The 55,507-nt window shown below is 67.6% G+C and carries 53 protein-coding genes and 1 tRNA gene (2 of these 54 running past the window's edge); 31 read left to right on the top strand and 23 right to left on the bottom strand.

Annotated features, from left to right (window positions below; genetic code table 11):
- The 5 genes from CRO50_RS15765 to CRO50_RS15785 form a co-directional block, all read left to right on the top strand.
- A protein-coding gene (locus tag CRO50_RS15765) for an ABC transporter ATP-binding protein (protein ID WP_097146882.1) crosses the window boundary here: on the top strand, positions 1-432 show its final stretch. Its footprint begins 1,404 nt before the window's first position; the window shows 432 of its 1,836 coding nt (coding positions 1,405-1,836); the start codon falls outside the window, past its left edge; it ends in the stop codon at positions 430-432.
- A 238-nt stretch (positions 433-670) separates the two neighbouring features.
- Positions 671-1,834 (top strand): MFS transporter, encoded by a 1,164-nt coding sequence (locus tag CRO50_RS15770; protein WP_097146883.1) that lies wholly within the window; start codon positions 671-673, stop codon positions 1,832-1,834.
- Between the two features lie 133 nt (positions 1,835-1,967).
- Positions 1,968-2,603, top strand: coding sequence for an ImuA family protein (locus CRO50_RS15775; RefSeq protein ID WP_097146884.1), 636 nt, complete (start codon positions 1,968-1,970; stop codon positions 2,601-2,603).
- Complete coding sequence (locus tag CRO50_RS15780; RefSeq protein WP_097146885.1) at positions 2,515-3,963, top strand: Y-family DNA polymerase; 1,449 nt, start codon at positions 2,515-2,517, stop codon at positions 3,961-3,963. Before CRO50_RS15775 ends, CRO50_RS15780 begins: the two co-directional genes overlap by 89 nt.
- Positions 3,960-7,421, top strand: a complete 3,462-nt coding sequence (locus CRO50_RS15785) for an error-prone DNA polymerase (RefSeq protein WP_097146886.1) — start codon at positions 3,960-3,962, stop codon at positions 7,419-7,421. Before CRO50_RS15780 ends, CRO50_RS15785 begins: the two co-directional genes overlap by 4 nt.
- A gap of 21 nt (positions 7,422-7,442) precedes the next feature.
- On the opposite strand, the gene CRO50_RS15790 is transcribed toward CRO50_RS15785, so the two are convergent.
- The 7 genes from CRO50_RS15790 to mnmH all read right to left on the bottom strand — a co-directional run bounded on the left by CRO50_RS15790 (position 7,443) and on the right by mnmH (position 14,280).
- Positions 7,443-8,282 (bottom strand): oxygenase MpaB family protein, encoded by an 840-nt coding sequence (locus CRO50_RS15790; protein ID WP_097146887.1) that lies wholly within the window; start codon positions 8,280-8,282, stop codon positions 7,443-7,445.
- A gap of 100 nt (positions 8,283-8,382) precedes the next feature.
- On the bottom strand, positions 8,383-9,030 hold the full coding sequence (locus tag CRO50_RS15795) for a C39 family peptidase (protein ID WP_157791765.1): 648 nt from the start codon (positions 9,028-9,030) through the stop codon (positions 8,383-8,385).
- Positions 9,031-9,077: 47 nt separating this feature from the next.
- Entirely contained in the window at positions 9,078-10,568 is a 1,491-nt protein-coding gene (locus CRO50_RS15800; RefSeq protein WP_179747302.1) for a PhnE/PtxC family ABC transporter permease, read from the bottom strand.
- Positions 10,565-11,224 (bottom strand): ATP-binding cassette domain-containing protein, encoded by a 660-nt coding sequence (locus tag CRO50_RS15805; RefSeq protein WP_097146889.1) that lies wholly within the window; start codon positions 11,222-11,224, stop codon positions 10,565-10,567. Before CRO50_RS15805 ends, CRO50_RS15800 begins: the two co-directional genes overlap by 4 nt.
- A complete protein-coding gene (locus CRO50_RS15810; RefSeq protein ID WP_097146890.1) occupies positions 11,224-12,066 on the bottom strand; it encodes a putative selenate ABC transporter substrate-binding protein in 843 nt (280 codons plus the stop codon). Before CRO50_RS15810 ends, CRO50_RS15805 begins: the two co-directional genes overlap by 1 nt.
- 94 nt (positions 12,067-12,160) lie before the next feature.
- On the bottom strand, positions 12,161-13,216 hold the full coding sequence (selD, locus tag CRO50_RS15815) for a selenide, water dikinase SelD (RefSeq protein WP_097146891.1): 1,056 nt from the start codon (positions 13,214-13,216) through the stop codon (positions 12,161-12,163).
- Positions 13,216-14,280 (bottom strand): tRNA 2-selenouridine(34) synthase MnmH, encoded by a 1,065-nt coding sequence (gene mnmH, locus CRO50_RS15820; RefSeq protein ID WP_097146993.1) that lies wholly within the window; start codon positions 14,278-14,280, stop codon positions 13,216-13,218. The genes selD and mnmH overlap by 1 nt, the downstream gene beginning before the upstream one ends.
- Positions 14,281-14,439: 159 nt before the next feature.
- On the opposite strand from mnmH, the gene CRO50_RS15825 reads away from it, so the two are divergent.
- Positions 14,440-14,523, top strand: a tRNA-Leu gene (locus tag CRO50_RS15825).
- Positions 14,524-14,749: 226 nt separating this feature from the next.
- On the opposite strand, the gene CRO50_RS15830 is transcribed toward CRO50_RS15825, so the two are convergent.
- Genes CRO50_RS15830 through CRO50_RS15855 form a run of 6 tightly spaced genes read right to left on the bottom strand, consistent with a single transcriptional unit; the run spans position 14,750 to position 22,147 of the window.
- Positions 14,750-16,651 (bottom strand): CocE/NonD family hydrolase, encoded by a 1,902-nt coding sequence (locus CRO50_RS15830; protein WP_232617804.1) that lies wholly within the window; start codon positions 16,649-16,651, stop codon positions 14,750-14,752.
- Between the two features lie 8 nt (positions 16,652-16,659).
- The gene (locus tag CRO50_RS15835) at positions 16,660-18,234 is read right to left on the bottom strand and encodes an ABC transporter substrate-binding protein (protein ID WP_097146893.1); all 1,575 of its coding nucleotides are present in this window, start codon (positions 18,232-18,234) and stop codon (positions 16,660-16,662) included.
- A 19-nt stretch (positions 18,235-18,253) separates the two neighbouring features.
- Positions 18,254-19,312, bottom strand: coding sequence for an ABC transporter ATP-binding protein (locus CRO50_RS15840; RefSeq protein WP_097146894.1), 1,059 nt, complete (start codon positions 19,310-19,312; stop codon positions 18,254-18,256).
- Entirely contained in the window at positions 19,309-20,286 is a 978-nt protein-coding gene (locus tag CRO50_RS15845; protein ID WP_097146895.1) for an ABC transporter ATP-binding protein, read from the bottom strand. Before CRO50_RS15845 ends, CRO50_RS15840 begins: the two co-directional genes overlap by 4 nt.
- Positions 20,283-21,179, bottom strand: a complete 897-nt coding sequence (locus CRO50_RS15850; RefSeq protein ID WP_097146896.1) for an ABC transporter permease — start codon at positions 21,177-21,179, stop codon at positions 20,283-20,285. The genes CRO50_RS15845 and CRO50_RS15850 overlap by 4 nt, the downstream gene beginning before the upstream one ends.
- Positions 21,176-22,147 carry an ABC transporter permease gene (locus tag CRO50_RS15855; RefSeq protein WP_097146897.1) on the bottom strand — a complete coding sequence of 324 codons (972 nt, stop codon included), beginning with the start codon at positions 22,145-22,147 and terminating at the stop codon, positions 21,176-21,178. The genes CRO50_RS15850 and CRO50_RS15855 overlap by 4 nt, the downstream gene beginning before the upstream one ends.
- A 164-nt stretch (positions 22,148-22,311) precedes the next feature.
- Between CRO50_RS15855 and CRO50_RS15860 the strand changes: the two genes are divergently transcribed.
- A complete protein-coding gene (locus CRO50_RS15860; protein WP_097146898.1) occupies positions 22,312-23,214 on the top strand; it encodes a LysR family transcriptional regulator in 903 nt (300 codons plus the stop codon).
- A 91-nt stretch (positions 23,215-23,305) separates the two neighbouring features.
- Here CRO50_RS15860 and CRO50_RS15865 read toward each other — a convergent pair whose 3' ends face one another.
- Both CRO50_RS15865 and CRO50_RS15870 read right to left on the bottom strand, forming a co-directional pair.
- Positions 23,306-24,094 carry an SDR family oxidoreductase gene (locus CRO50_RS15865; RefSeq protein WP_097146899.1) on the bottom strand — a complete coding sequence of 263 codons (789 nt, stop codon included), beginning with the start codon at positions 24,092-24,094 and terminating at the stop codon, positions 23,306-23,308.
- 25 nt (positions 24,095-24,119) lie between these two features.
- Positions 24,120-24,533: a VOC family protein gene (locus CRO50_RS15870; RefSeq protein WP_097146900.1), complete on the bottom strand. Its 414-nt coding sequence runs from the start codon at positions 24,531-24,533 to the stop codon at positions 24,120-24,122.
- 92 nt (positions 24,534-24,625) lie between these two features.
- Here CRO50_RS15870 and CRO50_RS15875 point away from each other — a divergent pair, with 92 nt between their 5' ends.
- Positions 24,626-25,486 (top strand): LysR family transcriptional regulator, encoded by an 861-nt coding sequence (locus CRO50_RS15875; RefSeq protein WP_097146901.1) that lies wholly within the window; start codon positions 24,626-24,628, stop codon positions 25,484-25,486.
- Here the strand turns inward: CRO50_RS15875 and CRO50_RS15880 are convergent.
- Positions 25,464-26,405: a 2-hydroxyacid dehydrogenase gene (locus CRO50_RS15880; protein ID WP_097146902.1), complete on the bottom strand. Its 942-nt coding sequence runs from the start codon at positions 26,403-26,405 to the stop codon at positions 25,464-25,466. The two genes, CRO50_RS15875 and CRO50_RS15880, sit on opposite strands and share 23 nt — an antisense overlap.
- A gap of 432 nt (positions 26,406-26,837) precedes the next feature.
- On the opposite strand from CRO50_RS15880, the gene CRO50_RS15885 reads away from it, so the two are divergent.
- The 10 genes from CRO50_RS15885 to CRO50_RS15930 all read left to right on the top strand — a co-directional run bounded on the left by CRO50_RS15885 (position 26,838) and on the right by CRO50_RS15930 (position 35,785).
- Positions 26,838-27,713, top strand: coding sequence for a transporter substrate-binding domain-containing protein (locus tag CRO50_RS15885; RefSeq protein WP_097146903.1), 876 nt, complete (start codon positions 26,838-26,840; stop codon positions 27,711-27,713).
- A gap of 70 nt (positions 27,714-27,783) precedes the next feature.
- Entirely contained in the window at positions 27,784-28,545 is a 762-nt protein-coding gene (locus CRO50_RS15890) for an amino acid ABC transporter ATP-binding protein (protein ID WP_097146904.1), read from the top strand.
- Positions 28,545-29,213 carry an amino acid ABC transporter permease gene (locus tag CRO50_RS15895; protein WP_097146905.1) on the top strand — a complete coding sequence of 223 codons (669 nt, stop codon included), beginning with the start codon at positions 28,545-28,547 and terminating at the stop codon, positions 29,211-29,213. Before CRO50_RS15890 ends, CRO50_RS15895 begins: the two co-directional genes overlap by 1 nt.
- 9 nt (positions 29,214-29,222) lie before the next feature.
- Positions 29,223-29,894 carry an amino acid ABC transporter permease gene (locus CRO50_RS15900; RefSeq protein ID WP_097146906.1) on the top strand — a complete coding sequence of 224 codons (672 nt, stop codon included), beginning with the start codon at positions 29,223-29,225 and terminating at the stop codon, positions 29,892-29,894.
- 22 nt (positions 29,895-29,916) lie between these two features.
- Entirely contained in the window at positions 29,917-30,843 is a 927-nt protein-coding gene (locus CRO50_RS15905) for an N-carbamoyl-D-amino-acid hydrolase (protein WP_097146907.1), read from the top strand.
- An 18-nt stretch (positions 30,844-30,861) separates the two neighbouring features.
- Complete coding sequence (gene hydA / locus CRO50_RS15910) at positions 30,862-32,319, top strand: dihydropyrimidinase (RefSeq protein WP_097146908.1); 1,458 nt, start codon at positions 30,862-30,864, stop codon at positions 32,317-32,319.
- Positions 32,316-32,993, top strand: a complete 678-nt coding sequence (locus CRO50_RS15915) for an aspartate/glutamate racemase family protein (RefSeq protein WP_097146909.1) — start codon at positions 32,316-32,318, stop codon at positions 32,991-32,993. Before hydA ends, CRO50_RS15915 begins: the two co-directional genes overlap by 4 nt.
- Complete coding sequence (locus tag CRO50_RS15920; protein WP_232617805.1) at positions 32,990-33,970, top strand: LysR family transcriptional regulator; 981 nt, start codon at positions 32,990-32,992, stop codon at positions 33,968-33,970. The genes CRO50_RS15915 and CRO50_RS15920 overlap by 4 nt, the downstream gene beginning before the upstream one ends.
- 1 nt (position 33,971) lies before the next feature.
- Positions 33,972-34,964: an NAD-dependent epimerase/dehydratase family protein gene (locus CRO50_RS15925; protein ID WP_097146910.1), complete on the top strand. Its 993-nt coding sequence runs from the start codon at positions 33,972-33,974 to the stop codon at positions 34,962-34,964.
- Complete coding sequence (locus CRO50_RS15930) at positions 34,961-35,785, top strand: SDR family NAD(P)-dependent oxidoreductase (RefSeq protein WP_097146911.1); 825 nt, start codon at positions 34,961-34,963, stop codon at positions 35,783-35,785. Before CRO50_RS15925 ends, CRO50_RS15930 begins: the two co-directional genes overlap by 4 nt.
- A gap of 42 nt (positions 35,786-35,827) precedes the next feature.
- On the opposite strand, the gene CRO50_RS15935 is transcribed toward CRO50_RS15930, so the two are convergent.
- The gene (locus tag CRO50_RS15935; RefSeq protein ID WP_097146912.1) at positions 35,828-36,508 is read right to left on the bottom strand and encodes a helix-turn-helix transcriptional regulator; all 681 of its coding nucleotides are present in this window, start codon (positions 36,506-36,508) and stop codon (positions 35,828-35,830) included.
- Between the two features lie 76 nt (positions 36,509-36,584).
- Between CRO50_RS15935 and CRO50_RS15940 the strand changes: the two genes are divergently transcribed.
- Positions 36,585-37,205, top strand: a complete 621-nt coding sequence (locus CRO50_RS15940) for a glutathione S-transferase family protein (protein WP_097146913.1) — start codon at positions 36,585-36,587, stop codon at positions 37,203-37,205.
- A gap of 198 nt (positions 37,206-37,403) precedes the next feature.
- The gene (locus CRO50_RS20230) at positions 37,404-37,970 is read left to right on the top strand and encodes a Hint domain-containing protein (protein ID WP_097146914.1); all 567 of its coding nucleotides are present in this window, start codon (positions 37,404-37,406) and stop codon (positions 37,968-37,970) included.
- On the opposite strand, the gene CRO50_RS15950 is transcribed toward CRO50_RS20230, so the two are convergent.
- Positions 37,906-39,468, bottom strand: coding sequence for an NAD(P)H-hydrate dehydratase (locus tag CRO50_RS15950; RefSeq protein ID WP_097146915.1), 1,563 nt, complete (start codon positions 39,466-39,468; stop codon positions 37,906-37,908). The genes CRO50_RS20230 and CRO50_RS15950 overlap by 65 nt on opposite strands.
- A 157-nt stretch (positions 39,469-39,625) precedes the next feature.
- On the opposite strand from CRO50_RS15950, the gene CRO50_RS15955 reads away from it, so the two are divergent.
- The 3 genes from CRO50_RS15955 to CRO50_RS15965 all read left to right on the top strand — a co-directional run bounded on the left by CRO50_RS15955 (position 39,626) and on the right by CRO50_RS15965 (position 43,094).
- Positions 39,626-39,964, top strand: coding sequence for a P-II family nitrogen regulator (locus CRO50_RS15955; RefSeq protein WP_097146916.1), 339 nt, complete (start codon positions 39,626-39,628; stop codon positions 39,962-39,964).
- Positions 39,965-39,991: 27 nt separating this feature from the next.
- Positions 39,992-41,398 (top strand): type I glutamate--ammonia ligase, encoded by a 1,407-nt coding sequence (gene glnA, locus CRO50_RS15960; protein ID WP_097146917.1) that lies wholly within the window; start codon positions 39,992-39,994, stop codon positions 41,396-41,398.
- Positions 41,399-42,086: 688 nt separating this feature from the next.
- Positions 42,087-43,094 carry a hypothetical protein gene (locus CRO50_RS15965; RefSeq protein WP_097146918.1) on the top strand — a complete coding sequence of 336 codons (1,008 nt, stop codon included), beginning with the start codon at positions 42,087-42,089 and terminating at the stop codon, positions 43,092-43,094.
- Between the two features lie 88 nt (positions 43,095-43,182).
- Here the strand turns inward: CRO50_RS15965 and CRO50_RS15970 are convergent, their stop codons facing one another.
- Positions 43,183-43,947 carry a heme-dependent oxidative N-demethylase family protein gene (locus tag CRO50_RS15970; protein WP_097146919.1) on the bottom strand — a complete coding sequence of 255 codons (765 nt, stop codon included), beginning with the start codon at positions 43,945-43,947 and terminating at the stop codon, positions 43,183-43,185.
- Positions 43,948-44,120: 173 nt separating this feature from the next.
- Here CRO50_RS15970 and CRO50_RS15975 point away from each other — a divergent pair, with 173 nt between their 5' ends.
- Both CRO50_RS15975 and CRO50_RS15980 read left to right on the top strand, forming a co-directional pair.
- Complete coding sequence (locus CRO50_RS15975; RefSeq protein ID WP_097146920.1) at positions 44,121-44,468, top strand: ArsR/SmtB family transcription factor; 348 nt, start codon at positions 44,121-44,123, stop codon at positions 44,466-44,468.
- Positions 44,458-44,955, top strand: coding sequence for an SRPBCC family protein (locus CRO50_RS15980; protein WP_097146921.1), 498 nt, complete (start codon positions 44,458-44,460; stop codon positions 44,953-44,955). Before CRO50_RS15975 ends, CRO50_RS15980 begins: the two co-directional genes overlap by 11 nt.
- Before the next feature lie 45 nt (positions 44,956-45,000).
- Here CRO50_RS15980 and CRO50_RS15985 read toward each other — a convergent pair whose 3' ends face one another.
- The 3 genes from CRO50_RS15985 to CRO50_RS15995 form a co-directional block, all read right to left on the bottom strand.
- Entirely contained in the window at positions 45,001-45,624 is a 624-nt protein-coding gene (locus CRO50_RS15985) for a hypothetical protein (RefSeq protein WP_097146922.1), read from the bottom strand.
- A gap of 123 nt (positions 45,625-45,747) precedes the next feature.
- On the bottom strand, positions 45,748-46,353 hold the full coding sequence (locus CRO50_RS15990) for a biotin transporter BioY (RefSeq protein WP_097146923.1): 606 nt from the start codon (positions 46,351-46,353) through the stop codon (positions 45,748-45,750).
- Between the two features lie 140 nt (positions 46,354-46,493).
- Entirely contained in the window at positions 46,494-46,931 is a 438-nt protein-coding gene (locus CRO50_RS15995) for a DUF6314 family protein (RefSeq protein WP_097146924.1), read from the bottom strand.
- 102 nt (positions 46,932-47,033) lie between these two features.
- On the opposite strand from CRO50_RS15995, the gene purB reads away from it, so the two are divergent.
- The 5 genes from purB (at position 47,034) to CRO50_RS16020 (ending at position 52,395) form a co-directional block, all read left to right on the top strand.
- Positions 47,034-48,341: an adenylosuccinate lyase gene (gene purB / locus CRO50_RS16000; protein WP_097146925.1), complete on the top strand. Its 1,308-nt coding sequence runs from the start codon at positions 47,034-47,036 to the stop codon at positions 48,339-48,341.
- A 170-nt stretch (positions 48,342-48,511) separates the two neighbouring features.
- Positions 48,512-48,697 carry a hypothetical protein gene (locus tag CRO50_RS16005; RefSeq protein ID WP_097146926.1) on the top strand — a complete coding sequence of 62 codons (186 nt, stop codon included), beginning with the start codon at positions 48,512-48,514 and terminating at the stop codon, positions 48,695-48,697.
- Between the two features lie 98 nt (positions 48,698-48,795).
- A complete protein-coding gene (locus CRO50_RS16010; protein ID WP_097146927.1) occupies positions 48,796-49,857 on the top strand; it encodes a flagellar motor switch protein FliG in 1,062 nt (353 codons plus the stop codon).
- Between the two features lie 637 nt (positions 49,858-50,494).
- Complete coding sequence (locus CRO50_RS16015; protein WP_097146928.1) at positions 50,495-51,430, top strand: DMT family transporter; 936 nt, start codon at positions 50,495-50,497, stop codon at positions 51,428-51,430.
- On the top strand, positions 51,427-52,395 hold the full coding sequence (locus CRO50_RS16020; protein WP_097146929.1) for a lysophospholipid acyltransferase family protein: 969 nt from the start codon (positions 51,427-51,429) through the stop codon (positions 52,393-52,395). The genes CRO50_RS16015 and CRO50_RS16020 overlap by 4 nt, the downstream gene beginning before the upstream one ends.
- Positions 52,396-52,445: 50 nt before the next feature.
- Here the strand turns inward: CRO50_RS16020 and CRO50_RS16025 are convergent, their stop codons facing one another.
- Positions 52,446-53,150, bottom strand: a complete 705-nt coding sequence (locus CRO50_RS16025; RefSeq protein WP_232617813.1) for a DUF1223 domain-containing protein — start codon at positions 53,148-53,150, stop codon at positions 52,446-52,448.
- 318 nt (positions 53,151-53,468) lie between these two features.
- On the opposite strand from CRO50_RS16025, the gene acnA reads away from it, so the two are divergent.
- Positions 53,469-55,507: the 5' portion of an aconitate hydratase AcnA gene (gene acnA / locus CRO50_RS16030; RefSeq protein ID WP_097146931.1), read on the top strand. 706 nt of this gene lie beyond the right edge of the window; only the first 2,039 of its 2,745 coding nucleotides appear in the window; the start codon lies at positions 53,469-53,471; its stop codon lies beyond the right edge, outside the window.

Consider the following 55,507-nt stretch of genomic DNA (forward strand, 5'->3'; position numbering starts at 1 on the left):
GCGGCGGCCCGCCAGGCCGAGGCGCATGACTTCATCCAGGGGCTGGAGGACCGCGAGGGCCGGCGTGGCTACAACGCCCAGGTGGGCGAGCGGGGCGTGCGGCTTTCGGGCGGACAACGGCAGCGGATCGCCATTGCCCGGATGATCCTCAAGGATGCGCCGATCGTGATCCTGGACGAGGCCACCTCGGCACTCGACAGCGAGGTCGAGGCCGCCATTCAGCGTTCGTTGCAGACCGCGATGGAGGGCAAGACGGTGATTGCCATCGCGCACCGCCTCTCGACCCTGGCCGAAATGGACCGGATCGTGGTGATGGAGCGCGGCCGGATCGTCGAGGATGGCTCCCATGCCGATCTGCTGCGCCAGGAGGGGCTTTATGCGCGCCTCTGGACCCGGCAATCGGGGGGCTTCCTGGCCGATACGGCGGAGTGATCCGCATGCGCCTCGGGCGAAGGTCCCACCCGGACCTTCGCCCCCGGATTCTTACCCCGATTTTCTACTGCCCCGCGCCTCTGCATCCCTGCATCCCCACCTCTGCGCCCCTTGCCCTTGCACCTTCGATGCCGGCGTGATCTGTCATTTCCTGAGGCTGGCCCCGGCCCCTCTTCCCCCAGATACCCGGCCCCTTCCGGCCCCTTTCCTGCCCTCGCGGCAGACCGCAGGATGCGCCATGACCGACCTGACCCAAGAGACCTCCGTCACCGCAGAGGCCACCCGCACCGCCGCCGCCCGGCTGGCGACCCGGCTGGCCTTCTTCTCGTCCGGCTTCGCGGTCGCTTGCTGGGCGCCGCTGATCCCCTTCGTGAAGGCCCGCATCGGCGCGGATGAAGCGCAGCTTGGCCTGCTCCTGCTCTGCCTCGGCCTGGGCTCGGTCACCGCCATGCCGCTGACCGGGGTGCTGGTCTCGCGTATCGGCACCAGGGCGCTGATCCTCACCGGAGGCTTCGGCATGGCGCTGGTGCTGCCGCTGCTGCCGCTGGCCGCCAGCGTCTGGCAACTGGCCCCGGCGCTGGCGCTCTTCGGGGCCTCGCTCGGCATGATCGACGTGGCGATGAACATCCATGCGGTCGAGGTCGAGGCGCGCTCGGACAAACCGCTGATGTCGGGCTTCCACGGGCTCTTCTCGCTGGGCAATTTCGCCGGGGCGGGGCTGCTGACGCTGCTGCTCTCGCTTGGTGCCGCACCACTGCCCTCGGCCCTTCTGGGCGCCGTGCTGACTGCGCTGGCGATGCTGGTGGCCACGCCGCGCTTCCTGCGCCATCGCGGCGGCGCGCCAGAGCCCCTGGTACTGCCGCGCGGCCTGGTGCTGGTGCTGGCGCTGCTGGCGGGCGTGGCCTTCCTGACCGAGGGCGCCATGCTGGACTGGGGCGCGCTGCTGGTCCTGGAACGCGGGCTGCTGCCCCCCGAAAGCGCGGGGCTTGGCTACATGACCCTCTCGGCAGCCATGGTGCTGGCCCGGATGACCGGAGACCGCATCATCACCCGCCTCGGAGATCGCCGCGTGCTGCTGCTTGGCGGTGCCTTCACCACGGCGGGCTTCCTGTTGCTGCTGCTCTCGCCCTGGCCGCCGCTGGCGCTTCTGGGCTTTGCCGGCATCGGCCTGGGCATCGCCAACATGGTGCCGATCTTCTTCTCGGCCGCCGGACGCCAGCGCGCCATGCCGCCGGGCCTGGCCATCGCCGCCGTCACCACCACCGGCTACGCGGGCATCCTCATGGGGCCTGCCGCCATCGGCTTCGTCGCCGAGGCCACCAGCATCTCGGCCACCTTCTGGGGCCTTGCGGTGCTGGCCCTGCTGGTGCCCCTGCTGGCGCGGGTCGTCACGGGACGTTGAGCCCGCGGGGCTTGGAGCAACCCCCTCCCAGCATATAGAACAGAAAGAGAACAAACGCCGGCACGATTCGCCCGGCGTGCCCGCTCACCTGTCTCGCTCACCCCGCTGCCCCCCTGTCTGTTCATCATCGCCCATGTTTCGAAATGCCTTCCCCCTGCGCGCCGGGCGCGTCCACGAGGTCTGTGGCCCCGGCGCCACCGCCTTCGCCGCCGTGACCTGTGCCCGCGCCCGCGCCGGTGCGCTGATCTGGATCCGCGAGAGCTGGCAGCCTGAGGGGCTCAACCCGCTGGGACTGGTGGATTTCTTCGACCCCGCCCGGCTGGTGCTGGCCAATGCCCCCTCTGCCGTCGACGTGCTGGCCGTCGCCGAAGAGGCGCTGCGCGACGGCGCGGTGTCGCTGGTGCTGCTCGAGGTCACCCGCCCCCTCGACCTGCGCGAGGGGCGGCGGCTGCAACTGGCCGCCCAGGCCGGGGGCACCACCGGGCTCTGCCTGATCCCCGAGGGCATGGGCTCCAACGCTGCCGAAAGCCGCTGGCAGGTGGCGCCGCTGCTGGACCAGGGGCCGGGGCGTCTCGACAGGGCCGGAGACTCGACTTTGATGCGCTGGCAGCTTATAAAGAACAAATCGGGAACACTTGGAGCCTGGGATGTCCGCTGGAACCGGAAGACGTATCGTCTCGATGTGGTTTCCTCGGTTGGCCAGCGACCGGGTTCTGCGGGTGCGCCCGCTGGAGGGCCCCTTCGCGTTGACGCTCATGGAGGCCAATAGCGAGCGGCTCTATTGCCTCAACCGCGCTGCCGAAAAGGCCGGCCTGTCGCGCGGCATGAGCCTGGCCGACGCCCGTGCCTTCTGCCCCGGCCTGATGACCGACCCGGCGCGCCCCGACCGCGATGCGGCCTTCCTTGGCGTGCTGCGCAGATGGGCCACGCGCTATTGCCCCTGGGTCGGAACCGATGGTCGCGACGGGTTGATCCTCGACATTAGCGGCGCCTCGCATCTCTTTGGCGGAGAAGAGGAAATGCTCTCCGACATGCAGGCCCGCGCGGCCCGGTCCGGGCTGACCCTCCGGGTCGGCCTGGCCGATACCCGCGGCGCTGCCTGGGCGCTTGCGCATCACGCGCCGGGCCTTGCCGCACCCGGCGAAACCGCCGCCGCCCTGGCGCCCCTGCCGGTTGCCGCCCTGCGCCTGGAGCCCGCCGAGGTGGCCGGTCTCGAACGCCTCGGGCTGCGCCATGTCGGAGAGCTCGAGGCCACCCCCCGCGCGCCCCTGACCCGTCGCTTCGGCCCCTCTGCGCTGATGCGTCTCGACCAGGCCATGGGCCGGCAGGGCGAAGCCGTCAGCCCCGAGGCCGAGCCGCCCCATTACGCCACCCGCCTCACCCTGCCCGAACCCATCGGGTTGCAGGAGGACGTGATGGAGGGCACCCGCCGCCTGCTCGCCCGCCTCTGCGAGACGCTGGAGCGGCAGGAGACCGGCGCCCGGCGTCTCTGCCTGACCCTGCGCCGCGTCGACCGCGACAGCCGCCAGGTCGAGCTGCGGCTGGCCGCACCGATGCGCGACGCCGCCCGCATCCTGCCACTCTTCCAGCGCGGGCTCGACGGCATCGACGCAGGCTTCGGCATCGACCAGATGCGGCTGGAGGCCACCCAGGTAGAATCCCTTCCTGCCCAACAACTTGGCCCCCGCAATGGAGGTAACGGCAACGCCCGGCTGGAAGACCTGCTGACCCGGATCGGCACCCGTATCGGGCTGGAGAACGTGCAGCGCTTCCTGCCCGCCGACAGCCATATCCCGGCCCGCGCCTTCCGCACCCTGCCCGCCGCATGGACCGAGCCGGGCCAAGGCTGGGTGCCGCCGCGCCCCCGTCCCCTGCGCCTTTTCGCGCCCGAGCCCATTGCCGGTCACGGCCCCCGCCCGCCCGAGCGCTTCCGCTGGCGCCGCATGTCCCTGGTCACCGCCCGTGCCACGGGGCCGGAACGCATCGCCCCGGAATGGTGGTTCGACGATCCCGACTGGCGCCGGGGCCTGCGCGACTACTGGCTGATCGAGACCCGGCAGGGGCGACGGTTGTGGCTCTTCCACACCCCGCAGGCGCCGGGCTGGTTCGTCGAGGGAGAATTCGCATGATCCCGACGCCCGCCCCGACCGACACACCCTCTCCCTTCGCGCTGCTGTCCGAGGCGGTGCTGCACCAGCATCTCTCGCCCCTCGGAGGCGGGCGCGCGCCCGAGGCGGATCTTCCGCCTCTCGTCACCCCGCCGGACCCGCAGGAGACAGGCTATGCCGAGCTCTGCGTCACCTCGAATTTCACTTTCCTGACAGGGGCGTCGCACCCCGAGGAGCTGGTCACCCGCGCCGCCGAGCTGGGTCTTGCCGCCATCGCGATCACCGACCGCAACTCCCTGGCCGGGGTGGTCCGCGCCTTCTCGGCCCTGAAGGAGCTGAAGCGCGCCGCCGAAGAGGGCGAGGCGGGCCTGCCGATCCGCTCGCAGCAGCGCCAGGACCCCTCCTCGCGCCAGACCCACGGCGGCAGCGACCTACCCCTGCCTCGCGCACCGAAGTTGCCGCGCCTGCTGACCGGCTGCCGGCTGGTGCTGAAGGATTGCCCGGTCGACTGGGTGGCCCTGCCCACCGACCGCGCCGCCTACGAGCGGCTCTCGCAACTGCTGACACTGGGCAAGCGGCGCGCCGAGAAGGGGCAATGCACGCTTTTCACCGATGACCTCCTGACCCATGGCCAGGGGCTGATCCTGATCGCCCTGCCCGGCGATCCCGACCTGGCCCTGCGTCCCGTGCAGGCCATGCAGCGCCGCTTTCCGGGCCATGTCTTCCTGGGCGCGGCACCGCGCTACGACGGCTCGGACCAGCAATGGTTCGACACCTGCGCCCGGATCGCCCTGCGCGCCTCGGCGCCGATGGTGGCGGTTGGCGACGTGCTGATGCACCAGGCCGCGCGGCGCCAGCTGGCCGATGTGCTGACCTGCCTGCGCGAGGGCTGCACCATCGACCGGATCGGCACCCGCGCCCTGCCCAATGCCGAACGCCGCCTGAAGGGCCCCGCCGACATGGCCCGCCTCTTCCGCCGCCATCCCGCCGCCCTGCGCCGCAGCCTGGAAATCGCCGACCGCTGCGCCTTCGACCTCTCGGACCTCAGCTATGAATACCCCGACGAGGCCAGCCAGGGCGAACCCGCCCAGGACCGCCTCGACCGGCTGGTGCGCGCAGGCCTGCGCCGCCGCTGCCCGGGTGGCATCCCCGACCGCTACTATGCCCTGGCCGAGAAAGAGCTGGGCCTGGTCGAAGAGTTGGGCTTTGCGGCCTATTTCCTGACCGTCCACGATATCGTGGATTATGCGCGCTCCATCGGCATCCTCTGCCAGGGGCGCGGCTCGGCGGCCAATTCGATCCTCTGCTGGGCGCTCGGCATCACCGATGTGGCGCCTGACATGATCGGCATGGTCTTCGAGCGCTTCATCTCGCGCCACCGGGGCGAGCCGCCCGATATCGACGTGGATTTCGAGCACGAGCGCCGCGAGGAAGTGATTCAGTGGATCTACGAACGCTACGGCCGCGACCGCGCCGGGCTCTGCGCCACCGTCATCCACTTCCGCTCCCGCGCCGCGATCCGCGAGGTGGGCAAGGTCATGGGGCTTTCACAGGACGTGACCGCCAGCCTGGCCGGGCAGATCTGGGGCATGTCCGACAAGGGCGCCGACCCCGACCGCATGCGCGAGCTGGGCCTTGATCCCGAGGACCGCCGCCTTGCCCAGACCATCCGCCTGATCGGCGAGATCGTGGGCTTCCCCCGCCACCTGTCCCAGCACGTCGGCGGCTTCGTCATCACCCGCGGGCGGCTGGATGCGCTCTGCCCGATCGAGAACGCGGCGATGGAGAACCGCACCGTGATCGAATGGGACAAGGACGATATCGACGCGCTCGGCATCCTCAAGGTCGATATCCTCAGCCTCGGCATGCTGACCTGCCTGCGCAAGAGCTTCGATCTGCTGGAGGAGCACGACAAGCGCCAGCTGACGCTGGAGACCGTGCCACAGGAAGATCCCGAGACCTACGACATGCTCTGCCGCGCCGATGCGGTCGGGGTCTTCCAGGTGGAAAGCCGGGCGCAGATGAACTTCCTGCCCCGGATGCGGCCACGCACCTTCTACGATCTGGTGATCGAGGTCGCCATCGTCCGCCCCGGCCCGATCCAGGGCGGCATGGTGCAGCCCTACATCCGCCGCCGGCAGGGCCGCGAGCAGCCCGAGCCCTTCGGCCCCGCCCTGGCCGAGGTCACCGCCAAGACCCTGGGCGTGCCGCTCTTCCAGGAACAGGCGATGCAGATCGCCGTGGTGGGCGCGGGCTTTACCCCCGAAGAGGCCGACCGCCTGCGCCGCTCGCTCTCGACCTTCCGCCGCATGGGCACCATCGGCGTCTTCCGTGACAAGTTCATCAACGGCATGCTGTCCAACGGCTACGACCCCGAGATCGCGGCGCTCTGTTTCTCCCAGATCGAGGGCTTCGCCGATTACGGTTTCCCCGAAAGCCATGCCGCCGCCTTCGCCATGCTGACCTATGTCTCGTCCTGGCTGAAGCGGCATCATCCGGCGGTCTTCGCCTGCGCGCTGCTGAACTCTCAGCCCATGGGCTTCTACGCCCCCGCCCAGATCGTGCGCGATGCGCGCGAGCACGGCATCGAGGTGCGCCCGGTCTGCGTCAACGCCTCGCACTGGGACAACAAGCTGGAGCGGCGCACCGATGGCGCTCTGGCCCTGCGCCTGGGCTTCCGCCAGATCAAGGGCTTCCGGGAAGAGGACGCGGGCTGGATCGTCGCGGCGCGCGGCAATGGCTATCCCGATCCCGAAAGCCTCTGGCTGCGCGCGGGCCTGGTACCGGCGGCGCTGGAGCGCCTGGCCGAGGCCGATGCCTTCGCCGTCCAGGGCCTGACCCGCCGCGATGCCCTTTGGGCCGTGCGGGCGATCCGGGCACCGAAGCCGCTGCCGCTTTTCGACGATGCGCTGGATGGCGAGGGCGGCGTGGAACCCGCCGTCACCCTGCCGCCGATGCACCTGGGCGAAGAGGTGGTCGAGGATTACGTCGCCCTGCGCCTTTCCCTGCGCGCCCACCCGTTGGAGCTGCTGCGCCCCGCCCTGCCCGGCCTGACCCCGCATGCGGAGCTTCAGACCATTGCGCCGGGGCGGATCTCGGTCTGCGGGCTGGTGATCACCCGGCAGCGGCCCGGCACCGCCTCGGGTGTGATCTTCATCACGCTTGAGGACGAAAGCGGGGTCTGCAACGTGGTGGTCTGGCCGAAGCTCTATGAACGCTACCGCCGCGCCGTCATGGGCGGTCGGCTCTTGCGCGTCACGGGCCGGATCGAGCGGGAGGGCATCGTGGTGCATCTCATCGCCGAACAGGTAGAGGACCTGTCGCATCGCCTGGCCGACATGGGCCACCCGCTCAGCGATCAGGTCGGGGTGACCCATCCGGTGGGCGATGACGCGCCGCGCCCGCGCCCCTCGGGCCCTTCCGCGCGCCATCCCCGCGAACAGGCCAAGCGCCTGTTTCCCAGCCGGGATTTCCACTGAGCCCGAAACTGGACGCCCGAACTAGCGGTCCCGGAAGGTTCCAAGATCCCGGATCGCATAGCCGCCGGGATAGGTCGGGCGCTTGCGGGCGGTGATCAGCTTCGCGCGGCGGCGCTTGGGCAGGACGCGCAGCAGGGCCGCGCGCAGGCGCAGGCCCGCCGGCACGGCGCGCTCCAGCCAGCGCGGCGGGGCCTCATAGCCCATGGCCGCGCGCAGGGGCGCATCCATCAGCGCCAGCGCCGCAGGGCGGCCCAGCCGGAAAAGCCCGCGCGGCAGGTAGAAGCCCAGCATCAGGTCCAGCGTCACGTCGCCAATGCGCCGGTTGCTTTCGGCGGGAGCGAAGTGACGGGCCTCGTAGTCACGGTTGAAGGCCTCGAAACTGGCCATGTCCTCGGGGATATCGGTGATCCCCATGCGCTGGCCGAGGTCGCGGTAATAGGCGAAGATCGCGGCCTTCTCGCCTTCGCTCAGATCGCGCCAGCCGAAGCGGGCGATCCAGCGGATCGGCTCGAAGACGAAGGTCGACAGGACATAAAGGTACTGGTCGTTGGGGATGCGGTAGCGCCCGTGCATCTCGTTCATCCGCGCCAGGGCCTCGGCCCCGCGGGGGTGGTCGGGGCCGTTCTCGACGATCTCCGACAGGATCAGCTCGGTATCGTCATAGCGCTTGCGGGTGCGGGTCTCGAACTCACCCGTGCGCGCCAGCAGCGAAGAGATGCCGGGCACGGCGTAGGTGCGGAAGAGCGCGAACTCCAGCGCCTTCTCAACGTCCCAGGGGAAGTCGTAGGAGGCCAGCGTGAAGACGATCTCGCGCGCCTGGCGCTGCGGGTCCATGGTGGCGGTCTGGGGACGGGGCGACATGAGGGGCTCGGGGGAATGACTGAATGGAAACGCCCTCTCTATTCCCGATCACGACCGTCCGGGCAAGATGCCGTCCGGCGCATGTGCAGAAAGGCTCCGTTCAGCCCTCGGCGCGGATCAGCAGGAAACGGCCATTGCGGCGGCGGATACCCTCGAGCCGGTAGAGCAACGCCCGCCCCGGCCCCTCCTGCCCCGCGGCATCGAGGTGACTGAAGGCACCGTCGAAGCGCTCGTCGCCCCAGCCTCCGGGGCGCGCAGAGACCATGGCCCCGTAGCGGCCGTTGGGATCATGCACGGTGAAGACCGGGCGACGCGGCACGGGCCAGCCGGTGGGGTCGACCAGCGCCCCGCCCCGCTCCGACATCATCCCCGTCACCAGCAGGATGTGCCCCAGCCCCTTCTGGTTGTGGTCGGTGCTGACCAGCACGGGTGAGCCGCGCGAGAGCGCGCGTTGCAGGATGTGCAGCGCCCGCCACCGCAGCTTGGTCGAGGTCATGGCAAAGCGACGCTCGGGGAATTCACGCGCCAGCCACCAGCGCATGTTGGCCCAGGCGTTCAGCGCCTGCACGGGCCGTTCGGGGTGGGCATTGATGGTGCCGGCAATCCCGGCCAGGTCACGGCGCGCCACGGGTTGCCCGGCGCGCCCGTCCAGATAGGCCGCGAACATTGCCAGCACGGCTGCCTGGCAATCGCGCTCTGTGGACTGGATGAAGTAGGGAACGTCGAGAACGGGCAAGGGCTCGGGCACAGCTGGAAGACCTGACAGCCCATCTCTGCAAGCTGCCGGGGAGGCTGTCAACGCGCGCGCTCTCCCGGATCGCGCCCCCTGGTCCCCTCGATCCGCACCCGCCGCCCCGGCAGGAGCACCGCCCGCAGCCGCCGCGACAGGCTGTCGACCGCCAGCGTCAGCAGCACCGTCACCACCAGCAGCGCCGCCACGCGGTCCAGCCGCAGCTCTTCCAGGTTCTTCTGGACGTAGAAACCCAGGGTGCCGAGGCCCAGCACCCCCATGATGGCGCTCTCGCGCAGGATGATCTCCCAGCGGTAAAGGCACAGGGCGCGGAAGTTGCCCTGCAGGCGGGGCATCAGCTCCCACCCCCACAGGGTCAGGCCGCGTGGGGCGTCAGCGCGCAGGGGCAGCGTCGCGGCCTGGCGGCCCAGAAGGTGCGCGATGATGGCGCCGTTGTGCAGGCCGAGGGCCAGCACCGCGGGCAGCATGGAGGGGCCGAGGATCTGCAACAGCAGGAAGGCCAGCATGTACTCGGGCGTCGAGCGGAAGAGCACCAGCAGCGCATGGCCCAGCTTCGCTCCGAGCCGCCCCGCAACCCGTGGCACGATCAGCGGGAAGGCCAGCGCCGCGAGCACGCCGGCCAGCACCAGCGCCAGTTGCCCCAGCACCAGCGTATCGACCAGACCGGGCCAGCCCTGCTGCCACAGCACCTTGTCCAACCAGCCTCCCCAATCCGCGCCGGTGCGCAGGGGCGTCGGGGTGATGTCCTCCAGGAAGCGACCAAGGGCGCCCGCGCCCATGGGCGGCACCTCGATCCGCGACAGCGCCCAGAGGCTGGCCAGCAGGTAGGCGGGCATCAGCCGCCAGCGCGCCCAGTAGCGGATCGGCAGGATCAGCAGGAAGAACACCCCCAGCACCACCATGGCGCGGTCGTACTGTGCCTGGCGGAAATAGGTCTCTAGCTCGAAGCCCAGGGTGGGCAGGCCGATGAAGCCCAGCACCGCCGAGCTGCGCAGCCCGCATTCCAGCCGGTAGAGCGTATAGGTGGCCACCTGCGGCAGCACCTGCGGGTAGCGCTGCCAGATCAGCGCGGTGACCCTGCCCGTGCCGGCGGGCAGCGCCAGCCCCCCGCCCCGCGCCTCGTCGAGGTATTCCGAGAAGACCTTGGCGAAGATGCCCGCGTAGGGAAGCCCGATGGCCAATACCCCGGTCAGCGGCGAAAGCCCGGTGAGGTTCATCAGCAGGAGCGCCCAGAAGAGCTCGTGCAGGGCGCGGATGGCGATACAGGGCAGCCGCACCGCGCGCAGGTGATAGAGCGGCGCCAGCAGCAGGCCCGCCACCGCGCCAAGCGCCACGCCGCAAAGCGCGAAGGCCAGGGTCAGCATGGCCGCATGGGCCAGCCCGCCGGGGTCCGAGAAATCGGGCGCCGCCAGCCCCTGCCCGATCCGCGCCAGCGTCAGCCAGGGGTCAGGGCGCGGGGACGAGAGATCGGCCAAGCAAAGCGCCAGCAGGCTCGCGGCCAGGAAACCCAGGCCGATGCGGCGCGCGGCGCTCACGCGTAGAGCTCCATCAGACGGGCGCGGTCGCATTCGGCCACGGGCGCATCCAGCACCACGCCCCCGGCTTTCAGCCCGATGATCCGCGTAGCGGTATCCAGCGCCAGGTCCAGATCGTGCAGCGCCAGCACCGAGGTCTGGAACGTACCTGCCAGCGCGCCCAGAAGCTCTGCGGCCTGGGCGGGATCGAGGGCCGAGACCGGCTCATCCCCCAGCACCACCGCCCCGCCCCTGAGCAGCGCACGCGCCAGCGCCACCCGCTGGCGTTGCCCGCCCGAGAGCTGCCCCACCCGGCGGCGGCCAAGACCTGCCAGGCCGACCTGTTCAAGCACCGTCTCGACTTCGGCCCGTTCCGTGGCGGAGGGGCGCAGCAGGATGCGCAGGTTGCGCGCCGTGCCCGCCGCGTCGAGCCGACCCATCCAGGTGTTGTGAAAGACCGAAAGCGCATCGACCAGCCCGTGGTCCTGCGGCACAAGCGCCACCCTTGCGCCCGCGATACGCTGGCCGAGCGCCGTCAGCAGGGTGGATTTCCCCACCCCGCTGCGGCCCAGGAGCGCAATGCGCTCTCCGGGGTCTATCTCGAGCGAGACATCGGAAAGGACGGCGCTGTCACCCCATCCCAGCCGCTCCCCCGCGAGGGAGACGAGCGGCGCCATCAGTCGATGATGTCGAGCTGGCGCGCGGTGTCTTCGATGGGCTGGTAGAAGCCGTTCTCGGCCGGGATGAAGGAGGCCCGCGGGAAGGAGGCCAGAAGCTCCGGGTCGGTCAGCGACAGCAGCGCCTGCTGGACCTTGGCGGTGAAGCCCTCGCCGAAGCGCGCATCCACGTCGCCACGAATGGTCCAGTTGTAATCGGGGTACGGCGGGGTCTGCCAGATCACATGGGCCTGGTCTGCCTCCGGCGCGCCATCGGCCTTGGCCTGGTCGTAGACGGTGTAGTTCAGCGCACCGACTTCATAGGCGCCCGAGGCCACCAGCCGCAGCGTCTGGCCGTGATCGCCCGAGAAGCCCACGTCCGAGAACAGCTCTTCCGGCGCCTGGCCGGTTTCTTCGCGGATGTAGAACTCGGGCATCAGCCGGCCCGAGGTCGAGCCCTGCGAGCCGAAGGTGAAGCTGCGGCCCGCGATATCGGGGAAGTCTTCCGAGGCCTCGATCCCGGCGTCCGCGTTGGCGATGAAATAGGTGACGAAGCTCTGGTCTTCCTCACCCTGTGCAATGGCGGTCGAGCCCGGCACCAGCGCGCGGGCCTGCACGCCCGAAAGGCCACCGAACCAGCCCAGCTGGATCTGGTCGTTGCGGAAGGCCAGCACGGCGGCGGCATAGCTCTTCACCGGCACATAGGCGACATCGACGCCCAGTTCGGCAGAGAGGTAATCGGCCACGGCGCCGAAGCGTTCGACCAGCTTGGTCTCGTCATCATCGGGGATGGCCGAGAAATAGAGCGTTTCGGCGCTGGCAGTGCTTGCCAGCAGCGACAGGAGGACAGCAAGGCGTTTCATGGGGCCTCTCTCTTGCACAGGGTTTCGGTTGGGGCGCCATGCCCCGCTCGTGCCGCTTGCGCGGACTTTCCTTGGTGCCTTTGCCGCGTGGGGCTCAGGCAATACTGACGCCGGCGCCGGGGGCCATACGGCCCACGGAAACGGCGGCGTCGAATCCATGGCGGGCGAAGGTGGCCAGCACCTCCTCGACCGCGTCGGGGGCGCAGGCGACCAGCAGCCCGCCCGAGGTCTGGGGATCGCAGGCCAGCGCCCGGTCGATCTCGTCCAGATCATCGGAAAGGGTGATCTCCTCGCCGTAGCTTGCCCAGTTGCGCCCAGAGGCGCCGGTGATGTTGCCGGCCTCGGCCAGGGCGCGCACGTCGTCCAGCATGGGCACCGAGGCCCAGTCGATCTGCGCCTGCAGGCCCGAGCCCCGCGCCATCTCCAGCGCATGGCCGGCAATGCCGAAGCCCGTGACATCGGTGATGCCATGCACCCCCTCCAGCGCCGCCAGCTCGGGGCCGGGCGTGTTGAGCCGGGTCATGGTCTCGATCATCCGGTCGTATTGGGTGGCGGACAGGGTCTCTTTCTTCAGCGCGGCAGAGTAGATGCCGACGCCAAGCGGCTTGCCAAGCACCAGCACGTCGCCCGCCTGCGCGGTGTCGTTCTGCTTCATCTTGCGGGGGTCGACGATGCCAATGGCCACCAGGCCATAGATCGGCTCGACGGAGTCGATGGTATGGCCACCGGCTACCGGGATGCCCGCCTCTGCCGCCGCCTTGGCGCCGCCCTCCAGGATCTTGCCGATGGTCTCGCCCGAGAGCGCATTGACCGGCATGCCCACAACCGCCAGCGCGAAGAGGGGCTTGCCGCCCATGGCATAGACATCCGAGATTGCATTGGTCGCCGCGATGCGCCCGAAGTGCTCGGGATCGTCGACGATGGGCATGAAGAAATCGGTGGTGGCGACGATGGCCTGATCCTCGGAGATCTTGAAGACCGCCGCATCATCGGAAGAGCCGATGCCGACCAGCAGCTCCGCCGGGACCGGCAGCGCCTTGGTGCCCTGCAACAGGCCCGAGAGCACGCCCGGCGCGATCTTGCAGCCGCAGCCGCCGCCGTGGCTGAGAGAGGTCAGGCGGGGTTCGGAGGGAAGCTTGGTATCGGCCATCATTTGTCTCCTGAGGTCAGGGCGGTCACTTGCGCCGCGATGCGCGCGGCCAGCTCGGGCAGGTCCTCGGGGGCGAGGCTGGGGACCTCGACCTCGGTCACCTGGGCGGGGTCCATGCGCGCACGGTGGCGCAGGTAGCCCGGATCGTAGCGGATTTCCATCAGGCTGCGGGCCAGGTCCCGGAAGTCACCGGCGCGGGCCTGTTCGTGCCAGACCTCGACCTGCTCGGCGGCAAGATAGGGGCGCAGGCTGTCCAGGATGTCATGCAACCTCGCCTCATTGGCGATCACGTCGCTATAGGCGCGGGTCAGGTAGGCCGCGCGCTCGTCCAGCGGCGCGTTCAGCACGATCCGCGGCGCGGCCTTCATCGCCGTCCAGAGCGCCGGCGGCACCCGGCATTCCCCCACCTTCGAGCTCTCCGCCTCGATCACCACGGGCCGCGTGGGGTCGAGCTTCACCAGTTCCATGGCCAGGGCCGTCTCGAAACCGCGCTGCTGCGGCTGCGGCCCCATGGCGCCGAAGAGAGAGCCCCGGTGATTGGCCAGCCCCTCGAGGTCGATGATCTGCACGCCCTGCGCCTGCATCAGGTGCAGCAGCTCGGTCTTGGCCGAGCCGGTATTGCCATCGAGCAGCACCACCGGCGCCGGGAAGGGTTTTTCGTAAAGCGCATCGACAACCAGCCCGCGGAAGGCCTTGTAGCCGCCCTCGATGGTTTCCACCCGCCAGCCGATCTGGCGCAGGATCGTGGCAAAGGAGCCCGAGCGCTGTCCGCCGCGCCAGCAATAGACCAGCGGCTGCCAGGAGCCGTCCCGGTCGGCCAGCGGCCCCTCGAGGTGGCGCGCGGCATTGCGCGACACGAGAGCCGCCCCCACCTTGCGCGCGGTGAAGGGAGAGACCTGCTTGTAGATCGTGCCGACGCGGGCGCGTTCGGCATCGTCGAGCACCGGCAGCGAGATCGCTCCGGGCAGGTGGTCATCGGCATATTCCGCCGGGGCCCGCACGTCGATGATCTCGTCGAAACCGAGGGTGGAGAGGTCGTTGAGTGAAGTGAGCTTGATCGCCATGGGCCGCAAATATCGCAAAGCCCGCGCAAGAGGAAGCTCTGCTGTCACCGCCCTGCCCTGCCCCTGGGCTTCAGGCGGCGGGGGCGCGTTTTTCTCTTCTATCCGCCCCGGTGCTTTGCTAGTAAGCGCTCCACGCAGCCCTGCTCGGGGCTGCCGGTTGCGGGTGTGGCGGAATTGGTAGACGCACCAGATTTAGGTTCTGGCGCCTTTGGCGTGGGGGTTCGAGTCCCTTCACCCGCACCACATTGATTTCAAACATATTTTCACCAGCCCCCTTGTGCGAAGCACGGCGCCCCCTGGTGCCGGTGCATCTGCCTCGACGGCCCATGATGCACGCCGCGATCCGGGGGCTTGCAGCTCCGGTCGGTCATGCCGACATCCCCGGACCATGAGCGCGTGGCTGACGGCACGTCCCGTTCCGGCACCGCTGCCGGCCCCCGCCAAGTTGCGGAGGCCGGCAGCGGGCCAATCAGCCCTTCAGAACCTGAAGCTCCAACACCGTGCCCTCGCCCAGGTGGACGGTGTTATGCGCCACGCGGCTGCCACGCGCCGTGCCCTCGGGTTCGCCGGTGTTGAAGTTGATGTCGTACTTCGGGAAGTTCGACGAGGAGATATCCAGCCGCAGCCGGTGCCCGGCCTTGAACAGGTTCACCGTGGCAAAGGGGGTGATGGTGATCTCGAAGGCGCCCTCGTCCGGGGCGACCAGTTCGGGGCACTCGTAGCCCTTGCGGTAGCGCACCCGGAAGATCCCGTCGGTGATGTTCATCGCATAGCCGCGCGGGTAGTCCGGCGAGGGCGGATAGACATCGACCAGCTTGGCGGTGAAGTCGGTGTCCGGCGCATCGGTCGAGACCTTGAGGCGGATCGTCACCGGCCCCGCCACCAGCAGGTCCTCGGCCAGCGGCGCGGTCTGGAAGGACAGCACGTCGCGCCGCGCGATCAGTGGCAAGCCTGGATTGGTGCAGCCGAAGAAGCGCGCGTCCTCGGTCTGGTCGAAGGCGCCGCCCTCGAAGATCGGCTCACCGGATGTGAGCGAGCCGCCGATGGTCGGCACCGGGTCCGCCGGGTCATAGGCATAGCCCATCTCGCCCGCAGCCGGGCTCTCGGACAGCGACATGTCCGGCGACGGGTAGAGGCGCAGCGCCTCGGCCTCGGGGATCGGCCAGTCAGAGGCCTCGATCCAGTGGCCGCCGTGATCCAGGTGCCCCTCGGGCGTCTTGCGGCCAGAGCCGCCGCCCATGACGAAGAGATGCACCCGCTCGTCACGCAGGCTTGCGCCCTGGTCCTGATCCTTAAGCCAGCGGGCGAAGAACTTCACCCGGAAGGCCAGCCAATCCTCGTCGACCTGGCCGTCGAAGGTGGCATGGGGGCCGAAATCCACGTCTCCGAAGACCCGGCGCGAGCGGTTGCCATGGGTCCAGGGGCCCATGATCATGGTCAGCGGCCGGGCGGCATCGCCCTTCAGGCCGGTGTAATTCTCAAGCGTGGTCTGGACATAGGCGTCATACCAGCTGGACATGAAGATGATCGGGATCTTCGGGAAATCGTGGTAGTAGCCTGCCGCCCAGATGCCGGTCTTCTTCCAGAAGTCGTCGAAGGTGCCGTGCTGCCACTGGTCCAGCAGGTAATCCTCGTAGTCGGGATCCCAGCGGACCGGAGAGCGGCCCTTGGTCCAGGGCGTGCGGGTCATCCAGCCGGCCAGGTCCTCGGCCTCGATGGCGCCCAGCACGGCGGGCTCGGCTGCGGCGAGCGGCGCTTCCATCGCGCGGTTGTAGGCCCAGGTCGCCTGCTTCATCTCGAGCGCGCCACCCTGTCGGATGCCGCAGGTGAAGGCGTTCGAGAATCCACCCGAGTCGACCGCCATGCAGGCCAGTCCCGGCGGGTTCAGGCAGGCCATGGCCATCTGCACATGAGCGTCATAGCTCAGCCCCATGGTGCCCACTCGGCCATTGCCGAAGTCCTGCTCGGCGATCCAGACCATGCTGTCGTAGCCGTCTTCGGCTTCGTTCAGATACTTGGTGAAGCTGCCCTCGCTGTCGTAGCGGCCCCGGCAGTCCTGCCAGATCACCACGTAACCCTCGGCGACCAGCTTGATGGCCAGCTCGGGGCGGCTGTAGGAGGTGGGGCGCGCCACGGAAAGCTCGGTCCGCGGCGTGCCCGCCTTGTCATAGGGTGTTCTCTCGAAGATCACCGGGCGCGGAGCCGGATCGGCTCCGCCGTCGGCGCCTGCCGGACGATAGACATCGGTGGCAAGGCGCACGCCGTCCCGCATCGCAACCATCACGTTGCGATGCACGACCACCCCCGGTGCCACCGGCTCGGCCGGGGTCAGGGACGCTGTTTCAAGCAGGGTATCAGTGGGGGTGGTCATTGGGATCATTACTCGGCAGAGGTCACTTTTTGCGGCAGGGTCTGTTCCGACAGACCGGCTTCGATGGTCAGCCCGTCACGCAGGCCCCAGTGGACCTTCTGCCAGTAGAGCGGCACGATCGGGGTCTCGTCGAAGACCAGCTTGGTGGCATCTTCCAGCTTGGCGATGCGGGTCTCGGCGTCGAACTCCTGCAGCGCGTCGGCCAGGGCCGCGTCGAATTCGGGCGACGAGAAGCGCACGCGGTTGAAAGCGCCCTTGCCGGCCTCCTTGTCGTAGCTGTGCAGCAGCGACTGCAGGTTCGGCGCCGAGGTCGGGGTGGACGACCCCAGCGAGAAGACGAAGGCACCGTAGTCGCCCGCCGAGGCGGCCTTGGAATAGACCGAGTAGGGCAGTGCTTCGACGCCGTTCACCTTCAGGCCGCCGCGCGACAGCATCTGGCCAAGCGCCTGCACAAGGTCACCGTCGCCGGGGAAGCGGTCGTTCGAGCTGTAAAGCGTCAGGCCGAAGCCCTCGGGATAGCCGGCCTCGGCCAGCAGTTCCTTGGCCTTCGCTACGTCCGGCTTGTCGGCCGGCACATCGGTGTTGTGGCCGCCAAGCGCGTCGGGCACCAGCTGGCCCGCCGGCACGCCGGAGCCGCCGAGGATGCGATCCACGATCAGCTCGCGGTCGATCATCAGCGAGATCGCCTTGCGGACGCGGGCGTCCTTGAAGGGGTTCTCGGCCAGCGGGTTGCCATCAAGATCGGTGACAGCCGGTGCCTGGTCGAAGCGCATGGACAGGCCCAGGTAGATCACCCGGCCCGAGGGGGTCGAGAAGACATGGGTGCCGTCGGTGCCCTCGAGGCGCGCCACGTCCTGCGGCGGCACGGCGTCGATCACGTCGACCGCGCCCGACAGCAGCGCCGCCACGCGGGCCGCGTCGTTCGAGATGTAGCGGATCTCGACCTCGTTGAACTCGGGCACGGTGCCCCAGTAGCTGTCGTTGGCGTGCATGGTCAGGGTCTCGCCCGGCTTCCACTCTTCCAGCACGTAGGGGCCGGTGCCGACGGCGGTGGCGGGGGACGAGAAGTCCTCGCTTGCCTTGCCCTCGGCTGCGGCCTTCGAGATGATGAAGACGCGGCCGATATCCTCCATCAGCGCCGGGTTCGGCACGTTGGTGGTGATCTTGACGGTCAGGTCATCGACGGCCTCGACGGTTGCCAGCGAGGACACCATGTCGGTGTAGGGCGCGGGCGAGTTCGGCACCTCGTCGGCGCGTTCCAGCGAATAGACCACGTCGGCGGCGGTGAAGGCCGAACCGTCGTGGAAGGTCACGCCCTCGCGCAGGTGCAGCAGCCAGGTGGTCTCGTCCTGGATCTCCCAGCTGGCGGCGAGGCCGGGGGAGACCTGGAGGTTCTCGTCGAAGGCCACGAGGCGATCGAAGAACATGGTCGAGGTCATCTGGTTGTTGCCGGTCCGCGAGAACTGCGGGTCGATCGAACTTTGCTCGGAAGCGCGGCCGATGGTCAGGTCGGCGGCCCAGGCGGGCATCAGCCAGGTGGTGGACAGAAGGGCCGCGAGAACGGCGGTCTTGGTCAGGCGCATTGGGTTGGCTCCTTGTTGGTCAGTCGATTGCGGGGATGTCGCCGGTCGTGACGCCGGCTTCGGAAAGTGGCCGCCCGGTGCCGCCATCAAGGTGGCAGGCAACGGAATGACCGGGGCTGGCCTGGGTCAGCACCGGACGTTCGATCCGGCACCGGTCCATGGCGAAGGGGCAGCGGGGGTGGAAATGGCACCCCTGCGGCGGGTTCACCGGCGAGGGGATCTCTCCCTTCACCGAGGAAAAGCGATGGCCGCGCCGGTCGATCCGGGGGATCTCTTCCAGCAGGGCCTGGGTATAGGGATGGCGCGCCGCGTCGAAGATGCGGTCGGTGGGGGCGGTCTCGACCACCCGGCCGAGGTACATGATCACCACCCGATCCGAGATGTAGCGCACTACCGAAAGGTCATGGCTGATGAAGAGCAGCGTCAGCGACAGCTCCTCGCGCAGCCGCACCAGCAGGTTGATCACCTGCGCCTGGATCGAGACATCCAGCGCGGCGATGCTTTCATCGCAGATCAGGAAATCGGGGTTCACGGCCAGGGCGCGCGCGATGCCGATCCGCTGCCGCTGCCCGCCCGAGAACTGGTGCGGATAGCGGTTGGCCATGGCGGGATCGAGACCGACCAGACCCATCAGCCGCTCGACCTCGGCACGGACCTCGCCGCGCTTGACCAGCCCGTGCAGCCGGGGCGCCTCGCCGATGATGTCGATCACCTTCTTGCGCGGGTTCAGCGAGGACATCGGATCCTGGAAGATGATCTGCGTGGCAAGGCGCATGGCGCGCGCCTCGGCGCCCTTCAGCTTGGCGATGTCCTTGCCGTCGCGGGCGACCTGCCCGGAAGTCACAGGCAACATGCCCGCCACGACGCGGCCCAGCGTGGACTTGCCGCAGCCGCTCTCACCCACGAGGCCAACGACCTCGCCCTCGGCGATCTGCAGCGAGACGTCATCCAGCGCATGCACGGTCGGCGGCTCCTCGGCCAGCCCGACACGCATGGCGAGGCGCTCGGCCAGGTCGGTCTTGCGGCGGAAATGCTTGGTGACGCCCGCCACCTGGATCATCGGAGCGGTCCCGGTCATACCATGGCCCTTTCGTCTAGCGGGTGGAAGCAGCGCCAGCCCCTGCCCTGCACCTCGGTCTCGGCGGGTTCCGTCAGGCAGGCCTCGGTGGCGCGGGCGCAGCGGGGGCGGAAGGGACAGCCCTCTGGGCGGCCAAGCGGCGGCGGCGCATTGCCGGGGATCTGGCGCAGCGGCTGGCCGCGGTCGTTCTCCATCGGCAGGCTGTCGATCAACCCGCGGGTATAGGGATGGCGCGGCGCGTCCAGCACCTCGTCCACTGTGCCGCGCTCGACGATGCGACCGGCGTACATGACGGCCACCTTGTTGGCGAGCTGGCCCACCACGCCCAGGTCATGGCTGATCCAGATCAGGCCCATGCCCATCTCGCGGGTCAGGGTCTGCACCTCGGAGAGGATCTGGCTCTGGATCGTCACGTCCAGCGCCGTCGTCGGCTCGTCCGCGATGATCAGGTCGGGCTTGTGCAGCAGGGCGATGGCGATGGCCACGCGCTGGCGCATGCCGCCCGAGAACTCGTGCGGATAGGCGTCGATGCGTTCATCGGGATGCGGGATGCCGACCTGACCCAGGGCATCGCGGGCCATGGCGCGGGCCTCGGCCTTGCTGACCTTTGCATGGGCGCGCACGGTCTCGATCATCTGGGTGCCGATGCGCAGAACCGGGTTCAGCGTCATCATCGGGTCCTGGAAGATCATCGCGATGCGGTTGCCGCGCAGGTCGCGCAGCCGGCGGGGGCTGGCGCTGCGCAGATCCTCGCCAAGGAAGCGGATATCGCCCTCGACCACCCGGCCCGGCGGGTCGACCAGACCCAGCAGCGAGAAGCCGGTGATCGACTTGCCCGAGCCGCTCTCGCCGACGAGCCCCAGGATCTCGCCGCGTTCCAGCGTCAGATCGACGCCATCCACGGCCTTCACGGTGCCTTTCGGCGTCTCGAACCAGGTGCGCAACCCGCGCACTTCCAGAAGGTGATCACTCATTGGGCCAGCCTCGGGTTCAAGATTTCACGCAGGCGGTCGCCGACGATGTTGACCGAGAAGACCAGCACCAGCAGCAGCAGGCCGGGGTAGACCGACATCCAGTAGAGCCCGGCCAGCATCACCTGGTAGCCGTTCGAGATCAGCAGCCCCAGCGAGGGCTGGGTGATCGGCAGGCCGATGCCCAGGAAGGACAGCGTGGCCTCGGCGGCGATGGCGCTTGCGACCTGGATGGTGCCGATGACGATCAGCGGCGGCAGGCAGTTGGGCAGGATGTGCCCGCCCATGATGCGCCAGGCGGGGATGCCCAGGCAGCGGGCCGCCTCGGCGTATTCCTTGCCGGATTCGACCAGTGCCGTGGCCCGCACCGCGCGGGCGAAATAGGCCCATTGCACGAAGACCAGCGCCAGGATCACCTTGCCGACGCCCTGCCCGAAGACCACCAGCACCATCAGCGCCACGAGGATCGTCGGGAAGCCCAGCATCAGGTCGACGAAGCGCATGATGAAGCTGTCGAGGAACCCGCCCCGATAGGCCGCGATCAGGCCAAGCGCCGTGCCGACCAGCATCGCCAGAAGGCCCGAGGTCACGCCGACCGCCAGCGAGGTGCGCAGGCCATAGAGCATGGCCGAAAACATGTCCCGCCCCTGCCCGTCGGTGCCGAGGATGTAGGTCATCCCCGAGTAGCCTTCGCTCATCGGCGGCAGCTTGGCGTCGAAGAAGTCGATCTCGTTCAGGTCGTAGGGGTTCTGCGGCGCGATCAGCGGCGCGAAGATGGCCGAGAAGACGAGGATCAGGCAGATCACCGCAGCGATGGTCGCCTTGGGGCTCGAGAGCAGGCCACGCAGGATGCGCGCCGCCATGCTCTCGCTCTTGCGGAGGGAGAACGTGGTCATGATGCGCGGCTCCGGATGCGGGGGTCGAGCAGCGAATAGAGCACGTCGACAACAAGGTTGATGACGATGAACATGGCGACGATCACCAGGATGTAGGCCACGACGATGGGCCGATCGAGCATGTTGATGCTATCGATGATCAGCTTGCCGACGCCGGGCCAGGCGAAGATGGTCTCGGTCACCACCGCGAAGGCGATGAGGGAGCCGAACTCGATCCCCAGCACGGTGACGATGGGGATCAGGATGGTCTTCAGCACATGCACGAAGAGGATGCGGCGCTCGCTGATGCCACGGGCGCGGGCGTATTTCACGAAATCCAGCGGCATGGTTTCCTGCACGCCGGTCCGGGTCAGGCGGATCACCAGGGCGATCTGCGCCAGCGCCAGGTTGGTGGCCGGCAGCAGCAGGTGGATGAAGCCGTCCCAGGTGGCATAGCTGGTGCGGATGCCCAGGATGTACCCGGTCTCGCCGCGCCCGGTCGAGGGCAGCCAGCCCAGCCAGACGGCGAAGATCATGATCAGCATCATGCCCTGCCAGAAGTTCGGCAGCGAGAAGCCCAGGATCGAGCCGGTCATGATCGACTCGTCGGTGACGCTGCCCGGCTTCACACCCGCGATCAGGCCCAGCGGGATGCCGAGGATCAGCGACAGGATCAGCGAGGTCGTCACCAGTTCCAGCGTCGCCGGCAGGCGCTCGAAGATCACGTCCAGCGCCGGGCGGTTGTAGACGAAGCTGCGGCCGAAATCGCCCTGCAGCGCCGAGGTGATGAAATTCAGGTATTGCAGCGGCAGCGGGTCATCGAGGTGCAGCGAGGCGGCAACCTGGGCGCGCTCGGCCATGGAGGCATCGGCGGGCAGCAGGATCTCCAGCGGGTCGCCGATGGCATAGACCCCGAGGAAGACGACGAGCGAGGTGATGAACAGGACCAGAATGGCCTGAAGCACCCGGCGGAGAATGAAGACCGTCATCGGGCGTCGCCCTTTCCCGGTTGGTCCGACATGTTCTGAGGCATGGCTTGCTTTGCTGTGTCCCTGTTTTCGGAAGACCTTGTGCGAAGATTCGCGCATATGCAATATTATAAGAAATTGGCCTACCTATATGCGCATCTCGCATACAATGCCGGGATCAACGAATGCAGCTCAATCTTCTCGAAACCTTTCGCGTGGTCCTTGAAAAAGGCTCGACCCTGGCCGCGGCGACGGAGCTGGGGATCACCCAGTCCGCCGTCTCGCGGCGCATCTCGCAGCTGGAATCAGAGCTGAACCTCGAACTCTTCCTGCGCGACCGGGGACGGCTGGTGCCGACGCGGGAATGCCAGGCGCTGCAGGGGCAGATCTTCGGCATGGTCGACCGTGGCCAGCGCCTGCAACATCTTGCGCGGGACCTGCGGCGGGGCAACTCCCCTGCCCTGCGCCTGCGGGTGGCGGTGCCTGCCAGCATGACACTGTCGATCATGCCGCGCATCCTCAGCCGCTTCCTGGCCGAGAACGACCGCGTGCAGGTCGAGCTGCACACCGGCCCCTATGACACCATCGAGCGCATGTTGCAGGATGACCGGGCCGAGCTGGGCTTCCTGCGCATCCCGATCCAGCGGGCGGGGCTGAGCATCCTGCCGACTATCTCGGCACGCAGTGTCTGCGTCATGCCCGCCGGTCACCGGCTGGCCACCCGCGACGAGGTGAAGATGGAGGATCTGAACGGTGAGCCGCTGATCCTGCTGGGGCGGATGCGCGCGCCGCGCCGGGATCTCGATGCGGCCTTCTGGACGGCAGGTCAGAGCCCCTCGGTCAGGATCGAGGCGCATTCGGTGATGTCCGCCTGCTCTCTGGTTGCCGAAGGGCTTGGCCTGACCATCGTCAACGGGCTGATGGCGCGCGACTTTGCCCATCTGCCTGTCGTGCAAAAGCCGATTGCCCCGGCGATGACCGACCGTTTCGCCTTCGCCTTCAACGCCGAGATGCCGCTGAGCCAGGCCGCCGAGAACTTCATCGCCTGCGCCAATGACTTCCTCGAGGACCTGCTGGCCGAGCGGTGATCCCGGCGCGGCCCCGCCCCGACACAGGCGGCCGCGGTGCGCCCGGTGTCTTCGCAAAGCACCACGGCCGTTGCAATGTCCGGGCCGGTCCTCAGACGCTGCGGATCATGCCGCCGTCACAGCGCATCATGGTACCGGTCACGTAGCTGGCCGGTGCGCTGCACAGGAAGGCGCCGACTGCACCGAATTCCTCGACGCGGCCGTAGCGACCGGCGGGGATCGAGGCCTGCGACGCGGCGCGGACCTCCTCCATGGGCTTGCCCTGCCTTTCCGCCGCAACCCCATCCAGCTGATCGACGCGGGCGGTGTGGATGCGGCCCGGCAGCAGCATGTTGCAGGTCACCCCCTCGCTTGCGACCTCGGTGGCCAGGGTCTTGTTCCACCCCGCCAGCGCGGCGCGCAGCGTGTTCGACAGCGACAGGTTGGGGATCGGCTGCTCGATGCCGGAAGAGGCGATGGTCAGCACGCGGCCCCAGCCCTGGGCACACATGCCCGGCAGCAGAAGCCCCGTCAGCTCGATCACCGGCGCCACCATGGTCTGGGCCTGGGCCAGCAGGTCGGCCGCCTTGATATCCCGCGCCAGGCCCGGTTTCGGCCCGCCGGTGTTGTTGACCAGGATGTCGACACCGCCGAAGCGCTCCTGCGCGTGGCGGGCCAGAGAGGCGGCGAAATCGGCGGCAGAGAGATCGACGGTCACCCATTCCGCCTGCCCCACACCCTTGGCGTTGATCGCGGCGGCGGCCTCGGCCAGGGCGCTCTCGTCCCGGCCGGTCAGCATCACGCGAGCGCCCTCGGCGGCCAGGGCCTCGGCGACGCCCAGCCCCAGGCCCCGCGACGAGGCCAGCACCAGCGCGCGGCGGTTCTTCAGACCAAGATCCATTTCACGTCTCCTTCAACCGGATGGCTCAGCTCGCGAAGATGCCGGAGGTATCGGCAAAGCCCTTGATCTCGATCGGATTGCCCGAGGGATCGAAGAAGAACATGGTGCGCTGCTCGCCCGGTTCACCCTCGAAGCGGATGACCGGGGGGATGTCGAAGGCGACGCCCTTCTCTTCCAGCCGCGCCGCCAGGGCCTTCCAGTCGTCCAGCCCCAGCACGGCGCCCATGTGCGGCATCATCACCATGTGATCGCCGACCTTGCCGCTGCGCGTGGTCTCGAAGGGCTTGCCCAGGTGCAGCGAGAGCTGGTGACCGAAGAAGTCGAAATCGACCCAGGTCTCGGTCGAGCGCCCCTCGGCGCAGCCCAGGACATCGCCGTAGAAGCGGCGGGTTTCGTCCAGGTCGGTGACATGAAGGGCAAGGTGGAAGACGGATTGCATGGGGAACTCCGGGGTTAGGTCTTGTCTTGGGGTAGCCAAACGAGAGAGAAACGAAAAACGAATTTCTTTACCCCTGAGCGAAAGAAAAACTATTGGATACGCGGTTCCTGGAAAGCCTGCTGGCAGTTGTCGACCATGGCTCCATCGTGGCGGCGGCACAGGCGCAGGCGCTGACGCCGGCGGCGGTCAGCCAGCGGATACAGGTGTTGGAGCGCGACCTTGGCCAGACCCTGCTGGAGCGGCGCGCCAATGCCTCGGCCCCTTCGGCGGCCTGCCGCGACCTGCTGCCAGCGATGCGGCGGATCGTGAACCAGGCGCAGGAGCTGAAGCGCAGCGCCGATCCGGCGGTAGCGCAGGGGGTGTTCCGGCTGGGCGCGATCTCGACCCTGCTGACAGCGGCGGTGCCGGGAATGCTGATCGCCCTGCGCCAGAGCGCGCCCCGGCTCGAGATGCAGATCACGCCGGGATCATCGGCGGCGCTCTACGAGGCGGTGCGCAGTGGAGAGCTGAACGCGGCGCTGATCGTGGCGCCGCCCTTCCTCACGCCCTTCGGGCTGCAACAGCACCCGCTGCGCAGCGAGCCGCTCTGCCTGCTCACTCCCGAAGGCCACCCCGCCCGCAGCGCCGAAGAGGCGTTCTCGGGCCTGCCCCATATCGCCTATGACCCCGAGAGCTGGGGCGGTCAGATCGCGTCACGCTACCTGGCCGACCGGGGGCTGATGCCGCAGGTGCTCTGCGCTCTGGACGGGCTCGAGGTGATCTCGGACCTGGTGGCCAGCGGCATCGGGGCCTCGCTGGTGCCGGAATGGGCAGGGCTGCAGGGCGCCCGCCCCCTGCCCGACGGCGCGGGCTACCAGCGCCGCCTGATCCTGCTGACCCCCACCACCCCCGACCGCGCTGCCGCGCGGCAGGCGGTGCTTGACGCTTTGCTCAGTAGCCTGCCTGGCGGTTGACCAGATGCAGGAAGGCCTCGCCCGCCTCGCCGCGACGGATGTTCTCGGCGATGACCGCGGCGCTGGTGTCGACCCGCACCAGAGAGGCCACGTGGGGGCTGACGGTGACCTTCGGATGGGCGCGGAAGGGATGATCTTCGGGCAGCGGCTCGACCCGGAAGGTGTCGAGCGTGGCATGGCCAAGCGCGCCACTGTCCAGCGCGGCGATCAGCGCCGCATCGTCGATCAGCGCGCCGCGACCGGGATTGATCACCACGGCGCCCGCCGCCGGAAGGCTGAGGGTATGGGCGTTCAGCACGTTCTCTGTCTCGGGCGTGGTGGGCAACAGGCAGATGATGATCTCGGCCCCGGCAAGCGCCGCCTCCAGCCCATCGGGGCCCGCGTGACAGGTGATGCCCTCCAGCGCACGCGGCCGGCGGCTCCAGCCATGGACATAGAAGTTCAGCGCCGAGAGCGCCTGCGCGCAGGCGCCGCCCAGCTCTCCCAGTCCCAGCATGGTGACCTTGCGGTGCCGCGCCAGCTTTGGCGCCACCTGATCCCAGCCCGAGGAGGACAGGATATGGCGGTCCATGCCGATGTGGTGGCGCAGCACATGGGCGGTGACGAATTCCACCATTCCCTCGCGCTGGCCGGGATCGACCATGCGGGCCAGCGGCATGGTCAGGGTGGGGTTGTGCAGCACCTTGTCCACCCCCGCCCAGATCGACAGCGCCGCCCGCGCCCTGGGAAAGACCGAGAAGTCGCTGATCAGGTCGTTGGGGGTGAAGACGATGTAATCCACCTCCTCCGGGGCCAGGTCCCCTGCCACGCGCGCGGGCACGCCTGCCGCCTGAAGTGCGGCGCAAATGGCGGGGTGGAACTCCTCGTAGGTGGCCTTGGGGGCAGAGAAGAGGACATTGACATGACGGCGGGCGGACATCGGGTAGGCTCCTGACAGATGCGACAGGCATGCCTATTCCACGGCCCGGCGGGATTCTCCAAATCGGCCAGGCGCGCGGGGCGCCGAAATCGGCCCCATGGCCAGTTTTCGGGCCATCCGGCTGGAGCGATTGCGCGTCACATGCTCAAAAATCATCCACCCGAAATCGAGACGATCCGGCGCCAAGCGCCGATCTGGCCGGATTTTCGGGTTGTGAAGTGCAACCCGAAGAGATCGGGAATATGCTTTTATTACAGTTGACTAACCACCCCTACCGGCGCGCACCTGAACTATCCCGGACAGGATAGTATAACCTCAGCTAATACGTTTACTCCTGAGATAATCCGAATTTATCTGGTCTCATCCGGTCGCCACGCAGAGGTTGGCGGCACAGCGCATGCTGACAATGCGCGTTCCAACAGGAGACCTCCCTTGACCTTCAAACATGCATCCTTCGGCCTCGTCGCCGCCCTCCTCGCCTCCACCGCCGCCCATGCCGAGGGCGAGCCGCCCGCCGAAATCGCGCCCATCAAGGCCGGCGGCTACGAGGCCGGTGTCGACGGCACCTTCGCCCCCCATGCCTTCCCCACGCTGGACGGTGGCGTGCAGGGCTTCAACATCGACCTGGCCGCCGCCATGGCCGAGAAGCTGGGCGTCGAGATCGGCATCGTTCCGGGCCAGTACACCGGCCTCTTCCCGGCGCTGCACTCGGAAACCTTCGACTATATCGCCGCCCCCACCACGGTGACCGCAGAGCGTTCCAAGACGCTGCTCTTCACCGAGGGCTTCATGGAAACCAACTTCGGCTTCGCCACCCTGACCGGCTCTGACATCGACTCGGTCGAGGACCTGAAGGGCAAGACCGTCACGGCCAACAAGGGTTCGCTCTACGAGACCTGGCTGACCGAGAAAGCCGAAGAATGGGACATGACCGTGCTGACCTTCGGCTCCCAGGCCGATGCCTTCGAGGCCGTCACCTCGGGCCGTGCCGATGCCTCGATGGCGGGCATGACCGTGACCGCATGGGCCGGCAAGCAGAACCCGCGCCTGGAGTTCGCCTTCCAGATCAACACCGGCCTCAGCTGGGCGCTGCCCTTCCGTCGTGACGATTATGCCACCCGGAACCTCTTCGACTCGGTCCTGGAGTGCCTGAAGACCGACGGCACCATGGCCGCCCTCTCCGAGAAGTGGTTCGGCCTGACCCCGGAAGAAGGCGAGCTGATCGTCACCCCCGACGCCGGCTACGGCACCCCCGGCTTCGAGGGCTACCAGCCCGACGAGCACGAGGTCTCCTGCACCTTCGAGTGACCCCCGTCACTCGTCCCCACCGGGCCGGGGGCTTGCCTCCGGCCCGACCACCTCAGTTCCAGGTTTGCACATGACGGCAGCACAGCCCCTCCCCACGCTAGAAATCACCGCGCTGGAAAAGCGCTTCGGAGAGACGCAGGTGCTGCGCTCCATCGACCTGAAGGTCCAGAACGGCGAGCTGGTCTTCGTGATCGGCCCCTCGGGTTCGGGCAAATCCACCATGCTGCGCTGCTGCAACCGCCTGGAAGAGCCCACCTCGGGCGCGATCCACGTCAACGGCAAGCCGATGCTGGGCATCCCCCGGAAAGAGCTGGACCGCATGCGCCTGCAGGTCGGCATGGTCTTCCAGGGCTTCTTCCTCTACCCGCATCTTTCGGCGCTGAAGAACGTCACGCTGGCGCAACGCAAGGCGCTTGGCCGCTCCAAGGCCGAGGCCGAGGCCCGCGCGCTGGAAATGCTGGACAAGGTGGGCCTGAAGCACAAGGCCGATGCCATGCCGTCAGAGCTTTCGGGCGGCCAGCAGCAGCGTGTGGCCATCGCCCGCGCCCTGGCACTGGACCCGAAGGTCATGCTCTTCGACGAACCCACCTCGGCACTGGACCCCGAGCTCGTGGGCTCGGTCCTGAAGGTCATGCGCGACCTGCGCGAGCTGGGTATGACAATGATCGTCGTCAGCCACGAAATGCACTTCGCCCGCGAGGCCGCGGACCGCGTCGTCTTCATGGACGGCGGCGTCATCGTCGAGGAAGGCCCGCCTGAAGAGATCTTCGGCAACCCGAAATCCGACCGCCTCAAGGCCTTCCTGTCGCGTGTCTCGGGAGAGGCCGCCTGATGGACTTCTTCGACGCTTTCCTCAATCCCGAGATCATCGCCACCTACCTGCGCCCCATGGTGCGCGCGGTCTGGGTGACGATCTGGATCTCGGTGCTGGTGGTGATCTCGGGCCTTGCGCTTGGCGCCCTGCTGGCCGGGCTGCGCGCCTACCAGAAGCGCTGGCTGAGCTGGCCCATCGTGCTTTTTGCCGACCTGATGCGCGCCCTGCCGCCGCTGGTGCTGATGCTGATCCTGTTCTTCGGCTTGCCCTCCATCGGGATCATCCTGAACGACTGGTTCGTGCTCTACCTGATCCTGACCCTGGTGCTGGCCGCCTTCGTGGAAGAGATATTCTGGGCCACCATGACCTCGCTGCCGCGCGGCCAGTGGGAAGCGGGCGCGGCCACCGGCCTGTCGTTCCTGCAGGTGCTGGTGCACGTGATCTTTCCCCAGGCGCTGCGCATGAACATCCCGCCGCTGGTCAACCGCTCACTGACGATCTCGAAGATGACGGCCTATGGCTCGGTCATCGGGGTGAAGGAAATCGTCTCGGTCGCGGGCTCAGCACAGGCCTTCTCGGGCTCGGCGACACCGCTGACCATGGCCGCGCTGGCCTATCTGATCATCTTCTTTCCGGCGATGCTGCTTTCCCGCTACATCGAAGACCGGTTCCACTACGAGCACTGAGGGACCGCAATGGAAAACTTCATCGACGCCTTCTTCAACATAGACATCATGCGGCAGGCCACGCCGTTGCTGCTGAAAGGCGCCTGGGTCACCCTGCAGCTTTGCGCCGTGGTGATCTTCCTGGGGCTGTTCGGCGGCCTCGGCCTCGCGCTGCTGGCCTCGTCGAAATCGGCCCTGCTGCGGCTGCCCTCGTTCCTCTTCATCGACATTTTCCGTGCCATTCCGCCGCTGATCCTGCTGATCCTGATCTACGCGGGCCTGCCCTTCGTCGGCGTGCGCGTGCCGCCCTTCGTCGCCGTCTGCATCGCCTTCCTGCTGAACAACTCCGCCTACTTCGCCGAGATCTTCCGGTCGGGCATCAAGGCGATCCCGAAGGGGCAGATGGAAGCGGCGCGGGCCACCGGGCTCAGCCCCGCCCAGGCCCAGGCCTGGGTCATCCTGCCCCAGGCCGTGCGCAACGTGCTGCCCGACCTGCTGTCCAACGTGGTCGAGATCGTCAAGCTGACCTCGATCGCCTCGGTCGTGTCGCTGTCCGAGCTTCTCTACAGCGCCAACATGGCCCGCGCGGTGACTTACAATTCCTCGCCCCTGGTGATGGCCGCCGGCCTCTACCTCCTCCTCCTCTGGCCGCTCGTCCGCGTGATCTCACGCTTCCAGCGTGGCCTTTCGATCAGCCATTGAACTATTAGAAGAGAGCGTAACGATGACACGCATGATCCTGGCCGCAGCACAGATGGGCGGCATCCAGAAGGACGAGAGCCGCGAAGCGGTCGTGGCGCGGATGCTGGCGCTGATGGCCGAGGCGCACGCAAAGGGCGCGGGCTTCATCGCCTTCCCCGAGATGTGCCTGACCACCTTCTTCCCGCGTTTCTACGTCGAGGACCGCGCCGAGTTCGACCATTGGTTCGAAAAGGAAATGCCCGGCCCCGCCACGCAGCCCCTGTTCGACGCCGCCAAGGCCTATGGCATGGGCATGACCTTCGGCTATTGCGAACTGACGCCCGAGGGGCAGCACTTCAACACGGCAATCATTGTCTCTCCGCAGGGCGAGATCACCCTGAAGTACCGCAAGATCCACCTGCCCGGCCATGCCGAGTACGAGCCCGAGCGCACGCACCAGCACCTGGAAAAGCGCTACTTCCTGCCCGGTGACCTGGGCTTCAACGTCGCCCGCAGCCAGGACGTGCTGATGGGTCTGGCGATCTGCAACGACCGCCGCTGGCCCGAGGCCTGGCGCGAGCTGGGCCTGCAGGGGGTCGAGCTGGTCTGCATCGGCTACAACACGCCCTCTCAGAACAACCTCTCCAAGGACGAGGGGCTGGAACAGCGCCTCTACCACCATGAGCTTTCGGTCTGTGCCGGGGCCTACCAGAACTCCACCTACGCCATGGCCGTGGCCAAGTGCGGCATGGAGGACGGCAACCACATGATCGGCGGCACGATCATCGTCGACCCCGACGGCTTCGTCATCGCCAAGGCGGAAACCGAGGGCGACGAGGTGATCACCGCCGAGGCCGATTTCGCCAAATGCGCCTTCGGCAAGTCCACCGTCTTCAACTTTGCAGCCCACCGCCGGATCGAGCACTATGGCCGCATTGCCACCCAGACAGGCGTCAAGCTGCCCGAATAAGACTGCGAGTACTACCTCATGACTTTCGACACCGTGATCCACGGCGGCCAGATCGCCACCACCGAGGGCGTCACCACCGGCGACATCGGCATCAAGGGTGGCAAGATCGCCGCCATGGCCGAGAAGATCGAGGGCGGCGACCGCCGCATCGACGCCTCGGGCCGCATCGTCATGCCCGGCGGGATCGAGACCCACGCCCATATCGCCCAGGAAAGCTCCTCGGGCGTGATGACGGCGGATGACTACCTGTCGGGCTCGATCTCGGCGGCGTTTGGCGGCAATTCCAGCTTCATCCCCTTCGCGGCGCAGCAGCGCGGCGAAAACGTGGATGACGTGCTGGCCACCTATGACGCACGCGGCGCGCGATCCGTCATCGACTATTCCTACCACCTGATCATCTCGGACCCGCGCCCCGAGGTGCTGGAAGACCAGCTGCCCCGTGCCTTCGGGCGCGGCATCACCAGCTTCAAGGTCTTCATGACCTATGACCTGATGAACATCGGCGATGGCGGCATGCTGGACATCCTGACGGTGGCCCGCAAGCACGGCGCCATCACCATGGTTCATGCCGAGAACAACGACATGGTCAAATGGATGAACCGCCAGTTGGCCGAGCGCGACCTGACCGCACCGAAGTACCACGCCATCTCGCGCCCCGAGCTGGCCGAGCAGGAGGCGATCAACCGCGCCGTGCAGCTGGCCAAGCTCGCCGATGCGACGCTCTTCGTCGTCCATGTCTCGACCGAGGGCGGGGCCGAGATCATCCGCCGCGAGCAGTTCAACGGTGCCAAGCTCTTTGCCGAGACCTGCCCCCAGTATCTCTCGCTCACCCGCGACGACCTGGACCGGACCGGCATGGAGGGGGCGAAGTACATCTGCTCTCCGCCGCTGCGCGATGCGGCCACGCAGGAAGCGCTGTGGCATCACATCCGCATGGGCACCTTCGTCGGCGTGCATTCCGACCACGCGCCCTACCGCGCGGATGACACCGGCAAGTTCCTGAACGGTTTCGACGTGCCCTACCCCAAGATCGCCAACGGCATGCCCGGCATCGGGCTGCGCCTGCCCTGGCTCTTCTCGGAAGGCGTCGTCGCGGGCCGGATCACGCTGGAGCAATTCGTGGCGCTGTCGTCCACGAATACCGCGAAGGTCTTCGGCTGCACCACCAAGGGACGTCTCGCCCCCGGCATGGATGCCGATATCGCCATCTGGGACCCCGAGGCGCGCTATACCGTCACGCTGGAAGACCAGCACGACAACATGGATTACACCCCGCTCGAGGGCCGTCAGCTGACCGGCCGCCCCGAGACGGTGCTGACCCGTGGCGAGGTGGTCGTGGACAAGGGCGAACTGAAGGCCGCCGAAGGCCAGGGCCGCTTCTTCGGCCGCGCGCCCGTCGATCTGCGCGCGCGCCCCGGCGCGCCGGTGAAGGAATTCGACCCGGCACAGAACTTCGGCACGGAGCTGCGCGGATGACCGATATCCTGCTGATCAATCCCAATTCCTCGACCACCGTGACGCAGGGCATGGACCGCACAGCACGCGCCATGCTGCCGGCGGGCCTGTCTCTCAGCTCGCTGGCTCTGCCCGAAAGCCCTGCCACCATCGCCAACGACGAAGATGTCGCCCGCGCGGGTCTCGGCGTGCTCGAGCTGGCGCGCCGCACCCCCGCCCGCGTGGTGATCACCGGCTGCTTCTCGGACCCCGGCCTGGACCTGCTGCGCGCCATGCCCGAGGGCCCCGTCGCCATTGGCTGCCAGGAAGCGGCCCTGCTTTCGGCCCTGGCCCGCGCCGATCGCTTCGGCGTCATCGCCCTCGGCCCCGCCTCGATCCCGCGCCACTTGCGCAAGATGCGGATGATGGGCATCGAGGGACGCCTGGCCGGAGAGCTGCACCTGTCCGGCTGTTCCGCCGAGGCACCGATGCGCGACCCCGCGGCCTACGCCCTGATCCGCACCCGCGCCGAAGAGCTGGGCCGGATGGGCGCCGGCGCCATCGTGCTGGGCTGCGCCGGCATGGCGCTGATCCGCGCCCGGCTGGAAGCGGAAACCGGCCTTGCCGTCATCGACCCGGTCTCTGCCGCCGTGGCCCAGGCCGTCGCGGCCCTGCAGGGCGACCCGGCCTTCGACTTCGGCGACCCTGCCTCATGACCAAGGGACCCGAGAACCTGCCCGAGACCTCCATGCGCCTGCTGGAGATCTTCGCCGCCATGATGGGCCAGCGCACCACGGTGGCGACGGCAGAAAGTCTCGGGATCTCGCAACCCGCCGTCTCTGCGGGGCTGCGCCAGCTCGAGGCGCAACTGGGCCTGACCCTCTTTGAACGCACCGGCCGCCACCTGGAACCCACCCTTGAGGCCCGCAACCTCTACGAGGAAATCCGGCCGCTCTTCGGCATCGTGCGCAGCTTCGCCATGCGCGCCCGCGATCTGCGCAACGGGCGCGTCGGGCGGCTGCGGGTCATCGCCACGCCGCCGCCGGGCTATTCGGTGATCCCGCAGGCAATGCGCGGCTTCCTCGACACCCGCCCCGATGTCACGGTCAGTTTCGATGTCCGCCGCCTGGATAACGTGCTGCACGCGGTGAGCACCGGCCAGGCGGATGTCGGCATCGGCCTGGCCTCGGGGCGCGTCCCCAATGTGAACACCGAAGAGCTGCTCCTGGGGCAGATGGTGGCGCTGCTGCCGCGCGATCACCCCCTGGCCCAGCAGGAAACGGTCGAGGTCTCTGCTCTGACCGGAGAGCGCTTCATCGGCATCGACCAGGAAAGCTACCTTGGCCGCATGGTCGCCCAGGCCTTCGAGGAGGCCCATGTCACCTATCATCCGCAGATCGAGACCCGGTACTGCCAGACTGCGGCCTCGCTGGCGGCGAGCGGCATGGGCGTCTGCATCGTCGATCCCTGGTCGGCACAGCCCTACCTCGACGGCGAGACCGGAGGCGGCAGCCTGGTGGCCCGCCCCCTGGCGCAGAACTGCCCGGTGCGCTGCATGATGTTCACCCGGCGCGGCGTGCCGCACTCGGGGCTGCTGAAGATCTTCATGGAAGAGATGCGCCGTGCCACCGCCGCGCTGGAGATGCCGGGCCTGGTCTCCGCGCGCGCGGGCACAGCGCCGGGGGACAGCTAGCATGCAGAGATCCATCGCCATCACCGGCGGCGCGGGCTTCCTGGGCCTGGCCCTGGCCGAAGCGCTGCGCCGGCGCGGTGACCGCGTCACGCTGCTCGACCTCGCCCCGCCCGACCCGCGGCTCTTCGCCCGGCCCGAGCTGGCGGGCACCGCCTTCCTGCCCTGCGATATCATGGACGAGGCGCTGTTGCGGCGCTGCCTGTCCGACTGCGGCGCCGAGCTGGTCGTCCATGCGGCGGCGATCACCCCCAATGACGAGACCAGCCGGACCCAGGCCCTGCGCATCGCCGAGGTCAATGTCTCGGGCGCGCTGCGCCTGCTGTCGGCGGCCAGCGCCTCGGGCATCGGGGACGTGGTGCTGCTCTCGTCGATCTCGGTCTATGGCGGGCTTGGCAGCGGCGCGGCGGAGTTGCGCGAGGACGGCCCCGCCCTGCCCGATACGCTTTACGGAGAGACCAAGCTGGCGGCAGAGATGCTCTGCGCGCGGATCGCGCCCACGCTGGGGCTGCGCCTGGCCACCCTGCGCCTGGGTCCGATGTTCGGACCGTGGGAGAGCCTCAGGGAGGCCCGCCCCGATCTTTCGCCCCACGGGCAGCTGCAACGGCTCTCGGCGGGCGGGCAACCGGTCCGGCTGGCCCATGAGATGCGCGGCGACTGGATCTATTCCCGCGATGCCGCCGCGATGATCGCCGCCGTTACCACCCGCATGGACCAGGCCGCGGGCGGGTGCTTCAACATCGCCGGTGGCGCGCCTTTCGCGCTGACCCGCTGGGCCGAGGCCATGGGCCTGCCCTGCCCGGTCATCGACCCCGAGACCCCCGACATCGCCCCCCGCGCCGATCCGCGCCGCGGCCCGATGTCCACCGCCGCCCTGGCCGCACTGACCGGCATCGACGGCGGCCGCCCGATGGAAGAGGCCGTGGCCGATGAAAAGGCCTGGCAGCAAGGCTGGCCCGAAACCAAGTCCGAACACACCCAGGAGACCCCGCGATGACCCCGCCCACCACTGGCACGGAATTCGGCCCGACAGCCGACTCGACAGCGGGCCCACTTAGCGGCCAGAGCGCCCTGGTCACCGGCGCCTCTTCCGGCATCGGGCGGGCCATCGCCCTGCGCCTGGCCAGGGCCGGCGCCACGGTCTGGGCCACGGATATCACCGAAGAGGTGGTCGAAGGCGGCCCGCCGGTGGCCGATCCGCTGTCCCGGATCTCTGCCGCCTCCTGCTTCGAGCGCCTCGATGTGCGCGACCACGCCGCCTGCGCCGAGCTTTGCGCCCGGATAGCAGAGCAGCACGGGCGGCTCGATCTGGTGGTGCCATCGGCGATGACACCGGGACGGGGCAGCCTGGCCGCGACCTCACCCGAGGACTGGCGGCGGGTGATGGGGGTGAACGTGGATGGCGTCTACAACATCCTGTCGGGCGGGCTGCGCCAGATGCTGACCCAGGCGCCCAGGGACGAGGTGCGCGGGCGCTTCGTCATCATCGGCTCGCAGCACGGCATGGTCGCCTCGCCCGGTGGCTTCTCCTACGGGGTCTCCAAGGCCGCCGTCTTGCAGATGATGCGCCAGATCGCGGTGGAGCACGCCGAGGAAGGCATCATCTGCAACGCCGTCTCGCCGGGCAAGATCCTGACCGGCAAGAGCGGCCCCGCCGTGGCCCCCGAGATGCTGGCCTATTCCGAGGCCCGAACCCCGCTGCCCAGGCTGGGACGCCCCGCCGATGTCGCTCAGGCGGTGCTCTTCCTGGCAGATCCCGCCACCACCTTCGTGACCGGGCACAACCTGCTGGTCGATGGCGGCTGGATGGCCGGCTAGGCGCCGAGGGCTGCGCCGCTCTCAGCGCCTCCCGCCGGCCGCTCAGTCATAGAGCAGCGCGATATATTCGCGCAGCAGGCTGACGCGGCGGGGGCGGAAGCTCTCGGAGGTCGGAATGGCGGCCTCCATCCGCCCCACCAGGAACTTGCGGAAGTCCTGGCGCAGGCAGCACCAGGCCAGCAGGCCATAGCCCCTGTCGAGATAGACGATGGCCAGCGGATAGACCCGGCGCTCGGTCACAGCGCCCGTGCCATCGCGGTAGCGCAGATCGAGGGCCTGCTCCTCCCAGCAGGCCAGCCGGATATCCGATAGATCCGCCGAGGCCTGTTCGGGCTGCTCGTAGCGATAGACCATGTGGGTCGCATGCAGCACCTGGCGCTGCAGCCTCTCGGGCAGGGTCGCCACGATCTTGGCCAGTGCCGTCTCTGCCGCCTTTGCCAGCTGCACATCCCCCCGCTGCCGCACATCGCTGAGCCCGACCACGAGCGCCTCCATCTCGATCCGGTCGAAGGTCTGCGGCGGCAGGGCGGGATCTTCGCTGAGCGTATAGCCCAGCCCCGGCGCGCCCTCGATGCGCGCACCGCTGTTCCGCAGGCTTTCGATGTCCCGGTAGAGCGTGCGCTCAGAGACCTCGGTCTCGGCGGCCAGCCGGGCGGCGGTGACCGGCTTGGGCAGCACCCGAAGCGCATTCATCAAGCGAAAGAGGCGTTCAGAGCGGCTCATGACTTCCTGACGGAAACTGACAGTAGGCCCGATCTATACAGCAGGGGAACTGAAAGCCAAACCGGAAGGAACATCGGTGCTTACCCTCTACTACTCTCCCATGTCGCGCGCCTCGCGCATCATCCGCCTGATCGACGAGCTGGACATCTGGTCCGAGATCGAGATCCGCCGCGTCAGCGTGGCGAGACTCGACGGCGCGGGCGGCCAGGACCCGTCGAACCCCCACCCCGATGGCAAGGTGCCGCTGCTGGTCCACGATGGTGTCGAGATCTGGGAATCGAATGCCATCATCCTTTACCTCACCGATCTCTTCCCCAAGGCGGGCATGGGCCCGGTCGCGGGCGATCCGCTGCGGGGCCGTTACCTGAGCTGGCTGGCCTGGTACGGCAACGTGGTCGAGCCGGTGATCGTCATGGGCGCCGCCGAGCTCAGCCATCCGATCCTCACCGCCACCTTCCGTGGCCAGGCCGAGATGACCGAGCGGCTGGTGCGCGCCCTCGAGGGTTCGCCCTTCCTGATGGGAGAGCAATTCACGGCGGCGGATCTGCTGATGGTCTCTCCCTTCACCTGGGCCCCTGCCTCGACGCCGGATCACCCTCTGGTCCGTGCCTGGATCGAACGCTGCGACGCGCGCCCCTCGGCCGAACGCACGGCGCGATACGACGCCGAGCAACTGCAGGAGGCAGGCGTAGCCTGAGCGAACGCGCGACCCCTGATGCGGGCGGCCAACCAGCGCCGCGACTACAAGCGCCGGACCTTCAGGGGTCCGGCGCACGCGTTTCCGAGGCCGTGCGCCCTGCCCGCGCAGCCGATGATTTTCCTTTCACCGCTAAAGGGCCTGTAAACTTTCGCCGCCTAGCAGAAGTGAGGTCTCATCCTTACCGGGTCTCTGCCGATGCTTCACTGTGCTGCCACCTCATCACGTTGTGAAAAGACCGCCGAGGCGCTCTGCCCCGCAGTCTCGGGACTGGCGGCAGAACTGCCGCTGCTGACCGCACGCGGGGCGGTGCCGGCGCTGGAGCTGCAACCAGGCGACCGTCTGATCACCCGCGAGCGGGGCATGGTGCCGCTGATCGACATGCTGGTCGAGGCGCGCTGCACGCCGATGGTGCGGATCGCCGCCGGCTGCTTCGGCAAGGCCCGACCCGGCGCAAGCCTGCTGCTGCCCGCCGCCCAGAAGATCCTGCTGCGCGGTGCCCCCGCCTGGGGTTTCGACGGCTGTGACAGGACCCACATGACCGCCGGGGCCATTGCCGACAGCCCCTGCGGTCGCGCCCTCGGCATCCAGCACAGCGGGCGTAGCCTGACCCGGCTCTGCCAGCTCATCCTGCCAGAGCCGCTAACCCTCTATGCCGAGGGGCTTGAGCTTCTCGTGGAAGAGCCGCCGACGCCGCGCCTCAGCCCTCAACTGCAAGGGCAGAGAGGACGGCCGGCACTGTCTCGGGCAGGTCTTCAGCTATAAGGCCGGGGCCGCGCATCAGCGCGGCTTCCACATGCAGCCAGGCGGCCTGGGCGGCCGCGTCGAAGGGTGAGGCCCCGCGCGCCAACAGCCCGGTGATCAAGCCGGCCAGCACATCGCCGGAGCCCGCCGTGGCCAGCCATGGCGCGCTGCGTGCCCCCTGCGCCGAGTGCAGGCGCGCCCGGCCATCGGGGGCCGCGATCACCGTCGCAGCACCCTTCAGCAGGACCACGCAGCCCGCCCGCGCTGCCGCGTCCCGCGCCGCATCGAGGGCGGAATAGCCGGGGCCGTGCTCCAGCGTACCGCGCAGCTTCCCGGCCAGGTCGGGAAAGAGCCGGGCGAACTCTCCGCCATGGGGGGTCATCACAACCGGCTTGCCCCGGGTCATGGCAAAGAGCGCCTCGGGCTCTTCGGCATGCAGGCTCAGCGCATCGGCGTCCAGCACCACGGCGCGGCCTGACCCAAGCGCCACTTCGGTCTTTTCCCGCGCCACCGCGTCCAGGCCCAGCCCCGGCCCGAGGCAAAGCGCGTTGAGCCGCACATCCTCAAGGAGAGTGGACAAAGCCTCGGCGTCCCCGCAGCGCGCCAGCATCAGCGCGGTGATCTGGCAGGCGACCTCCTGCTGCGCGGCGGGGGGCACGGCCAGCGTGACCAGCCCCGCCCCGATGCGCAGCGCCGCACGGGCCGCCAGTCGTGCTGCGCCGGTCCGCCCCGGCCCGCCGGTCAGAACCAGCGCATGGCCATGGGTGTACTTGTGCCCCAGGGACGATTTACAGGCCGCCGGACGGCAGAGCTCTGCCCCGACCACCGAGGCCAGGGGGCCACCGGCCCGCGCCGGGTCCAGGGCCGCATCCAGGCCGATATCGGCGACCACCAGCCGCCCGCAAAGCTCGGCCCCCTGTCCCAGAAGATGCCCCGGCTTGGCGCTGTGGAAGGTCACCGTCAGATCGGCGGCGGGGGGCACCGGCCCCAGCACCCGGCCACTGTCGGCACAAAGCCCCGAGGGGATATCCACCGCCACCCGCCGGGCGGTCTGACCGAAGAGCCGGGCCAGCAGCGCCGCGCTCTCTTCCGCCACGGGCCGCGACAGGCCGGTGCCGAAAAGCGCATCAAGCGCCAGGTCCGGCACCATCCCGGCGCGCAACCCAGCGGCGAGTTCCTCTTGGGTAAAGACAGGCCCGAACGCTTTCCACCTCTCCAGCGCCAGCGCCGCATCGGGGCCGAGACGGGCCGGATCGCCAGCGAATCCACATGTCACCTGCCAGCCCCGCTCGGCCAGGCATCGGGCGACCACGAAACCGTCCCCGCCGTTGTTGCCCGGACCGGCCAGAATCGCCACCCGAGGCGCTTTCTCGGCATAAAGCTCTGGCCAGCTTATATAAATCTCGCCTACAACGGCTTTACCGGCGCGTTCCATCAGGGCGGCCCCACTGGTTTCGCCCGCCGCCATGGCCGCCGTTTCGACCGCGCGCATCTGCGATCCGGTCAGCAGATTTGACATGATCTTTCCAATCTGCACAAATTTTATGCGGAGCGCCATTTTTTCACGCGCCATTTTCACGCGGTCTCTGGCCTCTCCCCCAGCTTTCACTTTAGTCGATTGTGAGCCCGCTGCGAAAGTGGTCTGACCGTTGCGACGTTACTGTGAGGAGTTTCCCATGAAGAAGATCGAAGCGATCATCAAGCCGTTCAAGCTTGATGAAGTGAAGGAGGCGCTTCAGGACGTGGGCGTGCAGGGCCTCTCCGTGATCGAGGTCAAGGGTTTTGGCCGTCAGAAAGGTCACACGGAGCTCTATCGCGGGGCTGAATATGTCGTCGACTTCCTGCCGAAGGTGAAAATCGAGGCCGTTCTCGACGACGACCAGGTGGATGGCGCGATCCAGGCGATCATTGATGCAGCCAAGACCGAGAAAATCGGCGACGGCAAGATCTTCGTGTCGCCGATCGAACAAGCCATTCGCATCCGTACCGGCGAGACCGGCGCGGACGCACTTTAAGAGACTCAAAACCGAAGGGAAAAGGGAATGAGCAAGGAACAGGTTCTCAAGCTGATGGCTGATGAGGACGTCGCATATGTCGACATCCGCTTCACCGATCCGCGCGGCAAGCTGCAGCACGTCACCGTCATGGCCGACCAGGTCGACGAAGACTTCCTCGAGGAAGGCTTCATGTTTGACGGCTCGTCCATTGCCGGCTGGAAATCGATCGAAGCATCCGACATGAAACTGATGCCCGACACCGAGTCGGTCTACCTCGATCCGTTCTATGCCGAGAAGACCCTCTGCATCCATTGCTCGGTCGTCGAGCCCGACACCATGGAGCCCTACGAGCGTGACCCCCGCGGCACCGCCCAGAAGGCCGAAGCCTACCTGATCTCCTCGGGTATCGGCGACCAGGCATTCATGGGTCCGGAAGCCGAATTCTTCCTGTTCGACAACGTCAAGTACTCGAACTCGATGAACAAGGTCTCCTTCGAGGTCGACGCTCTGGACGCCTCCTGGAACACCGACACCGACTACGAGATGGGCAACACCGGCCATCGTCCGGGCGTCAAGGGCGGCTACTTCCCCGTGAACCCGATCGACGACGGTCAGGACATCCGCGGCGAAATGCTCTCGACCATGAAGCGCATGGGCATGAAGGTCGACAAGCACCACCACGAAGTGGCGTCCTGCCAGCACGAGCTGGGCCTGATCTTCGGCTCCGTCACCAAGCAGGCTGACGAACTGCAGAAGTACAAGTACGTCATCCACAACGTGGCCCAGGCCTACGGCAAGTCGGCAACCTTCATGCCGAAGCCCATTGCCGGCGACAACGGCACCGGCATGCACGTGAACATGTCGATCTGGAAGGACGGCAAGCCGCTCTTCGCAGGTGACAAGTATGCTGATCTCTCCGACGAAGCCCTGTACTTCATCGGCGGCATCCTGAAGCACGCCAAGGCCCTGAACGCCTTCACCAACCCGTCCACCAACTCCTACAAGCGCCTGATCCCCGGCTTCGAAGCCCCGGTTCTGCGCGCCTACTCGGCCCGTAACCGTTCCGGTTGCGTCCGTATTCCGTGGGCGGAATCCCCGAAGGCCAAGCGTGTGGAAGCTCGCTTCCCCGATCCGTCGGCAAACCCCTACCTCTGCTTCTCGGCCCTGCTCATGGCCGGCCTGGACGGGATCAAGAACAAGATCCACCCCGGCGAAGCCATGGACAAGAACCTGTACGACCTGCCCCCAGAGGAGCTGGCCGACATCCCGACCGTCTGCGGCTCGCTGCGTGAGGCTCTGGAAGAGCTCGAGAAGGACATGGACTTCCTGCTGGCCGGTGACGTGTTCACCAAGGACCAGATCGAAGGCTACATCGGCCTGAAGATGGAAGAGCTGGAAACCTACGAGCACACTCCGCACCCCGTCGAGTATGCAATGTACTACTCCTGCTGATCCCCATCGGGACAGTGAGACATCGGAAGGGGCGCCCCAGGGCGCCCCTTTTGCTTTGCGCCCCAGAGCAGAGCCCAGCCATCGCCGACAACGGCCAAAGCCCCTGCCCTGCAATCGAGCCCCCTTTGCCCATCCCCGAGAGACCCTTACCCCGATGGCAGCGCTCATCGGGCCCATGCGGTGCCCTGAGCCCATGCCGTCGCTCGCGGCCCCTCCCGCCGCCAGATGGCGCCGAATCGTAGTGGCCCTATCCCTTCGGATAGGACCCCAAGACCATTGTCCCCTTGCCTGACCAAGGGCGCCTTTGGCCGCTTTTCCGTGGGAATGAAGGCCAAAAGGTAAAGAATCCCGCCACAATCGCGCCATATTGCGGCGTATTGCGGATCTGCACACCCGGCTTTGCCACCAAGTAGGACACAATATTCCCGCTAAACGTGTGCTGACGCCGGATCACTCACCCAACTTGGCCGAAAAATCCTCGAAAACCCCGGCTCTCGTGGCCTTTGACGGCAGATATGGGCGGGATTGGGGCAGATGTATCCCAAGTTCGCCGCAATGAGGCGGGATTGCGGCGCATCGCCGCCAAATTCCCTAACCAGACCTTAATTGCTCGGGTTTCGGACCAACTTTCTCCTGATTCGAGCACCAGAGTGAGGACATCGAGAGCAAACCACTGAAAGACAGATCCATGTCTCATTCCGCGCAAAGCCACCAGGCTGGCCTGATCTTCACGGACGATAGCGACGTGACGGTCGAGCAACTGCTGGAGCCGGTCAATTCCGTCCTTCGCGCCTTCGGGCAGCAGGGCGAAACCATGCAGGTCGACTTCGACCAGGCTGCCATCGCCTCGCAGACGATGCTTGTCGAGCTGCAGATCTTCGATGCGCCCGAGGCCGACCCGGACACCCTGCGTGTCCTGTCGTCCGGCCCGCGCACCCATCTTTCCGCCAGCTCGCGCCAGGCGCTGGAAAACCCGACCTTCTGGGTGCATGTCTCGGTCTCCGAGACCGCCTATGACGATCGCCGCCACCCCGAGACGGCCAAGGCCATGCTGGCCGAGATCGTCCACCGGCTGATCGCCGAGACCTGCGCGCCCTTCGTGCAATGGCTGGACCGTGAAACCGTGCTGACCTCGGCCCGTTTTCAGTCCGCCTTCACGCCGATCTCGATGCGCAACACCGACGCCACCGCCCTGCATCACCCGATGCACCCGGCGCGCGTGCAGCACCCCGAGACCGCCACCATGGCCTCTCAGCCGGTGCGCGCCGCCGTCGCCTCCGAGATCTTCCCCGAGATCCAGTCCGAGACCTCGCACCTGGATGCCCGTTTCGACGCACTGCGCGCCGAGCTGAAGGCACGCCGCCAGAACACCTGGGTGGGCACCGACCCGGCCGGCGTCACCGGCCGCACCCTGAGCTCGGACGATGAGCTGCGCGATGTCTTCCGCGCCGATATCGAGCTGGACGAAGAGGATGACCCCAAGAAGCTGGAGCACCGCGTGGCGACCTATACGGTCAATGCCACCGTGGCGCTGATCAACCCGCCGGTCGCCGGCGCGCTTCTGGCCTACAACATGATCAAGGGCGAGGACTTCCGCATCTCGACCCATGCGCTGACCCTCTCGGCGGTCTTTGCCGCCGTCGGCACCGGCGCCACCCAGGTCATGGCGGAGACGCTCGCGCTGCTGCCGATCTGAGGCCGCCGCTCTCGATATTTCCTTCGGACTTACCTTCCCCGGAGTCTCTGTCCGCCTGCCCTCGTGGCAGGCGGTTTTTTGTTGCGCCTCAGGCCCCAGGGGCCGAGCTGCGCCGCACCATGAAGGTATGGATGCCAAAGGCCACCGCGCCGCTCTCGGGCAGCCGCCAGAGGCTCTGGCGTTCCGAGCGCAGGTAGTCGCCCTCGCGCGGATGGCGCTCTTCCCGCGACATGGCTTCCGACATCGGCGCAAAGAGGCGCGGGTCGTCGTAGACCAGGCAATTCGAGCGCCAGAGGGGCCGCCCCGCCTGCACCCCGTCGAAAAGCCGCTGCACCCGCCGCGCCAGGTTCTCGTCGTAGGAGGGCACGGGCACATGGATGCGCAGAAGCGGATGGCCGAATTTCTCGGACAGGGTCCAGTTGGCGGGGAAACAGAGCACCGCGCCGGTCAGCACATGTTCCGCACCGCGCTTTTCCATCAGGCAGAAGTCCTGCTGCACCAGAAGACCGATGGTGCCCATGGGATCGTCGCGCTCCAGAGCCACCGTGACCCCGTCGGGCCGGGTCACGTGCCCCGGTTCGACCCGGTAGTCATCACGGCTCGCCAGCGCCTGCAGCACCGCATTCAGCAGCTCTTCGGCCGCAGGCCGGGCGGCCTCGTCCAGGGCGATGACATCGGCGCGGCGCTCGGCGATCAGGCGGCGGCGCAGGGCCATCTGGGCCGCGAAGGCGTCATCGACGATGATCCAATCCTCTGCCACGAGCGGCGCCACCCCCGGCAGGCGGTCGTTGGGCGCATGGGGAAGGCCCGTTTGCAGGATCGGCGCATCGGCGCTCTCGAAGATATCACGCATGTCCACCCTTTCTTGCCGGACCGGCGGCAGCCTAGCCCCGCTCCGAACGGAAGGCGAGAGCCCCCGGACCCGCCACCGTTGCAAGATCTGCGCCCCTGCTGAAGTTTCGACCACCCGGACTCTCCTGTCATTTAGGTATTGACCTAAGTAATGACGCGCGCTTACTTAGGCGCATGCCTAACCAAACCCATGAGCTCGAGCGCACCTTCAGCGCCCTGTCCGACCCGACCCGCCGCGCCGTGGTGCAGGCGCTTTGCGAGGGGCCTGCCACGGTCAGCCAGCTGGCTGCGCCCTTCGCCATGGCCCTGCCCTCGTTCACCCAGCACCTTGGCGTGCTGGAAGAGGCCGGGCTGATCACCTCGCGCCGCCAGGGCCGCTCTCGGCTCTGCGCGCTCAACGGTCCGGCCCTGCGCGAGGCCGAGGACTGGCTGGCCGCGCATCGGCGGCAATGGGAAGCGCGCCTCGACCGGCTCGAAGCGCATCTGGAAACCATGAAGAAGGAACAGTCAGATGACCAATGAACCCTCGGCCTGGGCCACGGCCCCTCTGGACCGCGAAGTGGTCATTGCACGCGTCGTCAATGCCCCGCCCGACCTGGTCTATGCCGCCTGGACCGATCCGGCGCAGATCGTGCTCTGGTTCGGCCCGGAAGGGTTCAAGCTGACCACCCACGAGGTCGACATCCGCCCCGGCGGGCTCTGGCGCTTCGACATGGTCGCGCCCGACGGCACGCTCTTCCCCAACCGCATGCGTTTCCTGCGCCTCGAAGCGCCGCGCCTGATCGAGGTCGAGCATGGCGCCGACAGCGACGACGACCCCGAGCGCTTCCGCATGCTCGTCACCTTCGACGCCCAGGCCAATGGCAAGACCGTGATCACCCTGCGCCAGCTGCACCCCAGCCCCGAACGCAGAGCGGTGGTCATCGGCTTCGGCGCGGTGGAATATGGCGGCCAGACGCTGGACAAGCTCGCCGCCCATGTCGAGGCGCGGCGCACCGCGACGGCCTGAGCCCTGGCCAAGGAAGCGCCGCCACGGCGCCCCCACCCTGCGCGGTCATTTCACCTCGAAGCGCCGCACCGTCGCGATGGCCTTTTCCAGCTCCGCCACCGGCAGCGGCGGGCCATGGTTCAGCGAAACGCGGCTGAAGGCCGGCAGGCGCTTCTCGTAGTAGTTCCGCACCAGCAGCTCGCCGGTGCTGACCACCGAGAACACCGCCACTTCGCCGTATTCGCGCCGCGCGATGTAGCGGGTGCAGTAGATCGCGAAATGGGCCCGGTCCCGGCTGGGCGCCTCAATCTCCTGGTAGAGGGCCTCTTCGCAGGCATTGGCGAAGATCCCGTAGATCCCGATGACCGCCTCTTCGATCTCCACGCCACCGCGCCGCTCGGCATAGATCGCGTAGAGCTCGGACCAGTCCTCGAAGCGCTCTCCCTCGGGGATGTACTCGTAGATGAAGGTCTCGACACCGTTGGGATTGACGCCCTGCTGCCGGAAGATCTCGACCTCCTGCTCAAGCTCGCGCGAGCGCACCCAGGGCGGCGGCGCGTAATGGGCGGTCTGGCCCCAGAGCGACAGCAGCCATTGCGAGGGCGGCAGGTCCTGGGCCCCGGCAATCGCGGGCAGCAGGCTCAGCCAGAGTACTGAGAGGAAGGCGGCAAGGCAGGAAAAGGGCTTCATGGGCAAATCCGTTGACTGAAAGCCCAAGTGAACCACGCCCGAGGGAAAGCTGTAAAGCGGCAGGGGAAACGCGAAAGGGGCGCCCCGCAGGACGCCCCTTCGATCTTTGCGCTCAGGCCGCGATCAGCCGCGCGCGTTGCCGACCAGTTTCCAGGCCAGCGGCAGCACCAGGGCCGCCAGGGCCAGCTTCAGCGCGTCGCCCAGGATGAAGGGCGTCAGGCCCCAGGCCAGGATCGGCTTGTCCCAGCCATAGAGTGCGCCCAGCCAGGCCAGGCCGGGGATGTAGAGCACCACGTTGCCGATCAGCATTGCCAGCGCCATCCACAGGACCGAGCGGTCCCAGCCCCGGCGCGCCAGCGCGCCCAGCACCACGGTGGCCATGACATAGCCCAGCAGGTAGCCGCCGGTGCCGCCCATCATGTATTCCACGCCGTTCAGATCGGCGGTGGAGCTCTGGAAGACGTCGAAGCCCAGCATGCCGATCAGCATGTAGCCCATGATCGTCACCAGCCCGAGACGCGGGCCATAGGCGGCGCCGATCCCCAGCACGGCAAAGGTGCCCATGCCGATGGCAACCGGAGAGCCCGGCACCGGCACCTGGATCTTGGCCATGATGGCCAGGAGGGCGATCCCCATGACCACCAGCACGGCCTGCTTGATGCGCAGCGCCGCGCCCTGGGTGGGTCCGAAGGTTTCGCTCAGGACACGTTCATTCAGCGTTTGGGACATCTCGTTCCCTCCCTCTCTGTCTGTTCTGCACTTGTGATGCCCGAAGGTCTCCTACCAGGCAAGGATCTTGGCCCCTGTGGCGCCAAGCAAATTGCAAAGCGCCGATTTGCAAAAGGCGACAGATTGCAAAGCCTGCAAAGTCAGCCCGTTTCGGGCCGGCGGCACTCGGATGTCATGCGGTAGTCCTTGCGCGGCCCGGCGACCTCCCATGTCACCTGCCAGCGGGGCCAGCGGGTAAAGTCATAGGCGGCGTGGTAGAGGTCGGGGGTGCAGAAGTGCTCGGCCTCAGGTGCCGGGGCCTCGGGGTCGAAATCATGGAAGAAGGCGCCGTCCTCGAAATGCACCGCGATCCGCCTGCCCATGGGCCGCCAGAGGTAGCTTCGTTCCGCCTTCAGCGCGGGCCCCGCGCCATAGCGGATCTCTCCGCTCTCCTGCCAGAGCCAGTGCTCGCCCAGGGGCCGCAGCTTTGCCCGGCCCGAGAAGTGCGCCTCCTGCCCGCCCATCCGGTCCTCGATCTGCCGCGCGATCTGCCAGGTCCCCTCGAAGTGAGAGATGTCACGTCTGCTTTTGCTCTCCATTCGCCTGCCTTAGCGCCTCGCGCGGGGCTGCGCCACCTTGTCCCCGGCGCGCCCCTCGCTTATGAGGCGAGCAAAGCTGCCTGGCCCGAAAGGATATCGCCGATGATCCCTCGTTATGCCCGCCCCGAGATGACCGCCATCTGGGAGCCCGCAACCAAGTTCCGCATCTGGTACGAGATCGAGGCGCATGCCTGCGATGCCATGGCCGAGCTGGGCGTGATCCCCAAGGAGAACGCCGAGGCCGTCTGGAAAGCCAAGGACGTGGAATTCGACGTTGCCCGCATCGACGAGATCGAGGCTGTCACCAAGCATGACGTCATCGCCTTCCTGACCCACCTGGCCGAACACGTCGGCTCGGAAGAGGCGCGTTTCGTGCACCAGGGCATGACCTCCTCCGACGTGCTGGACACCTGCCTGAACGTGCAGCTGGTGCGCGCCGCCGATATCCTGCTGGCGGACATGGACCGCCTGCTGGCCGCCCTGAAGACCCGCGCCATGGAACACAAGATGACCGTGCGCGTCGGCCGCTCCCACGGCATCCACGCCGAGCCCACCACCATGGGCCTGACCTTCGCGCGCTTCTACGCCGAGATGGACCGCAACAAGGCCCGCCTGCAGGCGGCCCGTGAAGAGATCGCCACCGGCGCCATCTCGGGCGCGGTCGGCACCTTCGCCAATATCGACCCTGCCGTCGAAGAGCACGTCTGCGCCAAGCTGGGCCTCGCGCCCGAGCCGATCTCGACCCAGGTGATCCCGCGCGACCGTCACGCGATGTTCTTCGCCGTGCTGGGCGTCATCGCCAGCAGCATCGAGAACGTCGCCATCGAGATCCGCCACATGCAGCGCACCGAGGTGCTGGAAGGCGCCGAGTTCTTCTCGATGGGCCAGAAGGGCTCTTCGGCGATGCCGCACAAGAAGAACCCCGTGCTGACCGAGAACCTGACCGGCCTGGCGCGTCTTGTCCGCATGACGGTGATCCCGGCGATGGAGAACGTGGCCCTCTGGCACGAGCGCGACATCTCGCATTCCTCCGTCGAGCGTGGCATCGCCCCCGACGCCACCGTGACCCTGGACTTCGCCCTGAACCGCCTGGCCGGCGTGGTCGAGAAGATGCTGATCTTCCCCGAGAACATGCTGGACAACATGAACAAGTTCCCCGGCCTGGTGATGAGCCAGCGGGTGCTGCTGGCGCTGACGCAGGCCGGTGTGTCGCGCGAAGACGCCTATGCGATGGTCCAGCGCAACGCCCTGAAGGTCTGGGAAGAGCGCGTCGACTTCCGCGAGCAGCTGCTGGCGGACGAGGACGTGGTCAAGGCGCTTGGCGTCGAGCAGATCAACGAGAAGTTCGACATGGGCTATCACACCAAGCACGTCGACACGATCTTCAAGCGGGTCTTCGGCGAAAGCTGATCCGCTTCGAGGGCCGATCGTCTGCCCGCTTGTATCAACGGCGTCTCCCTCGGGAGGCGCCGTTTGCATTTCGGGCATCGGTCGGGGGGGGGGTCTTTGCCCCCGGCACCCGAAGCTTCGGCCAAAACGGGAATCGTGCTATGGTTGTGTCATCCATTGGAGGACCCGCCATGAGAACTCTGCCCGTGAAAACTCTGCCCAAGAGAACTCTGATTGCCTCGGCCCTGCTGGGCCTTCTCGCCGCCGCCCCGCTGCAGGCCGGCTGCAGCTACCATGAAGAGCAGGCCAGCTCTTGCACAGAAGGCCATAGCTGGAACGCCGAGACCGGCACCTGCGAGAAGATCGTCACCGGCTGAACGCCGGGTCTGTAGGTATCCCGGCCGGGCCTGTCGCGGTTTCAGCCTTTCTTCACCCTTCCCTGATTATCTGCAGCGGAACGCAGAACGAGGGGAACATGGGCGACCTGGCTCCGCTGGCGCGGCTCGCGCCCCCTGCCCCGCTCACGGCCGGGCAGATGTCACGCAAGCAGAAGGCGGCCGTCATCATACGGCTGCTTCTGATCAACGGGCTGGATGTGCCCCTGAAAGAGCTGCCCGAGGATCTTCAGGCAGAGCTCACTATGCTGCTTGGCAACATGCGCCACATCGACCGTGACACGCTGTCCGGCATCGTCGAGGAATTCATCGGAGAACTGGAAGAGCTGGGCCTGACCTTCCCGCGCGGCGTGGCGGGCGCGCTTTCGGCGCTCGATGGCAAGATCTCGGCCCATACCGCCGCGCGCCTGCGCAAGGAGGCTGGCGTGCGCCAGACCGGCGACCCCTGGGATCGCGTCCGCGCCCTCGACCTGAAGAAGCTGCGCCCGATTGCCGAAACCGAGTCGATCGAGATCGCCGCGGTGATGCTGTCGAAGCTCGACACCGGCAAGGCGGCAGAGCTGCTGTCGCAGCTGCCCGGCCCCCGCGCGCGGCGCATCACCTATGCGATCTCGCTGACCTCCGGCATCTCGCCCGAGGCGCTCGACCGCATCGGCCTCTCCCTGGCCAGCCAGCTCGACGCCCAGCCCGACAGCGTCTTCGACAAGGACCCGGTGGAACGGGTCGGCGCGATCCTCAATTTCTCGACCGCCTCGACCCGCGACGACGTGCTGGAGGGTCTCGACGAGACCGACAGCGAGTTCGCCGAGAAGGTGCGCAAGGCGATCTTCACCTATACCAACATCCCCGCTCGCGTGGCGCCGCGCGACATCCCCAAGGTGGTCCGCCAGCTCGACCCCATGATGTTGGTCACGGCCCTTGCCGCCTCTACCGCGGGGGAAGAGGCCGCGACGGCGGAGTACATCCTGGGCAACATGTCGGCCCGCCTTGCCGACAGCCTGCGCGAGGAGGTTGCAGACCGCGACAAGGTCAAGGCCAAGGATGCCGAAGAGGCGATGAACGCCGTGGTCGCCGAGATCCGCAACCTCGAAGCTGCCGGAGAACTGCTGCTGCTCGCCGGCGACGACCAGGAAGAGGACTAGCTCCAGGCGCCCCTCACCCGTGGGGCGGTGCAGGAGGCATGCGGCGCGCGCCCTGGCCCCCCGGCCCCTCAGCCGGGCGCCCGGCTCTCCAGCAATACCGCTCCAAGTGGGGCCAAGTGAGCTTTGCCAACCAGCGCCCGTGCCCCAGGGCGCCCTTTGCCGGTCAGGCCGCAGGCCCGAAAGCGCGCTGTGTCAGCCAGCGCTCACGCCCCAAAGCGCGCTAAGCGGGCCGCCCACGCACGCGGAGGCAGTCGGCACCAAGTAGCGCCCGCGTCCGAAAGCCCCCTTCGCCAGGAAACGCAGCTAGCCCGGATGGCCTCTCGCCAACCAGGCCGCATGTCCGCAGCCAGTGTTCCCTTCGCGCCCTTCCGTCGCCCCACGCTCCCCCTGCAACACAGGGGCTCTGCCCCCCGTCACCCACACCTGGAAGCCTCACCAATCGAAGCGCAGGACCTGCCCTTGGGACCGCCAGCCGGGGGGTACGGGGGCGGGGCCCCCGAGGCCCCCTCTACGTCTCAGAACCGGCGCTGCAAGACCGGGGATGCCCCGGCCTCTCTCGGTCCTGCTCTGGACAGCGCCGCCGTGCGCCCATACCGTCCGCCGGACCTGCGGCCGACGCCGCTGACCGGAGCCCCAGATGACCCAGACTGCCCGCGCCATCCTCTTGATGATCCTCGCCATCTTCTGCTTCTCGGCGATGGATGCCTGTGCCAAGGCCATCGCCGCCGAAAGCAACACGGTCATGGCGCTCTGGGCGCGCTACGCGGGCCAGGCCGTGCTGGTTCTGGTGCTGGTTGCGCCACGCCTCGGCCAGGTGGCCCGCACCCGGTTTCCCGGCCTGCAGCTGCTGCGCGCCATCTGCCAGCTTACCGCCACCTCGGCCTTCTTCTTCGGCCTGAACTTCCTGGGCCTTGCCGAGAGCACTGCCATCATGGATGTGAACCCGGTGCTGATCACACTCGGCGCGGCGCTCTTCCTGGGCGAAAGGCTCGGCCCGCGTCGCCTGGCGGCCATCGGCGCGGCGCTCATCGGCGCGATGATCGTCATCCGTCCGGGCACCGAGGTCTTCTCTCCGGCGGCCATCTTCCCGCTCACCGCCGCCATCGCCTACGCGGGCTTTGCCCTGGCCACCCGCTTCATCGGCGGGCGCGAGGACCCCTGGACCTCGCTGCTCTATTCCGCCCTGCTGGGGGCCATCATCCTGACCGCCCTGCTGCCCGGCCAGTGGCAGATGCCCTCGCCGCGCACCGCGCTGCTGATGCTGGCGCTGGCGGGGCTCGGCACCACGGCGCAGCTGCTGCTGATCCGCGCCCTGACCCTGGGCGAGGCGGCAATGCTGGCGCCCTTCTCCTATGTCGGGCTGATCTCGGCCACCTTCTGGGGGGTCGTGGCCTTCGGCGAGTTCCCCGACCGGGCCACCATCATCGGCGCGCTTGTGATCGTGGCGGCCGGGGTCTATGTCTGGCACCGCGAAACCCGCAGCGCCCGCGCGCCGGGCATTGCCAGCCTCAAGGCCGCTCCGGCCCCTGAATCCCCTGTCCTCGACAACCGGACCGACCAGACGCCCAGATGACCCGCTCCGCTCCCCCCCCAGGCAAGCGCCCCGTCGTGGCCAGCGAGATCACCGATCCCGCCGACCTGCCAGCCAGGGAGCGCCTCGGGCATTACGTGGTGAATATCGCGCTCGGCGGGCTGATCGGCCTCGGGCTGGCGCTGCCCTACGAGCGCCGGGTGCCGCTCTTCGGCTGGCTGGTCTCGCGCCTGGTGGCACCGCTGGCGGGCTACAACCGCCGTATCCGCGACAACCTGGCCCTCGTCTCGCCCGAGATGAGCGCCGCCGAGGTGCGCCGGATGCAGCGCGCGGTGACAGACAACGTCGGCCGTACCCTGATCGAGATCTACTCGGGTCCCGAGTTCAAGGCCCGCCTCAGCGACGCGCCGATCGAAGGTCCGGGCCTCGAGGCGCTGGATGCCGCCTGTGCCGCGGGCCGCCCGGTGGTACTGGTCTCGGGCCACTTCGGCAATTACGAGGCCTTCCACGCCAAGGTCGCCGCCCGCCATGGCGAGGTGGGCGCGATCTACCGCCCGCTCAACAACATCTATTTCAACCGACACTACGTCGCCGCGATGGAGAGCATCGCCAAGCCGCTCTTTCCGCGCGGCCGCCGCGGCATGGCGCAGATGGTGCGCTTCCTGCGCGCCGGCAATATCGTCGCCATGCTCTCGGATCAGCACTTCGACTCCGGCGCACCGCTGCGCTTCTTCGACCAGCCGGCGATGACCGCCACCTCGGCGGCCGAAATGGCGCTGAAGTACAAGGCCGAGATCCTGCCGATCTACGGCATTCGCCAGCCCGACGGGCTGAGCTTCCGGATCGTGGTGGAGGCGCCCCTGCCCCATACCTCCGCCGAGGAGATGTCGCAGCGGCTCAATGACTCGCTGGAGTCGATGACCCGTGCCCACCCCGAGCAATGGTTCTGGGTGCATCGGCGCTGGAAGCGACGCAGGTCGCAGCAACCGGCGCAGGCAGGGCGCTAGGTACTGCCCGGCGACACTGCGCAGGTTTCAGAAAGAGAGAAGCGGAAGGATCAGGGCAGCCGGGCGGCGGCCTCGATCGCACCGAACCCAGCCCGTTGCAGCAGCACAGCGCCGGGGTGGTCCTGTGCCGCGCGCAGGTCAAGCTCCAGCGGGCGGCGGCCGTCCCATTCGGCGACGGGCTTCCAGTAGGTGACGATATTGGCGTAGTCGATCCGCGAGCCGGCGTTCTCGCCGCGCAGGATCTCGACCGACTTCATCGGAATGAAATGCACCAGCGTGACCTGCATCGGCCCGGTCTCGAGACCCGGCAGCGGCATCGCCTCGAGCCGGAAGCGCCCCTCTCCGGTGTTGCGCAGGTCCAGGGAGACATGCACCGGCGCGCGGCGCGCCAGGGCGATGTGCTCGGCCACTTCCTTCGGATGGGCGCCCTTCACGAAGGTGGTGCCATTGATGACGATCTGCGGCGTGTAGATCATGCGGGAGCCGGTGGCCCGCGCATAGGCCTTCTGGCGGCGGGTGAACATCGGATCGGCCAGGGCATCCTTCCAGCCCAGGTAATCCCAGTAGTCCACATGCAGCGCCAGCGGCAGCAGCTGATCGATCCCGGCCATGTCGGCCAACATCCTGTCCGCGGGCGGGCAAGAGGAACATCCCTGAGAGGTAAAGAGCTCGACCACCACGGGTGAACGATGCGCCTGTACGGCCTCCTGGGCCGGCGCTTTCGTTGCGAACAGCGCCGACGCGAGGCCAAGCACCCCGGCCAGCAGCATACCCCTGCGGCTTGCGAACATTCTACAGACTCTCATTGCTTCCCGATGCACCAGAAGTAACCAGCCCCCGCCTCAACTGCCAATCAAGGTTTTGCGAGAGACGAGAAGCCGGGTTTAACTGTGGCACCCATACCAAGGTCGCCCCACCCCACGGCAAAGGTTAACCCAGCGTCAGAAGAGTACACGGTATTTTGTGTGCAAAGGTATACTAAAATTGCCCAAGCCCCCTTGATCGGTCCGGGGCTTTAAGGCAGAAGCAGGTCAGCACGAACCCCTCATCTCCATTGGAAGGGAGCCATCTCCATGCCCATCGTAGTCGGACAGGACACCGCCAAGACGCGCAAGACGCTGACGGTCGGTAGCCAGAGCATTGCCTATTACTCGATCCCCGCGGCCGAAGCTGCCGGGCTCGGCGAGTTTTCCAATCTGCCTGCCGCTCTGAAGGTGGTGCTGGAGAACATGCTGCGTTTCGAAGACGGCAAGACCGTCTCCGTCGACGACATCAAGGCCTTCTCCGACTGGGGCAAGCTTGGTGGCAAGAACCCCAAGGAAATCGCCTACCGCCCCGCGCGCGTGCTGATGCAGGACTTCACCGGCGTTCCGGCCGTGGTCGACCTGGCCGCCATGCGTGACGGCATCAAGGCGCTTGGTGGCGACGCCAAGAAGATCAACCCGCTGGTCCCCGTCGACCTGGTCATCGACCACTCGGTCATGATCGACGAATTCGGCAACCCGCGCGCCTTCCAGATGAACGTGGACCGCGAGTACGAGCGCAACATGGAGCGCTACACCTTCCTCAAGTGGGGCCAGACCGCGTTCGAGAACTTCCGCGTCGTGCCGCCGGGCACCGGCATCTGCCACCAGGTGAACCTGGAATACCTGGCCCAGACCGTCTGGACCGACAAGGACCAGGACGGCAACGAAGTGGCCTACCCGGACACCCTCGTCGGCACCGACTCCCACACCACCATGGTCAACGGCGCAGCCGTCCTGGGCTGGGGTGTTGGCGGTATCGAAGCTGAGGCGGCCATGCTCGGCCAGCCGATCTCGATGCTGATCCCCGAGGTCGTCGGCTTCAAGCTGACCGGCGCCATGGTCGAAGGCACCACCGGCACCGACCTGGTGCTGAAGGTCGTCGAAATGCTGCGCGCCCATGGCGTGGTCGGCAAGTTCGTCGAATTCTACGGCCCCGGCCTCGACAACCTGCCGCTGGCACAGCGTGCCACCATCGCCAACATGGCGCCCGAGTACGGCGCCACCTGCGGCTTCTTCCCGATCGACGACGAGACACTGCGCTACCTGCGTCAGACCGGCCGCGACGAGGACCGCATCGCGCTGGTCGAAGCCTATGCCAAGGAAAACGGTTTCTGGCGCACCGCCGATTACGATCCCGTCTACTCCTCGACCCTCGAGCTGGACATGAACGACATCGTGCCCGCCATCTCGGGTCCGAAGCGTCCGCAGGACTACGTGGCCCTGACCGGCGCCGCACCCGCCTTCGAGAAGGTCGTGGCCGACTTCCGCGGCGTGGACATGTCCGAGGAAGCCAAGGAAATGGCCGACGAAGGCCCCGTGGCAACCAAGCCCCGCTCCTTCTACAAGACCGCCAAGGTCGACGGCGAGGATTACGAGCTGAACGACGGCTCCGTCGTCATCGCCTCGATCACCTCCTGCACCAACACCTCGAACCCCTACGTGCTGATCGGCGCGGGCCTTGTGGCCAAGAAGGCGCATGAGCTGGGCCTTGATCGCAAGCCCTGGGTGAAGACCTCTCTGGCCCCCGGCTCGCAGGTCGTCACCCAGTACCTGGACGCCGCCGGCCTGACCGAGCACCTGGATGCCATCGGCTTCAACCTGGTCGGCTACGGCTGCACCACCTGCATCGGCAACTCGGGCCCGCTGCAGCCCGAGATCAGCAAAGCGATCAACGACAACGACCTGATCGCCACCTCGGTGCTGTCGGGCAACCGCAACTTCGAGGGCCGTATCTCTCCCGATGTGCGCGCCAACTACCTGGCCTCGCCGCCGCTGGTGGTGGCCTACGCCCTGGCCGGTGACATGAACATCGACCTGGCCAACGACCCGATCGCCCAGACGCCGGACGGCAAGGATGTCTACCTGAAGGACATCTGGCCCTCGGATGCCGAGATCGCGGAGCTGGTCGAAAAGGTCGTCACCCGCGAGGCGTTCCAGTCCAAGTACGCCGACGTCTTCAAGGGCGACGAGAAGTGGCAGGCCGTGGAAGTCTCGGGTGGCGAGACCTACGACTGGCCGGCGTCGTCGACCTACATCCAGAACCCGCCCTACTTCCAGGGCATGGGTGCCGAGCCGGGCACGGTGAA

The organism is Pseudooceanicola antarcticus (assembly GCF_900215355.1).
GTDB lineage: Bacteria > Pseudomonadota > Alphaproteobacteria > Rhodobacterales > Rhodobacteraceae > Pseudooceanicola > Pseudooceanicola antarcticus.

Excerpts from the sequence above, each read along its gene's own strand:
- CRO50_RS15770 (WP_097146883.1), top strand. The coding sequence starts at position 671 with ATGACCGACCTGACCCAAGAGACCTCCGTCACCGCAGAGGCCACCCGC.
- CRO50_RS15775 (WP_097146884.1), top strand. The coding sequence starts at position 1,968 with ATGTTTCGAAATGCCTTCCCCCTGCGCGCCGGGCGCGTCCACGAGGTC.
- CRO50_RS15780 (WP_097146885.1), top strand. The coding sequence starts at position 2,515 with ATGTGGTTTCCTCGGTTGGCCAGCGACCGGGTTCTGCGGGTGCGCCCG.
- CRO50_RS15785 (WP_097146886.1), top strand. The coding sequence starts at position 3,960 with ATGATCCCGACGCCCGCCCCGACCGACACACCCTCTCCCTTCGCGCTG.
- CRO50_RS15790 (WP_097146887.1), bottom strand. The coding sequence starts at position 8,282 with ATGTCGCCCCGTCCCCAGACCGCCACCATGGACCCGCAGCGCCAGGCG.
- CRO50_RS15805 (WP_097146889.1), bottom strand. The coding sequence starts at position 11,224 with ATGGCGCCGCTCGTCTCCCTCGCGGGGGAGCGGCTGGGATGGGGTGAC.
- CRO50_RS15810 (WP_097146890.1), bottom strand. The coding sequence starts at position 12,066 with ATGAAACGCCTTGCTGTCCTCCTGTCGCTGCTGGCAAGCACTGCCAGC.
- selD (WP_097146891.1), bottom strand. The coding sequence starts at position 13,216 with ATGGCCGATACCAAGCTTCCCTCCGAACCCCGCCTGACCTCTCTCAGC.
- mnmH (WP_097146993.1), bottom strand. The coding sequence starts at position 14,280 with ATGGCGATCAAGCTCACTTCACTCAACGACCTCTCCACCCTCGGTTTC.
- CRO50_RS15830 (WP_232617804.1), bottom strand. The coding sequence starts at position 16,651 with ATGACCACCCCCACTGATACCCTGCTTGAAACAGCGTCCCTGACCCCG.
- CRO50_RS15835 (WP_097146893.1), bottom strand. The coding sequence starts at position 18,234 with ATGCGCCTGACCAAGACCGCCGTTCTCGCGGCCCTTCTGTCCACCACC.
- CRO50_RS15840 (WP_097146894.1), bottom strand. The coding sequence starts at position 19,312 with ATGACCGGGACCGCTCCGATGATCCAGGTGGCGGGCGTCACCAAGCAT.
- CRO50_RS15845 (WP_097146895.1), bottom strand. The coding sequence starts at position 20,286 with ATGAGTGATCACCTTCTGGAAGTGCGCGGGTTGCGCACCTGGTTCGAG.
- CRO50_RS15850 (WP_097146896.1), bottom strand. The coding sequence starts at position 21,179 with ATGACCACGTTCTCCCTCCGCAAGAGCGAGAGCATGGCGGCGCGCATC.
- CRO50_RS15855 (WP_097146897.1), bottom strand. The coding sequence starts at position 22,147 with ATGACGGTCTTCATTCTCCGCCGGGTGCTTCAGGCCATTCTGGTCCTG.
- CRO50_RS15860 (WP_097146898.1), top strand. The coding sequence starts at position 22,312 with ATGCAGCTCAATCTTCTCGAAACCTTTCGCGTGGTCCTTGAAAAAGGC.
- CRO50_RS15865 (WP_097146899.1), bottom strand. The coding sequence starts at position 24,094 with ATGGATCTTGGTCTGAAGAACCGCCGCGCGCTGGTGCTGGCCTCGTCG.
- CRO50_RS15870 (WP_097146900.1), bottom strand. The coding sequence starts at position 24,533 with ATGCAATCCGTCTTCCACCTTGCCCTTCATGTCACCGACCTGGACGAA.
- CRO50_RS15880 (WP_097146902.1), bottom strand. The coding sequence starts at position 26,405 with ATGTCCGCCCGCCGTCATGTCAATGTCCTCTTCTCTGCCCCCAAGGCC.
- CRO50_RS15890 (WP_097146904.1), top strand. The coding sequence starts at position 27,784 with ATGACGGCAGCACAGCCCCTCCCCACGCTAGAAATCACCGCGCTGGAA.
- CRO50_RS15895 (WP_097146905.1), top strand. The coding sequence starts at position 28,545 with ATGGACTTCTTCGACGCTTTCCTCAATCCCGAGATCATCGCCACCTAC.
- CRO50_RS15900 (WP_097146906.1), top strand. The coding sequence starts at position 29,223 with ATGGAAAACTTCATCGACGCCTTCTTCAACATAGACATCATGCGGCAG.
- CRO50_RS15905 (WP_097146907.1), top strand. The coding sequence starts at position 29,917 with ATGACACGCATGATCCTGGCCGCAGCACAGATGGGCGGCATCCAGAAG.
- hydA (WP_097146908.1), top strand. The coding sequence starts at position 30,862 with ATGACTTTCGACACCGTGATCCACGGCGGCCAGATCGCCACCACCGAG.
- CRO50_RS15915 (WP_097146909.1), top strand. The coding sequence starts at position 32,316 with ATGACCGATATCCTGCTGATCAATCCCAATTCCTCGACCACCGTGACG.
- CRO50_RS15920 (WP_232617805.1), top strand. The coding sequence starts at position 32,990 with ATGACCAAGGGACCCGAGAACCTGCCCGAGACCTCCATGCGCCTGCTG.
- CRO50_RS15925 (WP_097146910.1), top strand. The coding sequence starts at position 33,972 with ATGCAGAGATCCATCGCCATCACCGGCGGCGCGGGCTTCCTGGGCCTG.
- CRO50_RS15930 (WP_097146911.1), top strand. The coding sequence starts at position 34,961 with ATGACCCCGCCCACCACTGGCACGGAATTCGGCCCGACAGCCGACTCG.
- CRO50_RS15935 (WP_097146912.1), bottom strand. The coding sequence starts at position 36,508 with ATGAGCCGCTCTGAACGCCTCTTTCGCTTGATGAATGCGCTTCGGGTG.
- CRO50_RS20230 (WP_097146914.1), top strand. The coding sequence starts at position 37,404 with ATGCTTCACTGTGCTGCCACCTCATCACGTTGTGAAAAGACCGCCGAG.
- CRO50_RS15950 (WP_097146915.1), bottom strand. The coding sequence starts at position 39,468 with ATGTCAAATCTGCTGACCGGATCGCAGATGCGCGCGGTCGAAACGGCG.
- CRO50_RS15955 (WP_097146916.1), top strand. The coding sequence starts at position 39,626 with ATGAAGAAGATCGAAGCGATCATCAAGCCGTTCAAGCTTGATGAAGTG.
- glnA (WP_097146917.1), top strand. The coding sequence starts at position 39,992 with ATGAGCAAGGAACAGGTTCTCAAGCTGATGGCTGATGAGGACGTCGCA.
- CRO50_RS15965 (WP_097146918.1), top strand. The coding sequence starts at position 42,087 with ATGTCTCATTCCGCGCAAAGCCACCAGGCTGGCCTGATCTTCACGGAC.
- CRO50_RS15970 (WP_097146919.1), bottom strand. The coding sequence starts at position 43,947 with ATGCGTGATATCTTCGAGAGCGCCGATGCGCCGATCCTGCAAACGGGC.
- CRO50_RS15975 (WP_097146920.1), top strand. The coding sequence starts at position 44,121 with ATGCCTAACCAAACCCATGAGCTCGAGCGCACCTTCAGCGCCCTGTCC.
- CRO50_RS15980 (WP_097146921.1), top strand. The coding sequence starts at position 44,458 with ATGACCAATGAACCCTCGGCCTGGGCCACGGCCCCTCTGGACCGCGAA.
- CRO50_RS15985 (WP_097146922.1), bottom strand. The coding sequence starts at position 45,624 with ATGAAGCCCTTTTCCTGCCTTGCCGCCTTCCTCTCAGTACTCTGGCTG.
- CRO50_RS15990 (WP_097146923.1), bottom strand. The coding sequence starts at position 46,353 with ATGTCCCAAACGCTGAATGAACGTGTCCTGAGCGAAACCTTCGGACCC.
- CRO50_RS15995 (WP_097146924.1), bottom strand. The coding sequence starts at position 46,931 with ATGGAGAGCAAAAGCAGACGTGACATCTCTCACTTCGAGGGGACCTGG.
- purB (WP_097146925.1), top strand. The coding sequence starts at position 47,034 with ATGATCCCTCGTTATGCCCGCCCCGAGATGACCGCCATCTGGGAGCCC.
- CRO50_RS16005 (WP_097146926.1), top strand. The coding sequence starts at position 48,512 with ATGAGAACTCTGCCCGTGAAAACTCTGCCCAAGAGAACTCTGATTGCC.
- CRO50_RS16010 (WP_097146927.1), top strand. The coding sequence starts at position 48,796 with ATGGGCGACCTGGCTCCGCTGGCGCGGCTCGCGCCCCCTGCCCCGCTC.
- CRO50_RS16015 (WP_097146928.1), top strand. The coding sequence starts at position 50,495 with ATGACCCAGACTGCCCGCGCCATCCTCTTGATGATCCTCGCCATCTTC.
- CRO50_RS16020 (WP_097146929.1), top strand. The coding sequence starts at position 51,427 with ATGACCCGCTCCGCTCCCCCCCCAGGCAAGCGCCCCGTCGTGGCCAGC.